Source organism: Porcincola sp. LCP21S3_C12 (assembly GCF_052118625.1).
Classification (GTDB): Bacteria; Bacillota; Clostridia; order Lachnospirales; family Lachnospiraceae; genus Porcincola.
The window spans coordinates 57,672-115,342 of the sequence record NZ_JBQKGW010000005.1; the positions used below are offsets into that span (position 1 = coordinate 57,672).

Below are 57,671 nucleotides of genomic sequence, written 5' to 3' on the forward strand. Positions count from 1 at the left end.
GATGTAGTCATGAAACTCAAAGGGCAGATTAACCTTCAGCTGCTGGATGGTCATCTTCGGGAGATGCGACCGTTTCAAAAAAGTCGCTTCCCCGGGCAGCGATATGGCGACGGCACCGCCGCGCAGTCTGTTTTCCTTCACGGTCTCCCTGATGAGGTCACCGAGCGCGTTGTAAGCGATGATCTTACCACCCTTCACCAGGTTGTCAGGCATCGCCGCAGAAGCAAATGCCTGGATCTGCCCGTTTCTCATCTGGATGATCCGAAGGTCATGGCTTCCGATATCCATTCCCAGAATTGTCTGTGCCATCTTTTTCTTTCCTCTGTCTGCGCGAAGCCTGCTGCATCCTGCCCGCTGGCCTTACACCGCTGCTATCACTCTTCAGCGGATTGTCACCTTCATCTGACTTTTCAGCTTTCCATCCTTGTAAACCGAGATCGTTGCTGTCCCAGGCGTGACACCCGTAATCTGTCCGTCTTTTCCGACGATGGCAACCTTCTCATCAGAACTTCTGAACGTCAGCCCCTTCGTGCTTTCTGTCTCCGTCATTTCCTCGGTTTCCGTCATCTCCTCAGTCTCATGACTAGCGTCCTGCCCGGATATATCCGGGCTTTCCGACTCATCGTCCATCTGAACTTCTCCGGCTGCGCCATCCGCATCTGTTTCACTATCCGGCTGGATCACAATATCATCCTGCTCCTCCGGCGCCGTCAGAGACGCGTCTTCCGACTCCCCACCGGTGATCCCATCCGGAACGCCCGATGCCTGACCGGAGGAATCCTGGTCCTGGTCATCCTCGGAAATTACAGAGCCGGCGTTGCCGGGCACCATGATGACACCGTCCGCCCGCTTCTCGATGCTGCGGATGCTCAACGCCTGCTGGGGCATTATGAAAGTGTAGATGCCGGTCTTCTTGTCATATGTGTAGCTAACGCTTTCCAGCAGACTCGTCAGGACTTCGATCTGCTGCCTGCTCTCATCGAAGGCCGCATACTCACGGTCCGGTACCTTCAGGTCGTTTCCGTTCCGCTCATGCCACTCCTTTTGCGCCTCTGCCTCGTCGAGCCTGAACTGAATCTTTTCACCCGACAGGACATAGACCCCATCATCTGCCTTTCCGATGAGCGGTTCCTTCTCCTCATCTGTAACAAACTTTGCGTCCGATTCGAAGACGATCGGCAGATCCTCCGGGAAAACCAAAAGTTCTCTAATGCCGGCCTCTGTCGCATTCTCCTGGGAAGACGCTGCCTCGTTTTGATTCACGCTCAGAGAAGCATTCTCCGGGCTGCCTGAGTCTGCAGAGCTTTCCTGCTGCGGAATACCGCTGTCGGTTCCGGTGCCCTGCTGCGCACTGTTTCCAGAGGGACTCCCATTGCTGCCTCCGGATATGTCGATTCCATCAGACACATCGGCATCATTGCTCTGGGTGGCACTGCCATCTGTGATCGTACTCTGTCCAGCCTGGGCAGACGGCGCGCCTAAGCTGTCTTCATCCATCTGAATTCCTGCCTGGTCAGTTCCTGCTTCTGTGGTGCCGGAAAGAGCATCCTGCTGCCCGGCAAAAGCTGCCGTCACAGGTGGAAGAGCTGTGCCGACCAGAAGCGCTGCACCCGCTCCAGCCACCAGCAGGCGCATTCTGAAGTTGAATAAAGAATGTTTCCGGTTTTCTTTCATGTCGTTCTCTCTTGATCTCTTTTCTGATCTGGATCTATATCCTGATCTGGCATACCACAGTTTGCATATAAAAACAGAGGGTTCACACCCTCTTTTATCATATCATATTGTGTTTCGTTCAAACAGCCGAAATTGTACCTCATCTTGCTTCTATATTCGTAGTTTTGATAGCAGAAACCTGCCTGGATCACACAAACAGGTCTGGTCACAGTTGGCTGTCCGTCACACACGTACAAGTGTGATCACAAATATCTTCAGAAGAACCCCAGATACCAGTTTACGATGCTGTTCCCGGACAAAAGGCACAGTACGAGAGCTGCCGCAATCGAGGGTCCGAAGGGGATCTTCTTTTTTTTCATCAGTCCTGCAGTTATCAGGCCGATGACGCACGAGAGGACAACGCACAAGTAAGCTGACCAGCCGGCCAGATACAGCCCGGATACGAAATACAGCTTGATGTCCCCGCCGCCCATGCTTTCCTTGCCAGTAATCCTGTCAAACAGAAGGCTTACCAGCAGCATGATGGCTGCTGTGACGGCACCTGTCAGCAGGGACGCTGCAGCCTCAGACCGGAGTGCTTCATAAAAGCCGGTCTTCCCGCCTTTCTCCAAGGCGATCAGCGGCAGGCAAACCGCCCAGTTCACGATGGCAGCGATATGAAACCTATCCGGGATCAGGTACGAGTCGATATCAATGAGGGAAAGCGCCAGCAGGATGCAGACCAGTACCAGATAACGGAGGAGGCCGAAGCTGAGTCCGTACCGGAGAAGGCCGACATCAAACAGCATGCCCATGAGAAGCTCTGTCGCCAGGCATCGCGGAGAGATGCGGTGCCCGCAGTAGCGGCACCGTCCTTTCAGTGCCAGGTAGCTGATGATCGGAACGAGGTCCCCCGCCCCGAGCACATGTCCGCAAAAGTCGCAGTGGCTTCTGCCCTTGAGCACACTCTCATGGGCGATGAAACGTCCGGCAAAGCAGCAAAGGAAACTGCCCATGACTGTTCCGAGCAGGAACAATATAATCAGTATATAACCGAGAAGCAGCGGTGAAGCGGACATCTCCTCCGCCAGCAGCCCATGTCCCTGAAGCATTCTCCTCACCTTCCTCTCTGCCTGGTTATCCTCTCATTGGCCCCGTCACAGATTGACTTCTGCTCTACATGGCACTGTTTCTGGAGTGTATAGTCCCACGTTCCACCATCAGTGTCTGCCTTCTGTCCACCGCGCTGATGTGGTCATCCTTCCTGCTTTGCCAGAAACTGTTACAGCGACAATCTTTCCAAGATATTTTTCCACATCGTACGCCGCAACACTTTTTGCGCTCTTGACATAAGCCTTCTTCGGAAGGGCAGCCGGATGCTCGATTCCTTTCATGGCTTCCTCATCATAGTAGACAAGATCCTGAAGGGCATCATAGACATAGATAGCTGTCCCCGGATCCTCTCCGTCCTTCAGCTGATGCTCAAAGTCGACTTTGTAGGTTTCCCTCGCCAACGATATCGCAAGCCGCAAAGAGGACTGATCCATCTCACGGCGCACAGACCCTGTCAGCTGAAGCCGCTCGGCCTGTGTCATGTAATAATAGTCCGGGTAAGTCCATTTTTTCCCCGTCCAACGGACATTCACTGGAGTGCCGTTGCTGACAGCAACCGCAAGAAGCTGCGCGCCGCCTCTTCTTCCGAGGTTCGGTACGCCCGCGGCGCCGGTTTCCTTATGGAGATTTTCCGCGCGGCTGCACCGGCCGTACGGCTTGATCTCCCCGATTCGGCTCCGCGAAAGCGCCTTGTGGCTGAGTTCATCATAGTAATAGACCACCAGCCCGCTCTCTCCGTCCGTCAGGTACTGAATCTTGCAGACATCCCGCGCCGTCGCGACGCTCTGCGCGTCAAATGTCCGGCGCTGGTCGATCCGATGCTGGCGGTACTGCGGAACGATGAAGATCAGGACGGCAGCTGAGACGACTGCAACAGTAAGCACGATGGTCAGAAGCCCCGGCACCAGTGTGAAACCGTCTCTTCTGTTCCCGACTCGTTTTTCCATTCGACTGTTTCTGTTCATCCTGAATGCGCCATGTCAGGCTCTCAGGTCAACATCCAGCATGAACTTCAGCTTTCTGAGGATCTTGTTCACCCAGCTGTCAACCATCTTGTCTGTCAGCTCCTCATCCGTCGGACGGAAGGTGATCGTGAAGGCCATGCTCTTTTTGTCTGCCGCAATCTGCGCGCCTTCATAGACGTCGAACAGCTTCACATCCGCAATGTTCTTCACCGAGCCTCTGATGCAATTCTCGACCTCGGCGCAGGTCACCTTCTTGTCCATGACAAGCGCAAGGTCGCGCTTCTCATCCGGGAACTTTGAAAGCGGAGTAAACTTCGGTTTTCTTCCATAGTACTGCTCGAGCGACTGGAGATCCATTTCCAGGATGTAGGCCTTCTTCTGGAAGTTCAGCTCGCCGGCGACCTCGTAGCTGACTGTCCCGAGGTATCCGACCGTCTCCTCGCCAAGGCGGATGTCCGCGCACTGGTACGGATGAAGGAACGGCTTTTTGCCGGGCACATAGTCAAAATGAAGCTGCAGGTTTTCCGCGACAACGTCTGCGATGCCCTTGATCGTGAAGAAGGACTCGCCGTCGCCCCAGACGCAGGCGCAGAGGGTGTCGCGCTCATCCGGGTAGTCCGTCAGCGGAAGACTCTTCGGGATAAAGCGTTTTGCGACCTCGAACAGCCGTCCTTCGGTGTTGCCAGCCTTCTGGTTGCGCGAGACAGCGCGCAGCATGGATGCCGCGAGCGTGGTCCGCATGATCGACAGGTCCTCGTTGATCGGATTCAGGATCGGGATCGCCTGCCGCCACGGATCGTCCGCAGGCAGTCTCAGCAGATCGAGATCGGCCGGTGAGAAGAACGAGTAGTGCATCGCCTCGTACATGCCCTCGGCGCAGAGTCTTCTCTTGAGGGAAAGCTCGGTTCTCTGCTTCACCGTCAATCCGCCTGCCGTGACCTTTGCCGATGAAAGCAGCGTCGGCTTGATGTGGTCATAGCCGTACATCCGGATCACTTCCTCGGAAATGTCCGGATAGTTCTCAATGTCCGTGCGGTATGCCGGCACCTGAAGCTTCAGGCTGTCGCCGTCGATCTGCGGCGCAAAGTCGAGATTCTTCATGATCCGGAGAATCTCCTCATCCGGCACCTGGATGCCCAGAACCCCATTCACCTTCTGGATGGAGACGGTCATCTCACGCGGCGTAATCGGGTTGCCGGTATTGACATCCAGATGGGTCGATGAGACCTTTCCGCACCCAAGCTCCTCCACCAGATGGAGCGCCCTGCGCATCGCCATTTCCGTCGTATACTCGTCAACGCCCTTTTCATACTTCGCGGAAGCGTCGGTGCGCTTCCCGAGCGCTCTGGAGGTCTTGCGGATATTGTCGCGCATGAACTTCGCCGACTCGAACACGACGCCCTTCGTTGTGTCGCGGATCTCGGAATTCAGCCCGCCCATGACGCCGGCCAGCGCAACCGGGCCCTCTCCATCGCAGATGCAGAGATTGTTCTCATTCATCTCATAGTCCTGCTCGTCGAGCGTCACGATATGCTCGCCCGCGTGCGCGCGGCGGACAACAATCTCATTTCCGCGAAGGAAATCCTCGTCAAAGGCATGCATCGGCTGCCCCATTTCCAGGAGGACGTAGTTTGTGATGTCCACGATGTTGGAAATGGCGTTCATCCCGCACAGTGCCAGTCTGCGGCGCATCCAGGCCGGGGACGGACCGATCTTCACATCGTAAATGTAGTGCGACACATATCTCGGGCAGAGATCCGGCGCCTCGACCGTGACCTTGAAGCCGTCCTTCTTCACGTCTGTCTCATGGCAGCCGATGGCCGGCTTTTTCAGCGGTTTGTTCAGGACCGCCGCGACCTCGCGGGCGATCCCGAAGATGCTCTGGCAGTCCGGGCGGTTCGCGGTGATCGAGATGTCAAAGATCCAGTCGTCCAGGCCGAGGATCGGTTTCACGTCCGCGCCAGGCTCTGCATCGTCCGGCAGCACCAGCAGCCCGTTGTAGCCCGCGCCCGGGTAGAAGTCTTCCCCGATGCCAAGCTCGGTCCCGGAGCAGAGCATGCCGTCTGACTCGTAGCCGCGCAGCTTGCCCTTCTTGATGGTCGCCGTTCCTTTGATCGTCACATGGTCCTTCTCGGTCTCATAGACCGTCGCGCCGACAAGCGCCAGCGGGAACTTTTTGCCTGCCTCGACGTTGTCCGCGCCGCAGCAGACCTGGAAGGTCCCCTTCTCCCCTGCATTGACCGTCGTCAGGTGAAGGTGCGTACCCTCGATCGGCTCGCAGGTCTCGACCAGTCCGACCACAATGCCGGATATATCCTTTCCGACCTGATAGAGCTCCTCCACCTCGAACCCGCAGGAGAACAGTTTCTTCTGCAGCTCCTCGGGTGTCACATCGATATCTACATATTCTTTCAGCCAGCTAAGTGGTGCAAGCATAATTCAGAATCTCCTTCTATCTTTCCCAGCCTCATAGTTCAGCTGGTTTGCTGCTCATGTTGACGTGTTCAGTTGTCATCGATCTGGCTGAGCACCCTGATGTCGGACTCGAACAGCTGCTTAATATTATTGATCCCGTACTTCAGCATGGCTGTCCGCTCGATGCCGATTCCAAATGCAAGTCCGGAATACACATCCGGGTCGATGCCGCAGTTCTCCAGAACCTTCCGGTTGACAATCCCGGCACCCAGCACCTCGATCCAGCCGGTATGCTTGCAGAAATTGCAGCCCTTGCCGCCGCATTCAAAGCAGCTCACATCAACCTCGACGGACGGTTCCGTGAACGGGAAGTAAGAAGGTCTCAGGCGCGTGCGGGTGTCGTCCCCATAGATCTTTTTAACAAAGACATCCAGCATTCCCTGAAGGTCGCCAAGCGTGATGCCCTTGTCGACGACCAGTCCCTCCATCTGGGAGAACATCGGGGAATGCGTCGCGTCATCGTCCGAGCGGAACACCTTGCCGGGAGACAGAATCTTGATCGGCGGCTTCTGCTTTTCCATGACATGGATCTGTCCGGAGGACGTCTGCGTCCTGAGCAGAAATTCCGGTGACAGATAGAAGGTATCCTGCATGTCTCTCGCCGGATGATCCTTCGGCGTGTTCAGCGCCGTGAAGTTGTAGTAGTCATTCTCAATCTCCGAGCCCTCGTAGATCGTGAAACCCATCCCCGAGAAAACGTCGATCAGCTGGTTCCGGACCTGCGTCACCGGATGGAGGCATCCGACCTGCCTGTGTGTGGAAGGCAGCGTGATGTCGATCTTCTCGCTCTCGTAGCGGGACTGAAGCTCCTTCTGCTTCATCTTCTCATCGAGCGAGTCGAAGTAATCGACCGCCCAGCTCTTCAGCTCGTTGACCTTCTTGCCGAAATCGGCCTTCTGTGCCGGCTCGATCTCCTTCATATATTTCATGAGCTGGCCGATTCTGCCGGATTTCTCAAGAAATGACTTTCTTGTCTCATAGACTGCTCTTCTGTCCTGAAGGCCGTCTGCGCTGTTTTTGATCGCATCCCTGACCTCGGCAATCTTGCCGAGAAGCTGATTTAAATCTGCCATAACCTCTCTCTTTCTGTCCTATTCCACGGCGGCTGGGACTTATGTACAAAAAAACCCGTCCCAGATTCTGCTCTGGGACGGGTTAATCTCTAATCCGCGGTACCACCCATATTCAGAAGACCGGATGTCCATGTCCTCTGCACTCGAACCGCCTGTATGCCGGCGGATGGCATCCGCTTATCCTGCATCAGCAGCACCTGCATGTGTCTGAACGCCTATGCTGCCTGCCGTTTTCGCGGAAGACTCCGATGCTGAAATTCACTCTGCCGGTCAACACCGCCCTCTCAGCAAACAGGCGGCTCTCTTTGGATGGTCCTGCACAGCTACTTACACACCTTCACAGTCATGCTGATTCTACTATCGAGGCGGAGGCGTGTCAAGCCTGACCGACGGTATCTTCCTGACAGGTCTCCCTGACATGGTCATGCGGTGATCCTGGTTCCGGTCTTCCCGGAGATGCCGTCCCTGGCCTTCTCAAGCAATGTGATCAGCGCGGTTCTTCCCGGCTTTGAGGCTGCGAATTTCATGCAGGCCTGTACCTTCGGCAGCATAGAGCCCGGCGCAAACTCACCCTCTTCGCAGTAGCGCTGCGCTTCCTCGACGGTGAGACGGTCCAGATCCTTCTGATCCGGCTTGCCGAAATGAACTGCGACCTTCTCGACCGCTGTGAGGATGATCAGGGTGTCGGCGTCAACTTCCTCGGCGAGCCGCTCCGCCGCAAAGTCCTTGTCGATGACAGCTGCCGCGCCCTTCAGGTGATGGCCCTCTGTCTGGAAAACCGGGATGCCGCCGCCTCCGCAGGCAATGACAACGTGGTTCGTATCGACGAGCGAGCGGATGGTCCCGATCTCGATGATCGACCTTGGGGCCGGGGACGCGACCACACGGCGGTAGCCTCTTCCCGAGTCCTCGACGATATCATAATGACGCTCGCGGATGAGCTTGTCCGCCTCCTCCTTCGTCAGAAACGGTCCGATCGGCTTGGTCGGATGCTGAAATGCCGGATCAGAAGGGTCGACCTCAATCTGCGTCAGCACCGTCGCGACACCGAGATCAATGCCCCTGTCAAGCATTTCCTCGCGCATCGCGTTCTGAAGATCATAGCCGATGTAACCCTGGCTCATCGCGACGCAGACAGAAAGCGGTACCGTGATATAGCGCTCCGGATCTGTCCTGACCAGCGCATTCATTGCATTCTGGATCATTCCGACCTGCGGGCCGTTGCCATGGGCGATGACGATCTCGCAGCCCTCCTCGATCAAGTCGCAGATGGCTTTGGCCGTCCGGTGGCTTGCCACCATCTGTTCGGGCAGATTCTTCCCGAGGGCATTCCCGCCTAGAGCGATGACCACTCTTCTCTTTTTCTTTTCTGGCATACCTTCTCCCTTCTCTCAGAGCCTGACCATCGCGAAATACGGGCATCCGGCTCCTTTGAGCACTTCGTCTTTTGCCACTCATATCATCTGATTGCTGAAAAAGGATTCTCCCGCCTTTTCCACTGGGAAAAGACGGGAGAATGATGCACTGCCAGGGCAGTCTGCCTCCTGATCAGCAGAAGAATCTTGGCATATTTCTTGCCGCCAGCTTCTCCAGCGCTGCCTGCGGATTCTTCTCTTTTGCAAGGAAGATCATCGCCGCGATGATATACGGCTTGTAGGAGGCTTCCTTGTACAGGGTATCAAGGGCCGCGTTGAAGACCGGTGCCTCGACCTCGCCTCTCTCGCAGGAGACGCCTTCGATATCCGCCGGCAGGCAGTGCAGATACAGCGCCTTGCCGTTGTTCGTGGTCTTCATGAGCTTCTCGGTGCAGCACCAGTCCATATATTCCTTGTTGTGCTCAAGCATCTGCTTCTCAAGCCTGTCGATGCCCTCGAAGTCGCCCTCTCCGTACAGGTTCGTGCGGGTCTCCATCATTGCAAACGGTGCCCAGCTCTTCGGATAGACGATGTCCGCTCCCTCGAATGCTTCTGCCATGTTGTTGGTCTTGGTGAAGGACCCGCCGCTCTTTGCCGCGTTCTTGCGCGCGATCTCCTCCGTCTCCGGCATCACGTCATATCCGTCCGGATGCGCCAGCACGACATCCATCCCGAAGCGGGTCATCAGGCCGATGACACCCTGCGGGACGGAGAGCGGCTTGCCGTAGCTCGGCGAATATGCCCAGCTCATGACAAGCTTCTTGCCCTTCAGGTTCTCGACTCCGCCGAAGTAGTGGATGACCTCCTCCATGTCCGCCATGCACTGCGTCGGATGGTCGACATCGCACTGCAGGTTGACGAGAGTCGGCTTCTGCTCGAGAATTCCGTCCTTGTATCCCTTCTCAACCGCGTCCGCGACCGTCTTCTGATAAGTGTGGCCCTTTCCGATGTACATATCGTCGCGGATTCCGATGACGTCCGCCATGAAGGAGACCATGTTGGCGGTCTCACGGACTGTCTCGCCGTGTGCAATCTGGCTCTTCTTCTCGTCCAGATCCTGCGGGGTCAGTCCCAGCAGATTGCAGGCAGATGCAAATGAGAATCTGGTTCTGGTCGAGTTGTCGCGGAAGATCGAGATCCCGAGTCCTGAATCGAAGATCCTGGTGGAGATGTTGTTTTCTCTCAGGTGTCTCAGTGCGTCTGCAACGGTAAATACAGCGGCAAGCTCATCGTCTGTCTTGTCCCAGGTCCAGAAGAAGTTGTCGTTGTACATCTTTTTGAAATCAAGTGTGTCCAGTTTCCCAATAAACTGCTTCAGCTCAGCGTCCATGGCTATGATCTCCTCTCGTCCTATAACAGACCGGCTGCCTGACCGATATCCGGCAGCCGCCCGGTTGTTCCATTACAGAATGCATTACAGAATGTTGTTATTCGTCTTTCCGCCTCTGTACTCCTCGATGTCGGAGGTCTTCTCCTCGGTCGGGTACAGCGGGATTGCCGCCGCGTACAGCGCAGCCGCCCTCACCAGGTCATCCTTCCAGGTGATCTCATTCGGAGCATGCGCCTGGCTCTCGGCGCCCGGCCCGAAGCCGACACACGGAATGCCGTAGCGGCCCATGATCGAGACACCGTTCGTGGAGAAGGTCCACTTGTCTGTCAGCGGACGGTCGCGGAGCGCCTCCTGTCCCTTCGGCGCAATTCTCTTGTCGCCGAACAGGGCCTTGTGGGCATCCGTGAGTGCCTTGACATGCGCCGCGTTCTCCTTGCTGATCCAGGTCGGGAAGTATGCTTCTGTCTCATAGACCTCGCCGGTCCATGCCGGACGGGCGTACATGTACATCGAAACCTTCACATCATCGCCATACTTCTTCACTGCCGGCAGATTGCGGATTTCCTCCAGGCAGGTCTCGTAGGTCTCGCCTGCCGTCATGCGGCGGTCGATCGAGATCGCGCAGCTGTCCGCGACAGCGCAGCGGCTCGGGGAGGTATAGAAGATCTGGGAAACCGTGCAGGTTCCTCTTCCGAGGAATCTTGCATCCTCATAATTCTCAGGATTGTATTTCGGGTCAAGCATCTTGGACAGACCGCGGATCACGGTGCTTTCGGTGCAGTCGTTGTTGTTCAGGGCCCGGACGTCGTTTATGATGTCCGCCATCTTGTAGATGGCGTTGTCGCCGCGCTCCGGAGCGGAGCCGTGGCAGGAGACTCCCTTCACATCGACGCGGATCTCCATGCGTCCGCGCTGTCCTCTGTAGACACCGCCGTCCGTCGGTTCCGTGGAGATGACAAACTCCGGTCTGATCTTGTCCTTGTTGACGATGTACTGCCAGCACAGTCCGTCGCAGTCTTCCTCCATGACGGAGCCGACAACCATGATCTTGTATCCCTCCGGGATCAGATCCAGGTCTTTCATGATCTTCGTGCCGTAAAGTGCGGAAGCCATGCCGCCTTCCTGGTCGGAAGCGCCTCTTCCATAGATGATGTCGTCTGTCTCATATCCCTCGTACGGATCGTTTGTCCAGTTGTCCCGGTTGCCGATGCCGACGGTATCGATATGGCTGTCGATTGCGATGATCTTCTTGTCATCGCCGATATCTCCGTGTCTGCCCATCCAGCCGATGATGTTGCCCAGTCCGTCGATCTCAACCTTGTCGAACCCGACCTTCTCCATCTCTGCCTTGATGCAGGCGACGACTTCCTTCTCCTCCGTGCTCTCGCTCGGGTGAGAAATCATCGCTCTGAGAAACCGCGTAAGGTCACTGCGGTATCCTTCTGCTGCCTTTTTGATCTGTTCGTAATCGAGACTCATGTACATACCCTCCATAAGACGATCTGCGTGCATCTCCTGAATCTTCTACTCACTCTACCACACTTCTGTCTGTCAGGACAGCTGTCCGTGGCCGACAAACTGTTTTTCTCCGGGCTCGATGCCGTAGGCACCATCCCAGACGACCCTTCTGAAATAATCCGGATCGGTATTCCCCTCTGTCGAGAAGATCAGAACCTGTGAATCGCTTCCAAGTTCCAGTTCATCCCGAAGCGGCTTTAAGCGGTCGTCCATCATGATCTGTGCCACGGCTCCCATGCCGACGGCGCCAGACTCGCCGGATATGACAACCGGGTCTCCGTGGAGCGGGACGGCAAGCATCCGCATGCCCTTCGCGGCCACCCAGTCTACAGCTGAGATGAAGCAGTCCGCATGGTTTCTGAGGATGTCCCAGCCGATGATGTTCGGCTCGCCGCAGGCAAGCCCGGCCATAATCGTCTTCAGGTCGCCCTTCACAACGGCTGGCTCACCGGTTCCCTTCACGGCGCCCTTGTACAGGCAGGCTGCCGCGCTGGCCTCCACGATGATGAACTTTGGCGGGTTGTGCGGATACAGATTCGTGAAATATCCGACGACAGAGGAAGCAAGGGAGCCGACGCCGGCCTGCACAAATACGTGGGTCGGCCGGTTGACCTCCACTTCCTTCAGCTGCTCGGCCGCCTCGCTGGAGATGGTGCCGTAGCCCTGCATGATCCAGGACGGGATATCCGTGTATCCCTCCCAGGCGGTATCCTGCACGATGACACCGTGCTTCGTCTCGGAGGCCTCCTTTGCGGCGATCCGGACACAGTCATCATAGTTGACGTCCTCAATCGTGACGGTCGCGCCTTCCTTTGCGATGTTGTCATAGCGGCTCTTTGAGGAACCCTTCGGCATATGGACGACCGCCTTCTGGTGCAGCCTGTGTGCTGCCCAGGCGACGCCGCGCCCGTGGTTTCCGTCCGTCGCGGTGAAGAAGGTCGCGTGTCCGAAGTCCTTCTCCAGCTCCGGGCTTGTCAGAAAGTCGTAGCTGACCTCCGAGATATCCTTGCCGATCTCCTTCGCGATGAAGCGTCCCATCGCATAGGAAGCCCCGAGCACCTTAAAGGCGTTCAGTCCGAATCTCCACCGCTCGTCCTTGACGTAGAGACCGCCAAGTCCGAGGTACCTGGCCATGTGCGAAAGATCCGCAAGCGCTGTCACGTCGTACTGGGGGAAACTTCTGTGGAAGGCCCTCGCCTTCGCCACATTCTCCAGAGACATAATCTGTAGATTCTTGTCGCAGCTGGGCGGCATGTGGTTCATCGCCCAGCGCATTTCCAGTTCATCCATCTCCGTCTCCATCTTCCATCTTCCATCTTCCCGCTCCGGCCTGAGGCCGCCGCGGTATATAACAATATGTTTTTTAAACAAACTTTTTGTTTGGTACTACCACTATAGCATATCTCAACCGCTTGTCAATGCCTTCTGATCTCCTTCCGGAAACCTTTTGATGCCTTCAGGACCCTTCTGGTCTCTTCTGCTTCTTCCGGTAGTAGGTATCCTCCAGCGGAAGCTTTGTCCGGATTTTTCCGTCCAGCGCAAAGTACGCGCCTGCGATGGCCGGCGCTGCCGGAATGGCCGTGATCTCCCCGATGCCCTTCGCCCCGAAGGCTGTCTCGATCTCGCCTCCCTCCGGCTCATGGTGCACCATGATCGCATGGATCTCCGGAATCTGGGTGGCCCGAAGCAGTCCGAGCGTTCCGAACCGGGCCTTCGGGACGCAGTCCTTCAGCGGAAAGTCCTCCGTCACCCCATAACCCATCGACATCAGGACACCGCCCTCAATCTGCCCCTCGATTGAGAGAGGGTTGATAACCCGGCCTGCGTCGTAAGCGGCGTAGATGTCTGTGACGCGCCCCTCGTCGTCTAGGATGGCGACATTGGTCGCATAGGCGTAGGCAATGTGGCTCTTCGGGTTCGGCTTCGCCGCGCCGAGCCTGTCGGTCGGCTCGAAATAGACATATGAGAATGACTGGCCCTCAAGCCTCGACAGCTCGCCGCCTTCAGCGTCCAGAGCCTCCTTCAGCTTCCGGCCGGCGCCCCGTACGGCCTCACCTGTCAGGAGCGTCTGCCTCGACCCGGAGGTTGTGCCGGAGTCCGGGGCATTCTCGGTGTTGCTGACTGCATTGCGGATACGCGACATCGGAAGGCCGGTGATCTCCGCGATGTCCTGACAGAAAACGGTCAGACAGCCCTGCCCGATATCGGAGGCTGCCGAGTAGATGACGACGTCCCCCTTCTCCACCTGCAGCCTTGCCCGGCCCTTGTCCGGCAGACCGACACCGACGCCCGCATTTTTCATCGCGCAGGCGATCCCGGCATGCCCCGGATGCTTTTCAAAAACGTCCCGCACCGCCAGAAGGGTCTCCCTGAGGGCTGTCGAGCCGTCCGCGATCTGCCCGTTCGGCAGCACAAGTCCCGGCTCAATCGCATTCCGAAAACGAATCTCCCACGGGGAGAGTCCGGCCTTCTTCGCCAGCAGATCGATCACGCACTCGAGCGCGAACTCGCTCTGCGTGACGCCGAAGCCCCGGAATGCGCCGGCCGGCGGATTATTCGTATAGTACCCGTACCCGCGGATGTCCGTGTTCTGGTAGGTGTACGGGCCGACCGCGTGGGTGCAGGCACGCTCCAGAACCGGACCGCAGAGAGAGGCATAAGCCCCTGTGTCAAAGAAGATCTCGCAGTCGAGTCCGGTGAATTTTCCGTGCTCGTCGCAGCCGAGCGTGAAGGTTGCCTTCATGGCATGGCGCTTGGGATGGAAATTGATGGACTCCTGTCTGGAAAAATGAACCTTCACGGCTCTTTTGTACGTCCAGGCTGCGAGTGCCGCGATGTGCTGGGCGGAGACATCCTCCTTGCCGCCGAAGCCGCCGCCGATGAGCTGATTCTCGACAATAACCCGTTCCGGGTTCCAGCCGAACATGATCGCGACCTCGCGCCTTGTGTCGTAGGCCCCCTGGTCGGTCGAAAGGATCTTGACGCCGTTTTTATAAGGAAAAGCCACCGCGCACTCCGGCTCCAGAAACGCATGCTCCGTAAACGGCGTCTCGAAGGTTTCCGTCACAGTGTATTTCGAGGCCTTCAGCGCCCGTTTTGCATCTCCTCTCGTCACATGCCGGCTCTGGCAGAGATTGCCCTCCTCGTGGATCCTCGGTGCGTCCGGCCGTCTGGCCTCGTCGATGTTCCGCACCGGCTCGAGCACCTCATAGTCGACATGTACAAGCTTTTTCGCTGTCTCCAGCGCATCCCGGTCTTCCGCAACGACCAGGCAGATTGCGTCTCCGACCATCCTCGTCGTGTCGCCCTCGGCGATCATGACGTCCCAGTCCTGCTGGATGTGGCCGACCTTGTTGTGCGGCACGTCCGCCGCCGTCAGAATGCCGATCACGCCCGGAACCTTCCTGGCTTCCAAGAGGTCGATCTTTCTGACAACCGCTCTCGGGTATGCCGCCCGTACGCACGACGCATAGGCCATGGCGGACGCATCAAAGCCATAGACATCGCTCCGGTTCTCTGCCGTTCCGTCATAGATACTGCCGTCCCGGCGCGCCAGGGCGGCCCGCACCCGGCTCCTCTCCGGCTCCTCCGGCAGGCTGAGCTCACAGCTTCTCCTGCGGTACGGGACATCCTCCTCGAGACCGTAGGCGCGGTTAAGATTCTGCCAGACGTCCTCAATCTCGATATCATCCGGGTACTTGCCGGTTCCAAGCACCTTCTTGCGCACGTCAACGCGGAAGGTTCTGGTCCCGACACGCCCGTAATCCTCCTGTTCCGGCTCGTAGTCGATCTGCTTCACGCCCCGGAGCACCTCTCCCGCGAGACGGATACCCTCTATGATCTTCCGGTATCCGGTACAGCGGCAGAGGTTGCCGCGGATCGCCGTCTTGATTTCCTCATCTGTCGGATCCGGGTTCTGCCTGAGCAGCCCGGCTGCGCTGATGACCATTCCCGGCGTGCAGAAGCCGCACTGGACGGAGCCGCTGACCCCGAACGCATAGACAAATGCTTCCTTCTCGAGGTCTGTCAGCCCCTCCACTGTGACGATTTCCTTCCCGGCAACTCTCTGCGTCTTCAGAACGCAGGCTCTTGTCGGTTTCCCGTCCACCAGAATCATGCAGGCCCCGCAGGCGCCCTCACTGCACCCATCCTTGACAGAATGAAGATGAAGTTCGTCCCGAAGAAAACGGAGCATCGACGTCTGTTTCGATGTCGATACACGTTTTCCATTCACCGTGAATGTATACTGCTCAGCCATGTCGGCTCCTTCTTGCCAATTCATAAGTCCACTTTGCTTCATTATTTCGTGTCTCGCAGAAACTCCGGGCACGGCATGACCGGTCGCTCAGAAAAGAGCAAGCCGGTCATGATCCTGTACTGTTCAGTTACGCTTCCGTACGCTCTCCGGCGCCCGGAGCAAGCAGATAGCTGTGATTCCGGATAGCCTCCAGTATAAACTCTCTCAGCGGTTCATACAGAGCGGACTTTTCAGCCACATCGACCTCCTGCACCTTTCCGGCAAAACGCAGACGTACATGTGTCCCCTCAAGCACCAGGAAGCCCTGATTCTCGCTGCTGTCCATGTCCTCCTTCGACCAGAACAGCGTCAGCTTGTCCTTGTATGGACGCCCGCTGTACGGGCAGAAGACCGCGCAGTTGCCGCACTCGTTGCACATCCCGTCCATGTGAAGAATCTGATCCATCTTCAGGCCCGGGACCTTGATCGCGATATTCGCGCGGTTCGGGCAGACATCCGTGCAGACCTCGCAGACGGTCGCGCAGCCCAGACACCTCGGGTCGGGCTCCTGCGTGAGCGCTGCTGTCAGCTGCCCCTTCTTTCTCAGAAGCACTGCCTCATTTCCTGCGGCATTCTCCTCCTCGTACCGGTCAAAATGTGCGCCGGCTATGGCCTGTGCGCACCTTGCTGCATCCGCGATGGCCTTGACGACCGTCGCCGGCCCCCTTCTGCCGTCACCGACCGCATAGATATGAGGCTTTGAGGTCTGAAGATGCTCATCGACCACCGGACGCCCCTTCTCATCGAGCCTGACAGACAGGTTCTCATACAAGGTGGTATCGATTCTTTCCCCGACGGCTGTGATCACCGTATCCGCCGGAAGCAGTTTCTTCTCGCCGCTGTCAACCGGTCTTCTCCTGCCGCTCTCGTCGGGCTCGCCGAGCTTCATGACCGAGCAGACAAGCGTTCCATCCTTCAGGCTGACCGGTGCCAGCAGTTCCTCGAAGATCACGCCATCCTCGAGCGCCATCCTCAGCTCTTCCTCGTCCGCCGGCATATAGCGCTTCGTTCTGCGGTAGACAAGACGGACGGTGCGGACGCCTCTCTGGCGGACCGCCGCCCTGGCCACATCCATCGCGGTGTTGCCGCCGCCGATGACGACAACGTCCTTTCCAAGGTTCAGCGAATCCTGTCCGTACTTGACGGCTGTCAGGAAATCGAGCGCATCCATGGACTTTCCTTCCTTCAGCACCGGGGCGGAACCCTTCCAGGCGCCTGTCGCGAGGACAAAGTCCGTGAAGCCGTCCTTCTTCAGCTGCTCAAGGTCTGTGATTTCCCTGCCCGTGATGATCCGGGCTCCGAACCGCTGGCAGAGCTTGACGTCCTTCTCAATCCTCCGGTCCTCGATCCGGAAATGAGGGATCGCGTATTTCACAATTCCGCCGGCTTCCTGCCTCTTCTCGAACACGACCGTCTCGACGCCGGCTCTTGAAAGGAAGAAGGCAGACGCCAGTCCGGCAGGCCCCGCGCCGATCACGGCTGCCTTTTTGCCGGAAGCCTTCGGTGCCGGCCGCTTCGGCTCGCTCATATAGGTGTCGTAGGCACTTTCCGCCGCCTGCAGCTTCACCTCACGGATATGCAGTCCCTCCTCGTAGTAATTCCGCATGCACCGGTCCGCACAGGTATGCGGGCAGAGCGTTCCTGTGATGAACGGAAGGGCGTTCTTCTCGACAATGATCCGGAAGGCATCGTACGGGCGGCCTTCCTCCATCGCCTGCAGGTAGGCCGGAATATCCTGGTGGATCGGGCAGGACGTCGTGCAGGGCGAAAGGAAGCAGTTCATCAAAGGCAGGCTCTCCTCCACCTTCCTCGACGGCAGCGGCTTCACCGGTTTGTTATAACGTCCGCTTTCAAGCGCCCTCTTCTCCAGCTTCGTGACAGCAGAGACATCGACCTTCGTGAATGCCTTGCCCGGAATATCCGAGAGGACCTTGTAGAACTGCGACAGCCGCTCATATCCGCCCGGCTTGAGGATCGTGGAAGCCACGGTCACCGGCCAGACGCCTGCTGAGACAAGGTCATGGATGTTGAAATAGTCCGCTCCGCCGCAGTAGGAGATCCGGAGCTTTCCGTTAAACTGCTCCGAAAGCCGGCGGGCCAGCTCGATCGTCAGCGGGAACAGGGCACGCCCTGACATATACATCTCCTCGCTCGGGAGCTCATGCGCCTTCACGTCAACCGGGAAGGTGTTCGTCAGCTTCACGCCGAAGGACAGGCCGAGCTCATCCGCCTCTTCCTGCAGGCGCTCCAGCATCGGGACTGCGTCCTTCCACTGCAGATCCGTCGTGAAATGATGATCGTCGAACGCGATATAGTCAAAACCGAGTCCGTCCAGCGTTCTGCGCGCATACTCGTAGCCCAGAAGCGTCGGGTTGCACTTGACGAAGGTATTCAGCTTCTTTGTCTTCAGCATGTAGGAGGCGATGGCCTCGATTTCCGACGGCGGACAGCCGTGCAGAGTCGACTCGGTCACGGAATCCGAGATCTTGGACGGAATCCGGCGGATATCGCTCACGGTCACATGGCGGAGCTTTTTGCTCCTGACCGCCTCAAGGGAAGTTTCCACACAGTCCCGGAAAACCTCATCCTTTGACGCGTCGATCATGGTGTCGATAAAGTGGTTGACCTTCGGCTGCCGGATGCCGTCGAGGTCATATCCGACCGACATATTGAAGACGATGCCGTCCGGGTCGCCCAGATCGAATTCCTTCGCGATGATGTGAATGATGAACCAGGCCTTGATGTACTCGTGCAGCGCTTCCTCCACGGTCAGCTCTGTCGACCACTCGCAGTTGTAGCCCTCATCCTGCATCTCGATGCAGGGCTTCGGGACACACTTCGCAAGCTCGCGTCCGTCCATCTTCTGGACCGTCTTGAGCTCAAACCAGGATGAGCCGCCCGCATAGGCTGCAATCAGGTTCTGCGCCAGCTGCGTGTTCGGCCCTGCCGCCGGTCCGTAGACCGTCTCAATTGTCTGCCCGAAGATCGGGAACCGCTTCTCCTCGTCCCGCTGCACAACCTTGCGGACACCGAAGATGCTTCTGTTCTTCTTGTACTCTGTCAGCACCCAGTCCAGAAGATCCCTGAACGGGATCGGACGCATGATATCGCTCATAACCTGAACCCTCCTGTTTTCCTGTTCCTGCTCTCCCTGCTTGATATTCCCCGCTTTGCTTTTTTTGTTTTATCTGTTACAGATAATCCTTCGGATGATACGAAGTCTCATTCAGGGACCCCCAGAGCCTGCACGCCTGCTCCATCGAGAACGCGTTGATCTTCTCTTCGTCGATTCCGACAAACGCACGGTCCTTGTAAAGCACCTTCCCGTTGATGATGGTTGTCCGGCAATTGTGTCCGTTCATCCCGAACAGCAGATGACCATCGATGTTCTCATCCGAGATCGGGGTAAATGGATCATAGTCCATGACGATGACGTCTGCGGCTGCTCCCGGCTTCAGGATTCCGACCGGCTTCTTGAAATACCTGCCTGCGATCTCCCGGTTGTTCTCAAAGAGCATCTTCATGTCCTCGCCCCAGGCGACATTCGGCATCTCCGCGTTGTGCCGCTGGATGATCAGGAAGACCTTCAGAGACTCGAGCATGTCGTGCGTGTAGGCGTCTGTCCCCATACCAACAAGAATGCCCTTCTTCATCATCTGAAGGACCGGCGCGCAGCCGACTGCGTTGCCCATGTTCGATTCCGGATTGTTGACGACCATCGTCCCGGTCTCCCGGATGATGTCCATCTCGCTGCCGCTCAGATGGATGCAGTGGCCGAGCAGCGTCTTCTTTCCGAGGATATTGTTGTTCAGAAGCCGTTCGACCGGTCTCGTGCCGTAATTCTGAAGGCTGTCCCAGACATCATTCATGCCCTCTGCCACGTGGATGTGGAAACCGGTCCGGCCGTCGTTGGCCTCCACCATCTTCTCAAATGTCCGATCAGAGATGGTGAACAGCGCGTGGCCGCCGAACATTGCCTTGATCATGTCGCTGTTTTCCTTCTCGCACCATGTGAGGAAGTCGGCGTTCTCCTGGATGCTCTGAAGACACTTCTCCTCCCCGTCGCGCTCCGAAACCTCATAGCAGAGGCAGGCACGCATGCCGAGCTCCTTTGCGACATCCTTGATCGCAAACAGAGAACCCGGGATTTCACAGAAGGATGCATGGTGATCGAAGATCGTCGTCACACCGTCGCGGATGCACTCGAGGATCGTCACGTAGGCGCTTGCCCTTGTCAGGTCGAGATCCAGTCTCCGGTCGATCGCCCACCACATGCCGTCGAGGATCTCATAGAAATTCGTCGGATTGTATCCTTTGACCGACAGCCCTCTCGCAAGCCCGGAGTAGATATGGGTATGGACATTGATAAAGCCCGGCATGATGAGACCGCCTTTCGCGTCGATGGTCTCCGCCTTCGGATACTTTTTCTCCATATCCGGGCAGGTTCCGACTTCCAGAATCTGCTCCCCGTCTATGACGACCGCACCGTCCTTATAGTACGGATGCGCTGCGTCCCTGGTAATCACACGTCCATTTTTGACAATCAGCATCGTCCCTTCCTCCTTTTCATCTTCAAATCCGGTGTTCTGCTGCAGCAGTTTCATCTATGATTGAAAAAACATTCTGTCTGCCTTACAATAAATCCGATCTTTTTTATTCAATATGGACCCGCAACCGCCGCCGGTATTCTGCGGCAGAATGGAGCTTTTTATGAGTCAGCCTTACAATTTTGACAACTGGAAACGCCTCGTCAGGGCGCTTGCCATGCAGTACGGTTCAATGTGCGAGGTCGTTCTGCACGACCTGACCGGCGGCGACCCCAGCCACACCATCATCGCCATCGAGAACGGCCAGATCTCCGGACGCAAGGTCGGTGACGGCTCCTCTGTGATTGCAGCGGAGGCGATGGAAGAACTGAACAAGGTTCACGAGGACCGGCTCTCCTATCTGACCAGAACCCACGACGGAAAGATTCTGAAATCGACCAGCCTCTTCATCCGTGATGACGACGGCCGTATCGTCGGGATCCTCGGTCTCAATACCGACCTGTCCCTCTCCCTTGCCGCGGAGAATGCGCTCCATTCCTTCAATACCAGCACTGACCGGGAATCCGAGCCCCAGCAGATCACCACGAATGTCTCTGATCTGCTCGACACGCTGATTCAGGAAAGTATCCGGATTGCCGGCAAACCGGCTGCCCTCATGGACAAGACGGACAAGATCCGCGCCATCCGCTTTCTCAACGACAGCGGCGCCTTCCTGATCACCAAGTCCGGTCCGAAGATCTGCCAGGTCTTCAACATCTCCAAATACACGCTGTACAGCTACCTCGACGAAGCCAGACAGCAAAATGACTGACTTTTGTTGATATTGCTGACTTGATTATACATCTTTCAGCGCATGATTGGTATAGTCATCGCACAATATCTGAAATCTTTTTTGGATGCATGCCGATTTTTCTGTTTGCTTTCAACCTTCATCCTTTCGTACTCCGTGCGTGGTGATGAGCGGCCGCTTTCAACAAAAAGGGGGCTGTGCAGCATATTGATCGCCGCACAGCCCCCTTGCTATGTTCTCACGCGCCTTCCGTACTCAGGAAATACTGATACCGCATATCCTCCGGCTTCAGCTTTTCCAGCACCTCGAGGTATTCCGCCGCATCCTTTCTGCAGGCCTGAAGATCATGGTCCAGATAGTTTCCGCACTCCTCGATCTTCGCACCCGGTATCTCACCTTCAAAATCCCGCATGAAGCGGAAGGAGTTCACGATACAGTCCAGCACCTCCGCATCCGTCAGTCCTCTCGTCAGAAAGTACATCCCGGTCCGGCAGCCCATCGGTCCGACATAGATCACGCCGTCCTTGTACTGACTGTTGCGCGCATAGGTTGCAAACAGGTGCTCCATCGTGTGGATGGAACCATTTGACAGATAGCTGCCGTGATTGGGCTCCTTCATCCGCACATCCCAGGTTCTGACGTCGCCGTCCTCCCTTGAGAGATAGACACCCCTCTTCAGTTTCGTATGATCCACACAGAAGCTCTGAATCTGCTTCATTCTTTCTCCTCCTTGAGGCTTCTCTCCGCAGCCTTTCTTCTCCCGGCAGCCGGCCTGCGTCCTGCCCTTGCTCCCGATGCCTTCGTCTGCGGCTTTTTTTCTGCCTTCGGCTCTGCCGCCTTCGCCTCTTTATCCTGCGGCTTCTGCTCTGTCTTCGGCTCTGCCGCCTTTGCCTCTTTATCCTGCGGCTTCTGCTCTGTCTTCGGCTCTGCCGCCTTCGCCTCTTTATCCTGCGGCTTCTGCTCTGTCTTCGGCTCTGCCGCCTTTGCCTCTTTATCCTGCGGCTTCTGCTCTGTCTTCGGCTCTTCCACCTTTGCCCCGGCAGCCTTCTTCGCTGTCCGTCTCTTCCTCACAGCTGCCTTCGCCTGCTCGTTCCCGGAAGCTTTCTTCTCCACCTTCGTGCAGGAGAAGATACTGATTCCCATCGGAGGCACCAGCACACGGATCGAATCCGGCAGCTCGTCGCACTCCTCCTCCTTTGAGCTCTTCGCCCGCGGATTGACGTTGCCGTCCCCTCCGAAAGCGATGTCATCGGAATTGAAGATTTCCTTGTACTTTCCTGCAAACGGGACGCCGATCTTGTGGTCTTCGTATGCGAGCGCTGAGAAATTCACCACACAAAGCAGCGTCTCCTCCTCCGACTTGCGCAGAAAGACCAGCATGTTCTCATTCGCGGAAATGTTGTTGATCCACTCAAAGCCCTCCGGACTGTAATCCAGACTGTAGAGCGCTGGATGGCTGCGGTACAGATCAAGGAGCGCTGCCATGTAGCCCTGGAACTGAACATTCTCCTCATGGTCAAGGGCACTCCAGTCCACACCTGTCTTTTCCGACAGCGGCATCTTCTGGCCAATGTCGTTTCCCATCGCCAGAAGCTTCTTTCCCGGATGCAGGAACATATATCCGTAGCAAGCCCTGAGATTCGCAAACTTTGAGCGCTTGCGGCCCGGCACCTTTGAGTACATGGAGCCGTACTTCTCATTCACATCCTCGTAGGACAGAGCCAGCATGAACTGCTCCGAGTAATTGTAAACCATGCTGAAGATCAGCTGCTGATGGTGGGGGCCTCTGAAAATCGGGTCGAGCTGAATATACTCAATCAGGGCATCTCTGAAGCCGCGGTTCCACTTATAGTCCAGTCCAAGACCGCCCTCGGAAACTGTTCCGGTCTCCTGCGGCCAGTCGGAAGCATCCTCAGCCGCGAGAATCGTCCCCGGACACTCTTTCTTCGTCACCGTGCTCAGCGTGCGGAGAAATGTCACAGCCTCCAGGTTTTCATTGCCGCCGTAGATGTTCGGCACCCACTCGCCGTATGTCTTGCCATAGTCCAGGTACAGCAGCTTGGACAGATCCGCCAGCTGCAGGCCGTCGATGTGGTATTCCTTCAGCCAGAAAACAGCACTGGCGACCAGGAAATTGCGGACCTGCGGGCTTTTAAGGTTAAAGTAAAGGCTCCCGTCCGGCTTGTAGAGCGACTGTCTCGGATCGTCCGATTCATAAAGCCCTGTGCCGTCGAATCCGCTCAGTCCGTTCAGGTCTCTGCTGAAATGAGAGGGATCCCAGTCGAGAATGACGCCGATCCCCTTCTGGTGAAGCGTATCGATAAAGTACCGGAAGTCCTCGCTGCTCCCATAGCGGGAGGTCGGCGCAAAGAACGCCTCCGGTCTTAAGCCCATCGTATCATCCTCGGAATATTCAAGAAGCGGGAACAGCTCGACGGTCGTGTATCCCATCTTTGCGGCGTAATCGGACAGATCCTCCGCGAGCTCCCTGTATCCGGGGACATGGCCTTCTCCGTCCGGAACCCGGAAGGTTGCCAGACTGACCTGGTAGACTGAGACCGGCTGTGTCTTTGAATCCGATCCCTTTCTCGCCTCCATCCACGCCTGGTCGCCCCACTCGTAAGCGGAGAGGTTCTTTACGATCGAGGCGGTATTCGGGCGCAGCTCAGACTGGAAACTGAACGGGTCGCTCTTCAGATATGTCAGGCCGTGCTTCGCCTTGATCTCATATTTGTACAGTGCTCCGGATGTAAGACCCGGAACAAACAATTCAAAAATACCATAGTCCTTCAGCCGTCTCATCGGAAGCCGTCTGCCGTCCCAGAGGTTGAAGTCCCCGACAACAGAGACGCGGACTGCATGAGGCGCCCAGACTGCAAAATACACACCGTCCGTCCCGTTTATGGTCATCGGGTGCGCGCCGAGGTACCGGTACAGCTCCCAGCAGTTGCCGGCCGCGAACTTTTTCAGGACCGTTTCCGGAATCTGGGGTTCGAAATTATAGGGATCCGCGAAGGAATGCTTGCTCCCGTCTGTAAACTCTACCTCAAGTGTATAATCCGGTATCTTCTTCCCCGGCAGAAGAACGGCGAAAAATCCCGACTCGTCCTCCATGTCCATCGGATAGCTGCTGCCTGTTGAAGCCACATGGACCGTCACAGACTTCGCTGTCGGACAATACGTCTGGACCAGAATGCCCTCTTCCGTCTTCGTCGCGCCGAGAAAACTGTGGGGATCGTCTTCCTCGGAATAGACAAGTCCTTCGATCCGGGCCCAGTCCATCTCATCGTAGAGCTTTTCATTCATCATGAGTTCTCCTCCCAAACCTGAATTGCCAACAAAGACATTCTATCATTCATCGTCGGTTCCGACAAGTATGACAGCAGATTTGACGTATTCATCCGACATTCTGACGAATTACCGGACTGCCTGTCTCCGCAGAGATGCTCCGTATGTGATATGCGTCAGCGCACGACTCTGACACGGATCACCCCATCGATGGCCGACAGCTGCCGCCCGGTCTCCTCCTCAAGGTCCGCATCGATGTCAACCAGTGTGTAGGCATATTCGCCGCGGCTGGTGTTGGACATGCCTGCCACATTCGTGAAGGACAGCACCTGTGTAATCTGGCTGATCATCTGCGGTATGTTCTTATGATAGATGGCAATTCTGTGCTTTGCCTTGCAGACGCCCATGCTGCAGGCCGGATAGTTCACGGAATGTGTGATATTTCCGTTCTCAAGAAAGTCCGTCAGCTCGACAACGGCCATCTTCGCGCAGTTCTCCTCCGCTTCCTCCGTGGAAGCACCCAGATGCGGAGTTGCAATGACACCTTCCTTTCCGGCTGTCTTCTGATTCGGGAAGTCGGTGACATAGCGGAACACCTTTCCCTCCCGGACGGCCTTGAGCATCGCATCCTCATCGACAAGAAGGTCCCTTGCAAAATTCAGGAAGACCACCCCCTCCTTCATCTTTGAGATCGCCTCCGCGTTGACCATTTCCCGTGTAGAATCCAGAAGCGGCACGTGAATCGTGATAAAATCGCAGTTTTCGTAGATCTCATCGACATTCTTCGTGTTCCGCACCTGACGGCTGATGTTCCATGCAGCCGTTGTGGAAAGATACGGGTCATATCCGTACACATCCATGCCGAGCTCCACCGCCGCATTCGCCACCATGCATCCGATGGCGCCCAGGCCGATCACACCGAGCTTCTTTCCAAAAAGCTCGTGGCCGACAAATGCTTTCTTGGCCTTCTCCATATCCTTGGAGATGTTCGCGTCGGATTCATTGTCAAGCACCCACCGGATGCTCTGGCTCATGTTGCGGGCCGCGTTCAGCATAGCTGCCAGCACCAGTTCCTTGACACTGTTGGCGTTGGCACCCGGGGTATTGAAGACCACGACACCCTGCTTCGCATATTTCTCAAGCGGGATGTTGTTGACACCTGCGCCGGCGCGGGCGACAGCCAGCGTCCTGTCTGAAAGCTCGATCTCCGCCATCTTCGCACTGCGGACCAGGATCGCGTCCGCTTCCTGAAGATCCTCCGTCCGCTGATAGTCATCTGAAAACTGATCCGTCCCCTTCGGGCTGATCGCATTCAGGCAGGCATACTTGTACATGATATCTTTTCCCCCTCTTCTGTTTCTATCTTAGTCGATTAACCACGGTGCGATACCGCAAGGCTTACCTTTCGTTCCCTATGACAAGCCGCGCCGGTCTTTCAACGGCCGGCGCGGCCCTGATCCGTTACTGGGTCTTGTCCTTTTTCATATCATCCTGGTCAAAGACCTCCGAGATCGCCTTCCCGGCAGGGACCATCGGATAGACATTATCATTCTCTTCGATCACGCAGTCGATGACGCAGGGTCTTCTGGATCTGACCGCCTCAAGAAATACAGGCGCAAACTCCTCCCGCTTCGTGACTCTGAAGCCCAGACAGCCGAGCGCCTCCGCAACCTTCACATAGTCCACGCTGTCGCGCAGAATCGTCTGCGAATAATGCTCCTTGTAGAAGAGCTGCTGCCACTGATGCACCATGCCCAGCACGTGATTGTTCATGATGACCTCAATGACCGGGATATCCGACCGCGACGCGGTCGCAAGCTCATTCAGATTCATGCGGAAGCAGCCATCCCCGGCGACATTGACCACCGTCTTGTCCGGCATGGCGCACTTGACGCCGAGAGACGCTCCCAGTCCGTATCCCATCGTCCCGAGTCCGCCGGAGGTGAAGAGCTGGTGCGGCTCCTTGTAATGGAAGTACTGCGCCGCCCACATCTGATTCTGTCCGACCTCCGTGACGATGCGCGCGTCGTCATCCGTCAGCTTCTCAATCTGCTGCATGATGAACGGTCCGGTCAGGCGGTTCTCATCGTAGTGGAGCGGGAATCTGGCCGCGAGCTCCTCGCAGTGGCGAATCCATTCCTTATGCTCCGCCTGGCGGATCAGCGGATTTAACCGGATCAGAATCTCCCGCACATCCCCGATCACGCAGGCATCGACTTTGATGTTCTTGTTGACCTCTGCCGGGTCGATATCGAGCTGGACGATCTTTGCGTTCTTCGCAAACAGCTTCGGATTGCCGATGACCCGGTCCGAGAACCGCGACCCGATCGCGAGAAGAAGGTCGCAGCCGGAGACCGCCAGGTTCGAAGCCTTCGTCCCGTGCATGCCGAGCATACCGAGATAGAGCGGATCGTTGCCGTTGAAGGCACCCTTCCCCATCAGCGTATCGGCCACGGGTGCCTGGAGCTGGTACACAAGCTGCTTCAGCTCCTTCTGTGCATCGGAAATGACAGCGCCGCCGCCGACGAAGATCACGGGCTTCTCTGCCGCGTTGATCAGATCCGCCGCGGCACTCAGGTCTTCCTCGTGGATGGTGCTGATTCTCGGGACGGCCGGCTGACTTTTCTGCGGCGTGAATTCACATTCCTCCGCTGTCGCGTTCTTCGTGATATCCACGAGAACCGGCCCCGGACGGCCATCCTTTGCGATGAAGAAGGCCCTCCGGATTGTCTTCGCCAGGTCCCGCACATCCTTCACGATGAAATTGTGCTTTGTGATCGGCATCGTGATGCCCTGGATGTCGATCTCCTGGAAGGAATCCTTGCCCAGCAGATTGATGCCGACATTGCAGGTGATCGCAACGACCGGGACAGAGTCCATGTACGCTGTCGCAATACCCGTGACAAGATTCGTGGCACCCGGACCGGATGTCGCAAAGCAGACACCGACCTTCCCGCTCGCCCTCGCGTATCCGTCCGCCGCATGAGCGGCTCCCTGCTCATGCGAGGTCAGGATATGACGGATCTCGTCTGCATGCCGGTAAAGCTCGTCATAGACATTCAGAATCGCTCCGCCCGGATACCCGAAGACCGTATCCACGCCCTGCTCCTTCAGGCATTCAATCAGGATCTGGGAACCGTTCAGCTTCATACATCATCCTCCGCTCCGGGCGTTTTCAGGATCGCGCCCTTGTTGCCGGACGTGACCATCGCCGCGTAGCGGACCAGGTATCCGTCCGTGATCTTCGGCTTTCTCGGCTTCCAGGCCTTTCTGCGCGCTGCAAGCTCCTCATCCGAAACCTTCAGCTCCAGCTTGTGGTTCGGGATATCGATGAAGATCCGATCCCCCTCGTGCACCAGTGCAATCGGGCCGCCGACAGCCGCCTCCGGCGATACGTGGCCGATGGATGCTCCTCTGGATGCACCGGAGAAACGCCCGTCTGTGATCAGCGCGACGCTCGATCCAAGTCCCATGCCGGCGATGGCAGAGGTCGGATTCAGCATCTCTCTCATGCCGGGACCGCCCTTGGGTCCTTCATAACGGATGACCACCACATCTCCCTCATGGATCTGTCCGCCCAGGATTGCATGGATCGCGTCCTCCTCACAGTCAAAGACGCGGGCGGGTCCCTCGTGTACCATCATCTCCGGAACAACGGCGGAACGCTTGACGATGCCGGAATCCGGTGCCAGGTTGCCCTTGAGCGCTGCCAGGCCGCCCGTCTCGGAATACGGGTGATCGATCGGGCGGATGACCTCCGGGTTCAGATTCTCCGCATCGGCGATATTCTCGCCGACCGTCTTCCCGGTGCAGGTCAGGCAGTCGAGATTCAGCAGATTTCTCTTTGTCAGCTCCTTCATGACCGCGTAGACACCGCCTGCCTCGTTCAGATCTTCCATGTAGGTCGGGCCTGCCGGTGCCAGGTGGCACAGGTTCGGCGTATGCTCCGAAACCTCATTGGCGATATCGACATTCAGCTCCACACCGGCTTCATGTGCGATGGCCGGAAGATGAAGCATCGTGTTTGTCGAGCATCCGAGCGCCATATCGACCGTCAGAGCGTTCATGAAAGCTTCCTTTGTCATGATGTCGCGCGGACGGATATTCTTCTTCAGCAGCTCCATGACCTGCATCCCGGCATGCTTTGCGAGGCGCAGGCGGTCGGACATGACAGCCGGGATGGTTCCGTTGCCGCGAAGGCCCATCCCGATGGCCTCTGTCAGGCAGTTCATGCTGTTGGCCGTGTACATACCGGAGCAGCTGCCGCAGGTCGGGCAGACCTTACGCTCATATTCCTTCAGCTGCTCGGCTGTGATGCGGCCGGCACTGTACTCTCCGACTGCCTCGAACATCGAGGACAGCGAGCGCTTTCTCCCGCCGACATGGCCTGCAAGCATCGGGCCTCCGGAAACGAAGACGGTCGGAACATTGACTCTTGCCGCTGCCATTAAAAGCCCCGGTACATTCTTGTCGCAGTTCGGCACCATGACAAGAGCATCGAACTGGTGCGCCTTCGCCATGCACTCGGTCGAATCCGCGATCAGGTCACGGGTGACAAGAGAATACTTCATACCCTCGTGTCCCATCGCAATTCCGTCGCAGACAGCGATCGCCGGGAAGACACGCGGCACGCCGCCCGCCATCAGGACGCCCTCCTTGACCGCCTCCACAATCTTGTCAAGGTTCATGTGGCCCGGAACAATCTCATTGTAGGAGCTGACAATCCCGACGAGCGGGCGCTCCATCTCCTCCTCAGTAAATCCAAGTGCATTGAAAAGAGATCTGTGTGGTGCCTGCTGAAGGCCCTTCTTGACTGCGTCACTCTTCATAATGATTCTTCTCCTTCTATATATTTATGAATCGTATCTTGTCTCAGACTCTCTCTGCGACCAGGCTGCCCATCCGGGCCGTTCCGACCTTCCGGGTCCCTTCTGTGTAGATGTCGCTGGTGCGGTAGCCATCCTTCAGAACCTTCCGGACGGCATTCTCAACCGCGTCTGCTGCCTCATCCTCACTGAGCGAATAGCGGAGCATCATCGCTGCCGACAGAATCGTTGCCAGCGGGTTCGCGATGTCCCTGCCTGCAATGTCCGGTGCGGAGCCGTGGCTTGGCTCGTAGAGGCCGAACGACGTCTCGTTCAGCGATGCGCTCGGAAGCATTCCGATCGAACCGGTAATCATAGAGGCCTCGTCAGAGAGAATGTCACCGAACATGTTCTCCGTGAGCACGACATCGAACTGGGACGGATCGCGCACAAGCTGCATCGCGCAGTTGTCCACCAGCATATTCTCCAGTGAGACATCCGGATAATCCTCTGCAACCTCCGCCGTCACCTTCCTCCAGAGCCTGGAGGAATCCAGAACATTCGCCTTGTCGACCAGTGTGACCTTCTTTTTTCTCTTCTTCGCGACCTCGAACGCCTTGACCGCGATCCTTCTGATCTCCGGCTCAGAGTACGTCAGGGTATCGGTGGCGACGAGGACGCCGTCCTTCTCCACCGTCTCCCGCTTTCCAAAATAAAGCCCGCCTGTCAGCTCTCTCATGATCAGAAGATCAAAGCCCTTGTCGGCAGCCTCCTCCTTCAGCGGGCAGGCTCCCTTCAGCTCATCGTACAGCCACGCCGGTCTGAGATTGGCAAACAGCCCGAGCGCCTTGCGGATGCCGAGAAGCCCTGCCTCCGGGCGCCTGGAAGGCTCCAGTCTGTACCAGGGTGACGTCTTTGCGTCCCCGCCGATCGATCCCATCAGAACGGCATCAGACTTCTTCGCGATCTCAATTGTTTCCTGCGTGAGCGGGACGCCGTAGCGGTCAATCGATGCGCCGCCAAGCAGGACAGGGGTCAGATTCAGATGAAAACCATATTTCTTTCCTGCAGCTTCCAGAACGGCCACCGCCTCCCGGACAATTTCCGGGCCGATTCCGTCCCCTTCAATCACTGCAATGCTGTATTCTCTCATGTCTGGTATCAGTTCCTTTCTGTCTATAGTCAATGTCACCCGCTGAATTTCATCCTTCCTTCGCACGAAAAACGCGATTCGCGGCGACATTTTCACAATAGTAAAATATTTTTTTATGTTTTTCAACCACACCTGAAAATAATATGTTATAATATCGCAAGAATTCCAAAATTCTATGGAGGATACGAAAGAATTTAAGGAAGAGGTACACATATGGACAATTTGGATTATCAGATTCTGACTGAACTCAAACAAAATGCACGGCAGACAGCGTCCGATATCAGTAAAAGCATCCATCTCTCGGTCTCAACCGTCATCGAGCGGATCAAGAAGATGGAGAAGTCCGGCCTGATCGAATCCTATACAGTGATCACGGACGACACCAAGCTTGGCAACGACATCACGGTTCTCATGGAAGTCGGGATGGAGCACCCCAGATACAACGATGAGTTCATCGAACACATCAACAAGGATCCGAACATCATCGCCTGCTACTATCTGACGGGCGAGTTTGACTTCATGCTGAAGATCTGCTGCAAGAGCTCCGACCATCTTGAGCAGATTCACAACCGGATCAAGGATTATCCGGGCGTCCGGCTGACGAGAACGCACTATGTACTGCGCACTGTCAAGAACATCCACTCTTCCGGCTTTGACGCAGAGACCATCGCTCAGATCAAGTGATATGTGTCTTCAAAAATTGAGAAAAGGGGAAGCAGCCGCGGCAGCTGCTTCCCCTTTTTCTATTGCCTTCTTTTTCTATAGCCTTCTATTGTCGTTTCGTTTCCGTATGCGTCTCGATCCAGGAGAACAGCTGCGTCAGCCAGCGCATGACGGTCACCTGTGCCAGTGCAAAGACCAGGCACAGCGCCCAGGCCTTCAGGGAAAGGCTCTTCATCTCAAACAGACCTGAGAAATAGTCCGATGCGACCAGAAAACCGAGCACACATCCAACGATCACGGCAATCCGCCATCTGTTCAGCGGCTGCGCGGTTCTGAGCAGGATCAGGAAACCGACGAGTGCCATCAGATAGGTGCTCGCGGTCGATACATCTGCCTGCGAGATGTGGAAAAGCTGTGCAAACAGCACCATCGTTGCAATCGAGAAAAATGAAGTCAGTGCAGGCGGCATCGCGCCGAAGAGGGTTGTCCGGATAAAGCTGCCATGCTGCTTTTTTTCGTTCGGCTCAAGGGCGAGCAGAAAGGCAGGCAGGCCGATGTTGAAGGTCGATATCAGGGAAACCTGCGTCGGTCTGAGCGGATACATGAACGTCCCGATGATGGAAAATACCGCCAGAAGAAGCGAGAAGATGTTCTTGTAGAGGAACAGCATCGCGGACCTGGTGATGTTGTTGATGTCCCTCCGTCCCTCCAGGACAATGTCATGCATGTGCGAGAAATCGGAATCCAGCAGGACGACCTGTGCCGCCTGTCTGGCCGCATCGCTCCCGCTCCCCATCGCGACGGAGCAGTCTGCTGCCTTCATCGCGATGATATCGTTGACGCCGTCTCCGGTCATCGCCACCCTTTGACCCTTTGAGCGGAACGCATCGACAAGCGCCTTCTTCTGCTCCGGCTTCACACGTCCGAATACAGCGTACCGGTCCACGGCGTCTCTGATCTTCTGATCGGTGTCAAGGCTGGCCGCATCCACATACTGGTCTGCGTCCGGAATTCCCGCCTTGCCTGCCACCTTCGACACTGTGAGCGGATTGTCCCCTGATATGACAACGACGCGGACGCCTTCCTCCGTGAATCGCTGAAATGTCTCCTGCGCATGGTCCCGGATCTCATTTTCCAGCGCAATGAACAGAAGCGGCCGTGCCTTCTGGCCGCTCCCCTCGGAAAGAGCCAGCACACGCTTCCCCTCCATCGCCCTCTGGTCGATCAGGGCCTGGTTCTGCGCAAGTGTCTTCTCCGAGAGCAGATATTCCGGTGCTCCCAGTCTGTAGAGGGTGCCGTCCGGAAGCCGCACCTCCGAATACTTGACCGACGAGTCAAACGGCTGAACCTTGCTTCCCTCCAGTGTGCCTCTCCTCGGAACGGCCGCACGGATTGCCTCCATCGTGATGTTCGCATCCGGCACCGTCGAGACATAGGACGCCAGAAGTTCCCTGGCATCCTTTCTCTCTGCCACAGCCTCAGCCTCTCCCTCCGCAGAATGCTCCTTCGCGCCTGCTTCAGATTCAGAGGAAACGGAAGCGTCTGGCTGCTCTGATCGGACTGCAGGGTCAAAGAATTCCGTCACCTTCATGACATTGCTCGTGATGGTGCCGGTCTTGTCAACGCACAGGACATCCACCCGCGCGAGGGTCTCGATGCTGTGCATGTCGTGCAGCATGACCTTGCCGAGCGCAAGCCTGGCGGCACTCATCGCCAGCGCCACGGTGACGAGGAGATAGAGTCCCTCCGGAATCATGCCGGTCACCGCGCTGACCATGGACGGAACGGCGATATGAAACGGATGTCCGTTCACGGCCATTCCCTGATACAGAAGGAGTCCGCCGACCGGGATCACCAGGATGCCGGCGATTCGGATGATCATTTCCACATCGTGGATCATCTCGGAGGGCGCTTCCTTCGCCTCCCTTGCCTTTTCTGTCAGCTTTGCCGCATAGCTGTCCTTACCGACATGCGTCAGCTTTGCCAGAAGCCGGCCGGATGCAACGAAGCTTCCGGACTTCAGCTCGCTTCCCTCGCTCTTCTGGATCTCATCCGACTCACCGGTCAGCAGCGACTCGTTGACGCCTGCGTATCCGGAAATCACAACCGCATCCGCAGGGATCTGCTGGCCGCTCTCCAGCCGGATCACATCCCCCAGGACCAGCTTTCCGGAGGGCACCTTCACATCCTTTCCGTCCCGGATCGCCGTGTATTCAGACACGTCCAGAAGCGCCAGCTTGTCGAGCACATTCTTCGCATAGAGCTGCTGCACAATGCCAAGCGCTGTATTGGCGATGATGATCGGGAGGAAGGTCAGACTCTTGAAGGACCTTGCCACGACCAGGAGGATGGCCAGCAGCAGAAAGATTCCGTTAAAGTACGTGAAAACATTCGACATGACGATGCTTTTCACGCTGCCCGTCCCCTCCTGAGGAAGCTCGTTTCCCTGTCCGGACAAAAGAAGCTGCTCGGCTTCCGCCGAAGTAAGCCCCTGGCCTGTCTTCCGGTTCTCTGTCATCCTGACCGTCCCCCTGTTTTCTGGCTGCTGTTTTCTGGCTGCTGCTTTCTGGCTGCTGTTTTCCGGTTACTGTTTTCTGGTTACTGTTTTGTACTGTTTTGTGGTTGATGTTTGCTGTTTTCTGTCTGCAGTTTTCTGATATGTGCCTGTCAGCCTGCAGCGGTTCACACCCGCAGGCTTCTGCCTTCCAGATAGTAGCGCTTCTCATTCGCATGTCCCATCGAGAAGGTTTTTCTCGGAAGGGCGCCGTCCGCGGCAACCGCCGGGAACAGGCGGTGTTTATCCATGGAAGGAAGAAGGAAGCCCGCATTCTCCTCCAGGGAAGCCAGCTCCGACACAGTCTGCTCCCCATGGATGTAGTCGATCCGGACGCCTTTTGTCCTGACAAGCTCATCCAGTGCTGTCTGGAGGGCTCCGACTTCAAGCCCGGAGACCGGATGATCGATCACCAGCATCCGGCGCGTGCCGCCGAAAATGACCGGAATTCTGTAGCAGTCTGTCCGCGGCGTACACTGAGCGCCCTCACGGCCGGCCGCTCCCGCTTCATCAGACTCTTCCGCCAGATAAGCGTCCGGGTTCTGCTTCTTCAGAATTTCGACGGTCTTTCTTACGATCTCCTCACCCGTCAGCTTTCCTTCGCCGAACAGGACGCGGTGGATCGGCTCAAACACGATGCCGTCATCATGGACATTCTCCAGCTCGCAGAGCGCGTATCTGGCCGGATGATTCTCCAGCTCCTGCGGGGTCAGTGTCTGCTTGATCTCCTCCCAGGCCGCCTTGGCTGTCGCAAGGGAGTGATTTCCATCCCCCATTGCCATGAGGAATTCCTTTCCTTTTCCGAAGCGCTCCGTCGACTTGTCATAGAGCCTAGAGAAAGCCTCCTGCACGCCGCCAAGTTCCTCCTTCGGGAAGAAAGTCCCCGTGATATGGCCTCCATCCAGCATCAGATCTGTTTCGTATGCCACCGTCCCTTTCTTTTTTGCAAGCGGCTCGATCACCGTCTTCTCCGGATCGTCGATCAGGATGATGATATGCGGAAGCTCAACCGGTGCCCCCCGCCGGATGCGGAGCCTCGGCGGGATCCGCTCCGTGATCGTGCGCTCGGTCGCGCGGATCAGGGAGGTGGAGCCTTTCGTATAGTCGTATGCCTCCAGATCGACTGCGATGACCAGCCCAAGTCTCGTCCGCCCGGCAGCCGTCCGCTTCACAAGCATGCAGCCCTCCGGCAGGGTTCTGAGCACGCCGGTTTCTTCATACTGTTTCATATGGCTCCGGATCTGCCGCGTCAGCTCCTCCTCCTGAGGCTTTCCCAGGTAATATTCCGGCAGGATCATCCGCAGCGTAGACGGGGAAGTGCCGACGATTCTGTCCGCCTCCTCCCAGTAGGCTGGCTCAGAGGTGTACTGATCGCAGGCGACAACCGCCCACTTCTCGTAATCTGTCCCTTCCTTTGGAAGCTGGATCCTCGGGATCCTGAGTCCCATCTCACTGAATGCATGCATGCTGTCGTCCTCCATCTCATTGTTTGTGATGTCTCTGGCATGATATCAAGAAATCCGTCTCTTCCGGGCCGGCTGACCGGCGCAGCCCGAAAAGACGGATTCCGATGTCTGCATTGTCTGCATACGCTGCGGGGTCTGAGACAGTCTGACTGAATCCTGATGCCGCCTGACCCTGCAGGTATGCCACGGCACATTATGCCTGTTCTCTCGCGAACTTCTTCATAAAGTCGACAAGCGCCTCGACGCCTTCATACGGCATCGCATTATAAATGGATGCGCGCATGCCTCCGACAAGGCGGTGTCCTTTCAGATTCGTAAAGCCTGCCTCGACAGATGCAGCGACAAACTTCTTGTCCAGCTCATCGTCGCCGGTTCTGAACGTGACATTCATCATCGAGCGGCTTTCCTTCTGTGCCTGTGCCTTGTAGAAGCTCTGCGAATCGAGGTAATCGTACAGAAGCGCGGCCTTCTTCTCATTGCGCTTCTTCAGTTCCTCCAGCCCGCCGATGCTCATGATCCATTCAAGCACCAGCTTGCAGACATAGATGGACCAGGTCGGCGGTGTGTTGAGCATCGAATTCTTCTCCGCCTGCTTGCCGAAATCCCAGATCTTCGGGCAGATCGGCTGCGGGTTCCCGATCAGATCGTCTCTCACGATCACGACGGCGAAGCCGGCCGGGGCCATATTCTTCTGCACACCTGCATAGATGATGCCGTACTTTGAGACATCGACCGGTTCCGAGAGAATACAGGATGAAAGATCCGCAACCAGCGGAACACTGCCTGTCTCCGGAAGCGTATGCCATGCGGTTCCGAAGATGGTGTTGTTCTGGCAGATGTGAACGTAATCCGCCGCCGGGTTGAGCGTCAGCTCGTCCTGAGAAGGAATTCTGGTGAAGTTCTCGCTCTCCGTGGATCCCGCGACACGGACATCCTTCATGTACTTCTTCGCTTCCTTGTACGCGTTGTTTGCAAAGTTGCCTGTGATGATATAATCCGCTGCGCCGGTCTTTGAGATGTTCAGCGGAATCGCTGCAAACATGCCGGTCGCACCGCCCTGGAGAAACAGAATCTTGTAGTTGTCCGGAATCGACATGACCTTGCGCAGGTGGTCAAACGCATCGTTGATAATCTTGTCATAGACCTTTGAGCGATGACTCATCTCCATGACGGACATCCCCGAGCCTTCGTAGTTCAGAAGGTTCTCCCGTGCGGACAGGAGTACCTCGTCCGGAAGGATCGATGGTCCTGCTGAGAAATTGTAAACACGATTCTCGATCATAACATTCCTCCTTTTTACTGAAAACTGAAACAAGTCTACACCATCTGTCACAGCCTCTGCAACTGATCGCAGGCCCCCGCTCCCGGGACTGCCTGCGTTGATCCCGCTTTCATCTTCATCGCCGGCATCCGGCAGCAGCAAATACAGCCAGATACCGGCTGCTGCCAGGGATGGACGCCTCCCGGCTGCTCTTCGGCCTTTTACAGCTCCTTCAAAAGTCCGGTCGCGTCATTGAATTCGTTGATCAGCTCATCCATCTCTGCTGCCTGTCTGTGCACGGCATCCCAGGTTCCCTCCGGATCATACCACAGAGCATCCAGCTCCTCCTTCGTCTTCCCCTGCTGCTCGACCCAGGTGTAGTACTTCAGGTTGTGGATGCGCTTCCTGTCGTAGTAGGACAGCTCCAGCATATGATCCGTCTTCTCGTCCAGGATATGGCGGCAGTGGTCAAGCTTCGCCTCCGTCTCGCTGTACGGCCCGTACATCTGGTTGAGCTCATCGACTCTCGACTGATACATCACCGCAGAGTCGGTCAGGACGGTACCCAGCACATCATGCTCTGTCAGCTCATAGTACTTCGCCATCTTGATGCAGCACAGCAGATTCGCGATGCCGGATATGCCGAGCCAGGTCAGCTTCTCAACCATCGTATCATCCAGTCCAAGCTCCTCCTTCAGGTACTTCTGTCCCTCCGGCGTGTTGAAGAGTCTCAGCAGCCGCTGGGAGTCCTCATCATCGATGTCGATGACCATGTCGGTATTGCGGACATTGTGAATCCACGGAACATGCTTGTCACCGATTCCCTCGATGCGGTGACCGCCGAATCCGTTCTCCAGAAGGGTCGGGCACTGAAGCGCCTCTCCGACCGCAAGCTTCGCCTTCGGGTACAGCTCCTTCAGCCGGTCTCCTGCTGAAAGCGTTCCTGCTGATCCGGAGGTAAATGCAGCTCCTGCAAACCGGTCTCCCGGCCGCTTCACGGCTTCAAACACATCCGCAAGCGCATTGCCGGTGACATTGTAATGCCAGACGACATTGCCCATCTCCTCAAACTGGTTGAAGATCATCATCGACGGATCCTGCTTCAGCTCGTTTGTCTTGTCGAATATCTCCTTGACATTGGACTCGCAGCCCGGGGTCGCGATCACCTGTGTCGCGATTCCCTTCAGCCAGTCGAAACGCTCCTTCGACATCTCCGCCGGCAGGATGGCAACCGAATTGCAGGCCAGAAGGCGTGAATTGAAAGCTCCGCCTCTGCAGTAGTTTCCTGTGGACGGCCAGACAGCATTATGAACGGTGGAATCAAAGTGCCCGGTGACAAGCTCAGGGACAAGGCAGCCGTAAGAAGCGCCGACCTTGTGGCAGCCGGTCGGGAACCACTTTCCGACCATCGCGACGATCCTGCAGGGAACCCCGGTCAGGCTTGACGGAAATTCGATGTAGTTCGGGACGCTCTGGAAGAGCCCGCCTTTCTCCTTCGGCTCGTTCTTCCATGTGATACGGAAAAGGTTCAGCGGGTTCACATCCCACAGCCCGACATTCTTCAGCTTTTCCTGAATCTTTGCCGGAATCTTTCCAGGATCCTTCATCTCTTCGTAGGTCGGGAGAATGACGTTGTTCTTCCGCGCATTCTCGATGTTGTGTTTCAGGCTTTCCTTGTTGACTGAAAGATCGATCATAACGGCATACCTCCTGGGTGCGTCTCCATGCTTCCGTCCGGTCCTGCTCAGACGGGCCCTCAACCTGCCTGCTCAGGTTTCCTTTCAAAGGTTTCAAAGGTTCGGACTAAAATTGTTTTTTCCAGTATAACATGTTTTCATGTATGTTGTGATACACTATGCATAGAATATTTAAACAAGATTTCAGAGTTTTAACGAACCTATTTTTCGGAGGAGGATGCCATGTTTACACACGTCGATTTGAAATACAAATCCAGACAGGTTCCGAAGACCTCAGATCCCTATCTTTCGCTCATGTCGAAGGAAGAGGTCACCAAAGCCAGAAATTTTCACAGAACCTTTCCGCAGTATCAGGAGACACCGCTCCGAAACCTGAAGCAGATGGCCTCTTATCTCGGGCTCGGCACGGTCGCTGTGAAGGATGAGTCGTTCCGCTATGGCCTGAACTCCTTCAAGGCACTCGGCGGGGCATACGCGATGGGCAGATTTCTTGCAGACGAAGTCGGCAGAGATATATCGGAGCTTTCCTACAGCGTCCTGACGGACGAGCATTTTCTGAAAACGCTTGCCCCCTGTACGTTCTTTTCCGCAACGGACGGCAATCACGGACGCGGCGTCGCCTGGACGGCTCAGATGCTTCATCAGCGCTGCGTGATTCTGATGCCGAAGGGAACCGCGAAGTCCCGCTTCGACAACATCCGCGCGCTTGGCGCGGAAGTGACGATCGAAGATCTGAATTATGATGAATGCGTGCGGAAGGCTGCCCGGCTTGCGGAGGCGACGCCCCACAGTGTCATCGTCCAGGATACCTCCTGGCCCGGATACTTTGATATTCCGTCCTGGATCATGCAGGGCTACGGCGTGATGGCGGACGAGGCCTCCGGGCAGCTCGGCACGCGTCCGACCCACGTGTTCGTTCAGGCAGGTGTCGGCTGCATGGCCGGCGCTGTGACCGGCTACTTCTCTGCGCTCTATCCGGACAACCCGCCGAAGATCATCGTCGTGGAGCCGCACGCAGCGGACTGCATGTACCGGAGCAATGAAAAAGGGGACGGCTCCCGCGTCATCGTGGAAGGGGATATGGATTCCTGCATGGCAGGTCTTGCCTGCGGAGAACCCTGTGAAATCGGCTGGGACCTGTTCCGCAATCACGCAACCGGCTTCATTTCCGGGGAAGACCGGATGACCCTCCGGGGCATGCGGATGCTGGCCGGCTGTTTCAGGGACGATCCGCATATCACAAGCGGAGAATCCGGCGCCGCCACTTTCGGCGCCCTCGCGACAATCATGATGGAGGACTGCTACAGCGATATCCGGAAGGAGCTTGAGCTCGGGCCGGACTCCACCGTTCTTTGCTTCTCCACAGAGGGAGATACAGACCCTGTCCATTACAAACAGGTTGTATGGGAGGGTCTGGACTGACCGCATTAAAGACGCATGAAGCACAAAAAAGCAGAGGCTGCGGATTTTTCTCCGAAGTCTCTGCTTTTCCTGCATTCTTACAATTCTAATCTGTTTTCTCAAAGACGGATATCCCTCTTTGAGAGCTGCCTTTTCCTGAGGTCTGAGATCAGAAAGCGGTTCTCCTCAGGCTGCCTCCGGATATTTCTCGTAGAGCATCTTCAGAAGAATCGGAGTCAGAATCGAGCTGACGATGATCAGCAGGATAACGGCTGTGAAATAGGAGCTGGTCATCAGGCCTGCTTTCAGTCCGCGCTGCGCGACAATCAGCGCAACCTCGCCACGGGTCATCATGCCGACACCGATCTTCATGCTGTCGTGTCCGTTGAACCCGCACGCACGCCCCATCAGGCCGCAGCCGATGATCTTGCCGACGAGTCCGACCACGACAAATGCAAGTGAGAAAACAAGGATCGTTGTATCAAGCTGACGCAGGTTGGTCTGAAGGCCGATGCTTGCGAAGAAGACAGGTCCGAAGATCATGTAGGAATTGATATCAACCTTCCGCTCGATGTAATCGGACTCTCTGAGCGAACAGAGGATGACGCCAGCACAGTAGGCGCCGGTGATATCTGCCACACCGAAATATTTATCCGCAATATACGAAAGGGCAAACGCAAGTGCCACGCCCAGAATCGGGATTCTTCTTGTATGCGGAGAGCGCTTCTCCAGCTTTTTCATCAGCTGGAAGATGAAGTATCCGCCGACAAGGGCAATGGCAAAGAATGCCAGTGTCTTCAGGGCAACCACCCCGATGTTGTTGGACGGATCCTTCATGCTCATGACCGCGGTCAGGACGAGGATGCCGATGACATCATCGATGATGGCGGCGCTCATGATCGTCGTACCGACCGCCGTGTTCAGCTTGCCAAGCTCCTTGAGCGCCTGAACGGTGATCGAGACGGAGGTTGCTGCAAGGATCGTCCCGATAAAGAGTCCCTTCATGAATTCTTCGCTTCCGGGTCCTGCAAACCCATAGAAGCACATGTACAGAATGGTTCCGGCGAAAACAGGGACCGCAACGCCTGCAAGCGCAATCAGCGTTGCCTTCAGCCCGGATTCCTTCAGTTTTTCCATATCGGTCTCAAGCCCTGCCGAGAACATCAGCAGAATGACGCCGATCTCTCCCATGCCGGAAAGAAAGTTACTCTGCTTCACAAGACCGAATACGCTCGGACCGATCAGGATTCCGGATATGATCAGTCCTGCTACTTCCGGCATATGCAGTTTCCGTGCCACCAGGCTGAAAAACTTGCCGAAGACCAGAATAATGCATAGGTCTTTGAGTATTTCAAGTGTATCCATAAGATGCCTCCTCACTCATATCGTTGGTTCCGTCACTTCCGGAGCCTGTGCCGCATTCCATCATAGCACATGTGTGCAAGCCCCCTGTTGCAAAGCTCAAACACAGGCTTTCAGCATCGCCTGACGCGTCTTCTTCAAAAAAGGCGCGCCTGCATCTTTCTGCGGCGCACCTTCCATGGCATGACCTCATGCTGTTATACAGCATTACTGCTGCTCTTTCTGCTCTTTCTTCTCTTCCTTCGCTTCCCTGGCTGCCTTGTTTTCCTCGACGGCCTTCTCCTTCTCCTGAATTCTTGCCTGCTTCATGGCTTCCTTTGCCTCTCTTGCAGCGGCTCTCGGTCCCTTGACAGCAGCCTTTTTCGGAGCACCACTTTCCGTGGCCTTCTCCGGCTCAGAAGGTGCCGGAGCGGAGTCGGATGCCTTTTCAATCTCGGCAATCGCGGACTTTCTCATCGGAATGCGGCAGTTCTTGTTGTTGCCGAACTCCACGATGCAGTCCTCCTCATCGACAGCGATCACAATGCCGTAGAAGCCGGAGGTTGTGACAACCGTGTCTCCGACCTCCATCTGTGAAATCATCGTCTGCAGTCTCTTCTGCTCCTTCTTCTGCGGACGAATCGCGAAGAAGTACATCGCGCCGAAGATGATGACCATATAGATGATCATCATAAAAAGTCCGCCGCCGCCCGCAGCTGCGGAGCTGCCGCCTGCGGTCAGAACAGATACCGGTAAAAGAGCTGAATTCATGTTCGTATCCTCCTGCGTAGTCTGAATCAAACTTTTTTCATTTTACACAAATTCACAATCTGTATCAAGCATTATTCTGGCGGTCTCAGCAGTCCGGGGTATTATAGGCCTCGGTAAAGTCTCTGCGGAACTGCTCATATCGATGTTCGTCAATTGCGTTTCGAATCTCCTCCATCAGATGATTGTAAAAATAAAGGTTGTGCAGAACCATCAGCCGCATCCCGAGCATCTCCTTCGCCTTGAACAGGTGATGAATGTACGCTCTGGAATAAGACCTGCAGGCCGGACAGCCGCAGCCCTCCTCGATCGGCCGCTCGTCAAACATGAATTTCGCATTCAGCAGATTGATCTTCCCATGGTGCGTGTAGGCATGCCCGTGCCTGCCGTTTCGAGTCGGATAGACACAGTCAAAGAAGTCGACCCCACGGTAGACACCCTCGACAATGTTCAGCGGTGTCCCGACCCCCATCAGGTAGACCGGCTTGTCCTGCGGCAGATACGGAACCGTGCTGTCAAGGATCCGGTACATCTCCTCATGTGTCTCACCGACCGCAAGACCGCCGACCGCGTATCCGTCCAGGTCAAGCTCCGTGATCCGCTTTGCGTTCTCGATACGGATATCGTCGTACACTGCACCCTGGTTGATGCCGAAAAGCATCTGATGCCGGTTGATCGTATCCTCGAGCCCGTTCAGGCGCTTCATTTCCGTCTGACAGCGGACAAGCCAGCGATAGGTTCTCGCAACAGAATTCTCCACATAGCTTCGCTCCGCCTTCGAAGGCGGACATTCATCGAATGCCATCGCGATCGTGGAAGCCAGATTCGACTGAATCTGCATGCTCTGCTCCGGTCCCATAAAGATTCTGTGCCCGTCGATATGTGAGTGAAACGTCACGCCTTCTTCCTTGATCTTCCGAAGTCCTGCCAGAGAAAAAACCTGAAATCCGCCCGAATCGGTCAGGATCGGCCTGTCCCAGTTCATGAACCGATGAAGTCCGCCAAGCTTTTTGATCGCCTCATCGCCGGTCCGGACATGCAGGTGATAGGTATTGCTGAGCTCGATCTGCGTCCCGATGCCCCGAAGGTCATCCGTCGAGACAGCGCCCTTGATTGCGCCGACCGTGCCCACATTCATGAACACAGGAGTCTGCACTGTTCCGTGGACCGTGCGGAATTCCCCGCGCTTCGCGCGGCCATCCGTAGTAAGAAGTGTATAGTTTTTGCTCATGTCTGATTATTTCTTTCCTTTCCCTGACTTTTTTAGATGCTCCCGGCCTTCAGATATCCGCATCCAGTTCCACCGGGCAGTGGTCGGACCCGAAGATCTCGGTATGGATGTCTGCAGCCTGCAGCTTTTGATCGATTCTCTTGGATGTGATGAAGTAGTCGATACGCCAGCCTGCATTCTTTTCTCTGGCATGGAAGCGGTAACTCCACCAGGAATAGATGCCTGTCTCGTCCGGATGAAAATACCGGAAGGTGTCCGTGAATCCGGCATTGAGAAGCTCTGTCATCTTGTCCCGCTCCTCATCCGTGAATCCGGCATTCTTTCTGTTTGTCTTCGGGTTCTTGAGGTCGATCTCCTCATGTGCAACATTCAGGTCTCCGCAGACGATGACCGGTTTCCGCGCATCCAGCTTCTTCATATAAGCGCGGAAATCATCCTCCCATCTCATCCGGTAGTCAAGCCTTCTGAGACCGTCCTGGGAGTTCGGCGTATAGCAGGTTATGAAATAGTAGTCCGGAAATTCCAATGTGATCACACGTCCCTCATGGTCATGCTCCTCGATTCCGATCCCGTATGTAACCGCCATGGGTTTCAGCCGGGTGAAGATCGCCGTCCCTGAATAACCCTTCTTCTCCGCGTAATTCCAGTACTGAAGATACTCCTCCGGAAGCTTCAGATCAATCTGACCCTCCTGGAGCTTGGTTTCCTGCAGACAGAAGATGTCCGCATTCAGTTTTTCAAATGATTCTTCGAATCCTTTTCCCATGCAGGCTCTCAGGCCGTTCACATTCCAGCTGACTGCTCTCATAGATGCATATTCCCCTTTCCATCTGCCGGCTGCTGCCGTTATTTTTCACCATGCGTCCTCTCCCGAATCAATCGGCCGCCTTCTCCGCCAGGATCAGCTCATTTTGTATGAAATCGGCTGCCTTCCTGACCGCGATCAGCCCCTCTTGCATGCTCCTTCATCTTACCTTGACAGACCGGGTCTTTGAATACTTTCCATAGTACGTGACTCCGCGAAGGATCCGATATGGTCTGATCCGGACATAGTACCGTTTCTTTCCAGTCAGCTTCGAGATCGTCCTGCTGGTCTTCTTTGTCCAATAGGTCTTCAGGGTCCTGCCCCTGAACTTTTTGTTTCTGCAGACCTGAATTTCATAGCCTGCCGCATAGGAAACTTTCCTGAAGCGGATCTTCAGCCTCTTCTTCCCGGCAGACAGAGAACGGACGGCTGGTTTTGCCTTCCTGACCTTTGTGATCTTTTTCTTCTCGGTCTTTGTAATCCGGTAGTTGTGGATCGTCGATCCGCCCTGGTACCAGGAGGAGAGCGTCAGCTTGTTTGTAAACGGGTCATACAGCGCGTTCACGATAACGGTGATCGTCTCTCCGGAATAAATCGTGTTGTAAATATCCCCGCCTTTGTCCTGAATGATCTGGTAACTGTAGGTTCCAGGCTGAGTGATCCAGACCGGTGAAAATGTAAACATCCCTCCGGCGTTCGTCACGCTCGCGATTCTCTGCCCGCCAGCGTACAGACCTGCCTGAAACTCTCCATCCCTCGGATAACTGTTCTGGACACTGACGGGTGCCGACACGGTCGCGGCTGCAGCCTCCGGGTTGATAAAGTAATAGCCGGCCCGTCCATTTTCGTTGAACTGCAGGATCATCCTTCCGTTGTCAAACATGATGGACTCGATTTCTCGATGTGTCCCGTCAGATGAAGCCGGAATATAGTAGGTCTTCAGCAGGTTTCCGTAGAGATCGTAGATCCAGACAACATTGTCGCCCTTTCTGAAACGTCCATCCGGAACCGGCTCATACTTGGATGAGCGCCCGCCCTCACTGGCTGTGAAGTAAACAAGCCCGTTCCAGGTTCCGCAGTTCTGATAGATCAGGTTGGACGGGACATGAAAGGAGCTGATTTTCCTTGAGAAATCACCGCTGTACACGGTCGCTGTTTCAACGGAATTGGACCGGTTGCCCAGGAAGAAGACATCTCTTGTTTCATCATAGGAGATGGAATTGTAATACTGGCCGACCCGGATCCGCCGCTTCACTTTCAGGGTCGAAGCGTCCAGGACAATGATCTGGTATACCCCATCCGTCTTGACGGGCGTTGTGTAAATTTCATTTCGAGACGCGACATAGGTCATGTCGTTTGAGTGTCCCAGATTCGTATCCGCAAGCTGACTGGAGATCAGCGCATACGATGCCCTGTCCAGCAGGACAAGCGGGTTGGTCTTTCCGGCCGGCTTCAGGAAGGAGGAAATGACAAACCCGGGTGTGATGGTTCCGCCTTCAAGCGCCGTTCCATAAGGTCTTGAGATCCTTGTCAGATTTGTGAGGGAGACCGGTGTCAGGTCGGTCTGATCCACATCGACCTGCGGAACGAAGGTCAGCGCCGCAATCGGGTTCCTCTCTCCGCCTTCCTGACCATCGGCTGTCAGTTTCCAGGAAAACACCGGAATCTGAACCGGGTCAGGTGTTTCGATGTCACCGGCACTGTCAGTGCCTGTTTCAGTTTTGCCGTTTTCTTCCTTGCTGCTTTCATCCTTGCCGCTTTCTTTTTCGGCCTCGGGAAGCGTCTTCCACCCTGCCTGGTATGCCGTAAGGGTGAACGTCTTCTCTGCAAGCGGCTTGAAATGAGGAACCGCCACCTGGACAGAATAGGTTTTCGTCACGTCCTTATACGCCTTGGTCGAAGGATCCGGCTGTCCCATGTTCCAGTCAGATTTTACCGTGATCGGTTTCAGGCTCAGCACACCGGCCTCTCCTGTATCCCGTTTGACTGTGTCACTTGAATACACCTTCTGTCCGGTACTCTGGTCTGTGATTGTCACCGAATAGTGACTGATCGGGTTATCCGGAGCAGTTGACAGATAGGTGGCTGTCTGGGGATTCAGGCCGCGGAAGTCGAATCTGACTACAACCTGGATATCCGCCGAACCCTTTGTCTCGATGGAGACAGGACTTTCAGCTGCCGTCTCCTCTCTGACTGCCGCTGTCTCTGTTTCTGCAGACTTTTCTGAGGCCGGAGCAGACTCGGTCGATACCGGAGCAGACTCGGTCGATGCCGGAGCGGACTCAGTCGATGCCGGAGCAGACTCGGTCGATGCCGGAACGGACTCGGTCGATTCCGGAGCGGACTCAGTCGATGCCGGAGCAGACTCGGTCTCTGGCTCTGATTCCGATGCTTTTACGGTCTCGCCGGCAGATGTCTGTTCTGACTCAGTTTCCGTTGTCTGTACATCTGCCCAGGCGCTCCCGACAGTCCCTGCGGTCAAAACCGCTGCCAGCGTCAGAGCCGCCCATCTCTTCGTCTTCGAAAAATGGCGGTCAGCAGCCCTCTCCAATCTTTGCATTTTTGGCATTTCCTGCAATCCTTGCAATCTTTTCAATTCTCCCACGCCTTTCACGCTCCTGCCGCATTCATCGGGCAGGACATTCTATTCCCTGACAGATGTCAGAGTCCGGCAGCCCTCCTGCCATTCAGCTGTATATGTTATCAAATCTGTTCATGATGCTCAATACATTCACCGGTCTTTGTTGCTTCTCCTGCTCCTTCGGACTGTTGTATAATAGCCCATTGTGAATCAGATCATACACATATTTTTAATAAGAAGGAATTGTTGAGTTTTATGGAACAGAATACAAAGTTCGCACTTGGCGTTGACATCGGTTCCACCACCGTCAAGGTGGCCGTTCTTGATGAGAGCAAACAGCTGCTGTTTTCAGATTATCAGCGGCATTTTGCGGATATTCAGGGTACACTTGCCCGCCTTGTGAAGGAAGCCCGGGAGGCAGTCGGGGACGTGAAGGTCTCCCCGGTGATCACGGGCTCCGGCGGCCTTGCGCTCGCAGGAAACATGGATATTCCCTTCGTCCAGGAGGTCATTGCGGTCTCAACGGCCTTGAAAAAATATGCGCCGCAGACAGATGTCGCGATTGAGCTCGGCGGGGAGGATGCCAAGATCATCTACTTTGACGGCTCCTCGATCGACCAGCGTATGAACGGTACCTGCGCCGGCGGTACCGGTTCCTTCATTGATCAGATGGCTTCCCTTCTTCAGACCGATGTCACGGGTCTGAATGAGTACGCGAAGCACTATCAGTCTCTCTATACCATCGCGGCCAGATGCGGTGTTTTCGCCAAGACCGACATTCAGCCTCTGATCAACGACGGCGCGACAAAGGAAGACCTCGCCGCCTCCATATTCCAGGCAGTTGTAAACCAGACCATCTCCGGTCTAGCCTGCGGGCGTCCGATCCGGGGGCATGTTGCTTTCCTCGGCGGGCCGCTCCATTTCCTGAGTGAACTGCGGGCTGCCTTCATCCGCACGCTGAAGCTTGACGACGAGCATGCCATCATCCCGGACAATTCCCATCTGTTCGCCGCTATCGGCGCCGGTCTGAACGCTCATTCCACGATGGCCGTCAACCACTCGAAGGCGCACGAAAAACTTGCCGAGCAGCTTTATGAGGATGGGAAGCCCGTTACGGATGCGGATTCCGACCGACTGCTGAGTGAGCTGGAGAAGGAGCTGACGGACGGCGTTCAGATTCAGTTCGAGGTGCCGCGCATGGAGCCTCTCTTCGCCTCTCAGGATGAGTATGACGACTTCATCGAGCGCCAGAATCAGTATAACGTAGCGACGGAGGAGCTGGAGTCCTACAGCGGAAACTGCTTTCTTGGTATCGATGCCGGCTCGACAACAACAAAAGCAGCGCTCGTCTCGGAGGACGGCTCCCTCCTGTATTCATTTTACAGCAACAACAATGGCAGCCCGCTGAAAACCGCCATCCGGGCGATCGAGGAGATCTATGACCGGCTGCCTGAGGATGCCCATATTGTCTATTCCTGCTCCACCGGCTACGGCGAGGCGCTGGTCAAGTCTGCCCTGATGCTGGACGAGGGTGAAGTTGAGACCATCGCGCACTACTACGCGGCGTCCTTCTTCGACCCGGATGTGGACTGTATCCTTGACATCGGCGGCCAGGATATGAAGTGCATCAAAATCAAGAATCACGCGGTTGATTCGGTACAGCTCAACGAGGCCTGCTCCTCCGGCTGCGGATCCTTCATCGAGACCTTTGCAAAGTCTCTGAACTATTCAGTGGAGGACTTCGCGAAAGCGGCGCTGTTTGCCGAACACCCCTTTGACCTCGGGACCCGGTGCACGGTCTTCATGAACTCAAAGGTCAAGCAGGCGCAGAAGGAAGGGGCCAGTGTCGAGGATATCTCCGCCGGCCTGTCCTACTCTGTCATCAAAAATGCTCTCTACAAGGTCATAAAGGTTTCCGATGCCAGAGAGCTTGGACGCCACATCGTCTGCCAGGGCGGAACCTTCTATAACGACGGTGTCCTGAGAGCGTTCGAGAAGATTGCCGGCTGTGAGGCCATCCGCCCGGACATTGCGGGCATCATGGGCGCGTTCGGAGCCGGACTGATCGCGAGGGAGCGCTATGAGGAAGGGAAACAGACTTCCATGCTCTCGATCCGCCAGATCCGTGCGCTCCAGTATACAACACACAATGCCAAGTGCCAGGGCTGCACGAATCACTGCAGACTGACAGTGAACCATTTCTCCGGCGGACGGACCTTCATCTCCGGAAACCGGTGTGAGCGCGGAATCGGCAAGAAGAAGAATGCCGAAAACCTGCCGAATATGTATGATTTCAAGAATCATCTGCTTTTCGACAGGGAGGTTCTGCCGGAGGATGAGGCGGAGCGGGGAACGATCGGTATCCCGCGCGTGCTGAATATGTACGAGCTGTACCCATTCTGGCACCTGTTCTTCACGAAGCTGAAGTATCATGTCGTGCTTTCACCGGCAAGCACGCACCGGATCTACGAGCTTGGCATCGAGTCAATCCCGTCTGAGTCCGAGTGCTATCCGGCCAAGCTGACGCATGGTCACATCGAGTGGCTGATCGCGCAGGGTGTGAAAAAAATCTTCTATCCCTGTATTCCCTATGAGCGGAAGGAGTTCAAGGAGGCCGGCAATCATTATGACTGCCCGATCGTGACATCCTACCCGATGAACATCAAGAACAATGTCGAGACGATCCGTTCAAAGAACATCGATTTCATCTGCCCGTTCATATCTTTCGAGAGCCTGAAGACGGTCACGGAACAGCTTGTCGATGTCTTCTCCGACCTTCCGGAGCGGGAGGTGCGCGAGGCGGCTTCAGCTGCATGGACGGAGCTGGACCGCACAAGGCAGGCGGTCTATGCGGAAGGACAGCGGATCCTGGACTACCTGGAGGAGACCGGAAAACATGGCATCGTGCTGGCAGGGCGGCCTTACCACATCGATCCGGAGATCAACCATGGCATTCCGGAAATGATCAACTCCTATGGCATGGCTGTTCTCTCTGAGGATTCCATCTCGGAGCTTGCCCCGATTGACCGTCCGCTTCGTGTCCTTGACCAGTGGATGTACCACACGCGGCTCTACGGCGCTGCGGAGTTTGTAAAGCAGCGCGACAACCTGGATCTCATCCAGCTCAACTCGTTCGGCTGCGGCGTCGATGCGGTCACGACCGACCAGGTCGATGAGATCCTGACCGGCTCGGACAAGCTCTACACCTGCCTGAAGATCGACGAGGTCAACAATCTTGGTGCGGCGAGAATCCGGATCCGTTCACTGATCGCGGCCATCCGGATCCGTGAAAAGAACCATGCCACCCGGACCATCCGCTCCTCTGCGCAACAGACCGTTTCATTTACAAAGGAAATGCGGAAGGACTACACCATCCTGGTGCCGCAGATGAGCCCGATTCACTTCGGCCTTCTGGAAGCCGCCATGACTGCGAGCGGTTATAACATGGTTGTCGTCAATCCTCCTGAGAAGGACGCGGTCGACAAGGGGCTGAAATATGTCAACAACGATGCCTGCTACCCATCCCTGATTGTCGTCGGACAGATGATGAGCGAGCTGGAATCCGGCAAGTACGATCCGCACAAGTGCGCGATCATCATGTCCCAGACCGGCGGCGGCTGCCGGGCGTCGAACTATGTCGGCTTCTTCCGCCGGGCCCTGAAGAAGGCCGGGATGGAATATGTACCGGTCATCGCCGCATCGGTGCAGGGACTGGAGAGCAATCCAGGATTCAGGCTGAATTATGCATTTGCAAAGCGTGCACTTTTTGCCTGCGAGTTCGGCGACCTGTTCATGAAATGTCTCTACCGTGTCCGTCCATATGAGATTGAGCGCGGAAGTGCAGACAGACTGCACGACAGGCTGGAGAAGGAATGCATCGACTTTCTCTATTCCGATAACCCCTCCGGAAGGGATTACAGGCGCCTGTGCAGAAAGATCGTACAGGAGTTTGATTCCTTCCCGATCCATGAGGATATGAAGAAGCCGAAGGTCGGGATTGTCGGTGAGATTCTGGTCAAGTACTCTCCTGCCGCAAACAACCATCTGGTCGAGCTGCTGGAGCGCGAGGGTGCTGAGGCTGTCCAGCCGGAGCTGATGGACTTCATCCTCTACAGCCTCTACAATGAGAATTTCAAGTGTCAGAACCACTACGCCGGAAAGGCGACAACGGCACTCTGCAACATCGGCATCAAATTCGTCGAACACTGCAGAAAAACAGCCCGCGAGGCGCTGGATGCCTCCCGCCGTTTTAATGCGCCGCACCATATCCAAAGCCTTGCGGAGCGGGCGAAGGCTGTCATCTCGATCGGCAATCAGACCGGCGAGGGCTGGTTCCTCACCGGGGAGATGCTCGAGCTGATCGAGGAGGGCACGAAGAATATCGTCTGCGTCCAGCCCTTCGGCTGCCTGCCGAACCACATCATGGGAAAAGGCGTCATCAAGGAAATCCGCCGGCAGCACGCCGACGCAAATATCGTCGCCATCGACTACGATCCGGGCGCATCGGAAGCAAACCAGCTGAACCGCATCAAGCTGATGCTTTCAGCCGCCGTCCGGAACATGGAGGAGGAAGCGGCACTCGCCTGATACAAAAACAGTCGGACAGGGTAAAAACAAGATCATAACCTCAGGCAGGCATATGGCTCCGGGCATCAGCCCGGAGCCATATCTTTGCTTTTCTGTCTTTATCTTTCTGTCTTGTCTCTCTGTCTTTCTTACACGCATGTTTTTCAGCGCCCAGCTTTATCATTTCTTCTGATCTGCATCGGTGAGGCACTGTGCTGGTAATCGCAACGTACAATCCGGAAATGCTCCGCCAGATAGTACGCGCCTTCGTCGGAGACAATATATTTCGGATCCAGCTTCACTGTATACCGGAAGTAAGGCTCAAAGCGGCAATAATCCGGCGTCCTGGTCTTTCTCTTATAGCAGTAGTAATCAATGTAGGTTGCTTCATTTCCATAGGACTGCTGAAGCTCCCTTGAATTCAGCCTTCTGTAATCTCCATACGGAAAACGCCCGGTGTTGCGCTCTGTTTGCCCTGAAACAGAGACGTAGATATATGCCAGAATCCAGTCCGCGTGGCGGTCCTGTCGCTCAGGCTGCGCCTGCATGCGGGTCTTCCTCCCGGATCCTTCCGTTGGCACAGCAGGCTCTTTTGTATGTGAGGTGTCTCTCTGATCCCCGACAGTTGTCACGTTTTCTGCATCCGGCAGACTCTCTGCATCCGCTGCATGATCCACATCTCCGGACGCAGCCGTTCGGTTCTCCGGCTTTTCCGCCATCAGCTCGGCGATGCGCGTTGTGATGGGTGGTTTCAGCCGAATGACATAGGAGGCAAGATCGTCTCTTCTGATTTTGTAGAAAAAAGAACTCGCCAGATCCAGCTGCCTGCAAAGCTTCTCCAGTGTCATCATATGCGGCCTGTACCGCACGATCTTCCCAATCTGTTCTTTGTCCGGAAGCAGGAGCTTCCACTCCTCGTCCGTCCCGGTTCCCTTGTCATACAGATACAGGAGATTGTCAAGTAAGCCTTCCTGATCCCGGTCCCTCAGATCCAGGGGCAGGGCTGCAAGACTGTACTCATCCCGTTTCCCAATCCGCCTGTACCGCGACTCGATGAGCCTGCAGATGTAAAGCTCGGTAGATGTGTCTGCCTTCACAAACGGCTCCCCTGCTTTTGCCTCATTCCATGCCTTGTAGATCAGACTCAGCGGGAGATCGACATCCACGAGAAACGACGGAAGCTCCAGCGGTGCAGCGGCGGATGGAATATCCTTTTCCTCCAGCTTCTGCCGGATTTCTGCTCTGTCTGCCGCGTCAAATGTATTCACATAGCCGACCGGGAAACGTCCGTACCGTCCGGCTCTTCCCGCGACCTGCTTGACCGTCTGGGAATCCAGCTCTACTTCCCTGCGGTTGATATGCTTGACCGTGTCCCGGAAGATGATCCGCTCTATATTGTAGTTCTGCCCGATCGCGATGGCATCTGTCGCGACAAGGCAGTCCGTGTCGCCGCGCTCAAACTTCCGCGCTTCCTCCATTTTCACTTCGTAGGGAAGCTTTCCATAGACAATGGACGGATTCATGCCCTTTTTCTGGAGCCATGCCGCCATCTCATAAGCCCCCAGTCTTGAGAATACGATGTACGCATCGTTCTTTCTCGGTCCCCGGTACGGCTCCTCCTCGAACTTCAGCTCGCTTGTGCGGGTATGCTCGACCACCTCGTACGTATCCCCGCAGAGCGTGATCAGCCGCTTCGTGATCTCAAGTCCGCTGTATGCGCAGCAGACCTCCACAGAGGGAGCATTGACGCCGAGAATGGCATTGGTGTAAAGAGATCCGTCCTCCCCGGAAATCAGCTGACACTCATCAATCACAGCCATATCATAGCGATGACGGAAATCGAGCATCCCGATCGTCTCGGCAATATGGGAGGCTTCCGGTTTGATTTCCTTCTCCTCGCCGGTTGCAAAGCTGCACGGGACGCCATATTCCTCAATGACCGCCCGACCTTCATAGGCCAGCATTCTGAGCGGCGCCAGATAGACGCCGGAAGGGGCACTTGCAAGCGCCTTCATGGCGTCATGTGTCTTTCCTGTGTTTGTACCACCCACATGGATGGTGAAATGGCGCCTGATTTTCCTGGCGTCGCCGAACAGATCCGGAACGTGAGAACGCGCCACCTCATGGATCGAATCATACCGGTCCAGCATGGCCTCTGCTGCCTCAAACTGGTACTTTGCCGCACATGCATGAAGGATCCTTGTGTTCTGTCCGACGCGTACGGCTGTGGCTGAAATCACCGCCGCTCTGCCATAGCTGTCAGGAAGTGCTCTGATTCTGCCGACCAGCACCGGCTCCGGCCTCCTTCTGCGCCTCATCCCTCCCCGTTCAGGCTGCAGGTCCTCCTGAAGCCTTTCCGCTACCCTGGTACCGATTGTCCGGAGCGTCTGTCCTGAAATCCTCAGACGCAGTTTTTTCCGGAGGCTCCCAAGCAGCGTATCGGCAGACTTTCCCTGCCTCACCTTTGTCCCATTGAGAAACCCGGAAACCGGATCCGCCTCCAGCTGATGCCGGAATAGCGCCAGCGCTTCTGCATCTGATTCGATCGTCTGAAGGGAGCGTCTGCTGCCATCCCCATTCTCCATCCGGATATCATCGCTGTAGCTGATTATATCCGCCAGGACGTCTGCCAGCCGGCCTGCCTCCGTCTCAATCTGCACAAGCACATCATCAGGGATGCAGGCTTCGACATCCGATTCGCAGATTCCCTTGAACTGTTCTTTCATGTTTCGATCCACTCCGGCGGGTCTGCCCGTCTGATCATCAGGCGGCCTTCCTCATCTCTGCAGACTCTCAGTACGAAGTCAAACCGGTCGTGCGCCACGCAGAGCGGATAATCCTCTCTTGGAAAAATATCCGCCTGTGCCGGATCAAAGAACTGCTCCGCCCCATGATATCTCAGCCAGGCGATCTTCCCGTCGATATCATACACTTTCCCCCTCAAAAGGGCTTCGATATAACGCGCACAGATCAGGTCCTCGTTTGTACTTGTAAGGCCTGCCTTTCCCATCGCGACAATCGATACAACGGAAGGTTTCCGGAAACGGATATATGCCGCAACAGCCTTTGCATTCACAAGGCTTCCTGTTACGATCTCCTCCGCACCTGCCTGTGCAGCCGCTGCAATTCCCTGCGTGCCGGCGGATGTCGAATGGATCATCGCCTTCCCCCGGAAGAATGTCTTCGTCACATCATAAGGGGAATTCCCGAGATCGCAGCCATCTACCTTCGCCCCGCCTCTCTCGCCGAGAAGAACCGCGTCCGGATAACGTTTCTTCAGCGCAAATGCATCTTCAAGCCGCGCAATCGGCCATGACCAGCGTGCTCCTTCCGAGAATGCATAACACTCTGTGGTGAACGCACGGAATACATCGATGACCACCGTCAGCCCCTGCGCCTTTTTCGCTCCCTCCAGCAGTTCAAGTACCCTGATCTCCACGTTCTTTGTCCCCTCCCCGTTCGGCCTGATAGCAGGCAGCATTCAGCCTGCTGCATATTCCGGCTGGATCCCACGTTCCTGAAAGTATTCAAATACCTCCGGAAGCTTCATAGGTCTTCCGAAGTAATAGCCCTGGATTTTTTCACAGCCGATATCCTTCAGAAAGTCATACTGCTCCGCTGTCTCCACGCCCTCTGCGAGGGTGCGGATCCCGATCTCGCCCGCCATATGGACAACCGACCTCAGAATCTTCTGAGCCTTGTCCGTAAAATTTGACAGGAAGCTCATGTCAATCTTCAATTCGTCAAATGAACAATCCTTCAGAACACCTAGCGAAGAATACCCGGAGCCGAAATCATCCATCCAGACCTTGTACCCCAGGTTATGAAACTGCTCAATCAGCCGCCCGATCTGCTCTTTTCCCTCGACAAACGCACTCTCTGTAATCTCGATGTTGATAAATGATCTCGGCACATTATACCGTTCGAGGATGCTGTCAATTGTGCGTACCAAATCAGCATGCAGAAGATCCTTGCGTGAAAGATTGACAGACGCCGGAACCATGCTCCTGCCTTCATCCGTCAGCTTGCGGTAGTTTTTGCAGACTTGCTCCACAACATAAAGATCAAGCTGACAGACCAGACCGTTCTCCTCCAGCGCCGGAATAAACTGACCTGGAGAAATCATTCCATATATCGGGTCATTCCACCTGACAAGCGCCTCCGTCCCGCAAGCTTTCTGGGTTCTGGTCCGGATCACCGGCTGATAATAAACCTCTATCCACTCCTCCCTGAGGGCATTCTCGAAGCAGCGCAACACATGTCTGTGCATGGCAGTCTGCCGCATGATGTCATCCGTAAAATACACGACATCCGATGCTGTCTGCTCCGTAATCGAATCACTTGCCATCTTCGCCCGGTAACATGCAACAGAGAGACTCGTCCCGTCATCTCGCAGTATATAGGCTCCAACCTTCAATGGAAGGTTGTTTCCCTTGTTGATTTGATCTGTTTTTTTTAACAAACGCTCCAGTTTCTGATCTGCGTCCTGAAGCTCTGTGTAAACAACAAAATGGTCACTCTCGAATCTGGAGGATTTGTCCAGGCCAAATTCCTCCCGGATCAGGATCGCCAGCTCCTGAAGAAGGATGTCTCCCTCGTGGAATCCGAAACGGTTATTGAATGCCTTCAGATTCCTCATGTTGAAATACAGGATAAGAGGAGTCTTACCTGTCTTCCACATCTCCTGGATCTGCGGCCTTGCACTGATAAGGAAATGCTTCATATTCTGAAGCCCGGTCAGATCGTCATAATGACTTGTATGAGCGGTACTCTGCGCCAGAACGTGAGATTCAAGGGCGTGCTTCAACGTTGAGCCGACGCCCCCTGTGCTATCGATGGTATCTGTCTCATCTGTGTAGATAATCACAGCAAGGCGGTCATGCCCCATCATGATGTGCCGTCCTGTCCCATGGATGATATGATAACTGTCCTGATATTTGTTTTTATTCCGGTAGACGATATCATATTTGCCTGAAAGACCTTCCTGCATCGCAAAACGATACCCGGCCTCTTCAACTCTTGCCAGGTCTTCCGGATGTACATCACGGTACATGTCATTGTTCAGATATAAGAGGCCTTCTTTAATTGAATCATATCCAAAAAGTTTCAGCAGAGCCTCCGATACGACCAACGAATTGATTCTGTTATTCTGATACTGATACACCGCAACCGGAACCGGCATCTTTTCCAAAAACGCGCGTGTATCTGGCCCGAACTGGTATATTTCCATCTTTACCTTATCACTTTTCTTCTCATACGATATCCCCAACAGATGTTATTATATGCCAACACTTCAGCTTCGTGAAGTAAAACAGGCATACCCATTCTTAAAACTTCCGGGCATGCCTTCTGTTCAGGACCTGATCTGTTTGGTTTAACCTGCCTCAACCTTTCAGCTGAAATACTCTTTCTCTGCCTTCTTTGCGCTTCTGGTAAACCAGATCAGAACCACAAGGAACACGGCCGTCAGTCCGAGATACACGTAGGTATTGACCGGCCTGACATAATCCGAAAAGAGCCCGAGCCCGCCGGCCGCGAGTGCAGAAAGGGCAAACACGAACAGTTTCCCTCCAATCGCCTTCTTATACCCATCCAGGTCCTTGCAATGCACGGTCGACTTGTCCGGCAGAAGGACGCCCTTTTTGACCTCTCCCTTGAACTGCAGCAGATACCAGCAGTACATCAGATAGATGCCGCATCCCGCAATCAAAATATCCATAAAAGAAAACAACGAATTGTTATCCATCTTCCTGCATCCCTTCCGGCAGATTCCAGCGTGGCTGACTGCCTCCAGCCCCATCCCGCTCCGGCTGTCTCCTCATTCAGGAAAGCCCGAGCCAGGAAGCGACCTCTTCCTCCATACCGTCCCCTGCGATAAATGTGTTGTGAAGGATCGGCGCTTTCCGGATATCCTCGATCGCCTCCGGAATCCGGACCCCGCTCAGCTTTTCCAGTTCATCGATCAGCTCCGAATCGGTCTTCTCCGCCATCTCAGGCTTGATTGCACAGACAACCGCTCTCGCAAACTTGTACGGGCTGGCGGTGCTGGCGATGACAACCGGCGTCATGTCCTTCGTCTCCTCACGATACTTGCGGCAGACCTTCGAAGCGACTGCCGTATGGGTATCGATGACATACCCGCATTCCCTGTAGACCTGCGCAATCTCCCCGGCCGTCTCCTCCTCGCTTGCGTAGTTGCCATAGAAATCGGACAGTTTCGTATACATACCGTCCGTGATCTTGTATACACCCTGTGAGGAAAGCGCGCTCATCAGCTTCGCAGTCTGTTCGCTGTCGTCTCCTGAAATTCTGTAGATCAGTCTCTCCAGATTCGACGAAACCAGGATGTCCATCGACGGACTCGAAGTCAGCTTGAACGAACGGTTTTTATCGTACGCACCTGTCCTGAAGAAATCGACCAGAACCTTGTTCTCATTCGAGGCACAGATGAGCTTCTTCACCGGAAGCCCCATCCGCTTCCCGTAGTATGCTGCCAGGATGTTGCCGAAATTCCCGGTCGGAACCGTGATGTTGATCCGCTCACCCGGCTTGACTGCGCCCTGCCTGAGAAGCTGTCCATACGCATAGAAGTAATAGACAATCTGAGGAACCAGCCGTCCAATGTTAATGGAGTTGGCCGAAGAGAACCGAAGTCCCTGTGCCTTCATCCTGCGGTTCATCTCCGGATCCCGGAAGATCTTCTTGACACCCGTCTGCGCCTGGTCGAAGTTCCCGTCAATGCCGACAACATGGACGTTCCCGCCGCGCTGGGTACGCATCTGAAGCTCCTGGACACGGCTCACGCCGTCCTTCGGATAGAAGACGATGATCTTTGTCCCCGGAACATCCGCAAACCCTGCCATTGCCGCCTTCCCTGTATCCCCGGACGTCGCAGTCAGAATCACAATTTCATCC

The 57,671-nt window shown here is 55.7% G+C and carries 36 protein-coding genes and 1 pseudogene (2 of these 37 cut by a window edge); 4 read left to right on the top strand and 33 right to left on the bottom strand.

Features of this window, described 5'->3' with window-relative positions; all coding sequences use genetic code 11:
* The 13 genes from ACTQ1N_RS04100 to ssnA form a co-directional block, all read right to left on the bottom strand.
* Positions 1-309 carry the 5' end (the start) of a type II secretion system protein GspL gene (locus ACTQ1N_RS04100; protein ID WP_441954890.1) on the bottom strand. 666 nt of this gene lie to the left of the window's left edge, so the window shows 309 of its 975 coding nt (coding positions 1-309); its start codon is at positions 307-309; the stop codon falls past the left edge of the window.
* A 72-nt stretch (positions 310-381) separates the two neighbouring features.
* A complete protein-coding gene (locus tag ACTQ1N_RS04105) occupies positions 382-1,674 on the bottom strand; it encodes an Ig-like domain-containing protein (protein WP_441954892.1) in 1,293 nt (430 codons plus the stop codon).
* Between the two features lie 254 nt (positions 1,675-1,928).
* On the bottom strand, positions 1,929-2,765 hold the full coding sequence (locus tag ACTQ1N_RS04110; RefSeq protein ID WP_441954894.1) for a prepilin peptidase: 837 nt from the start codon (positions 2,763-2,765) through the stop codon (positions 1,929-1,931).
* 108 nt (positions 2,766-2,873) lie between these two features.
* Entirely contained in the window at positions 2,874-3,713 is an 840-nt protein-coding gene (locus ACTQ1N_RS04115; protein ID WP_441954896.1) for a hypothetical protein, read from the bottom strand.
* 33 nt (positions 3,714-3,746) lie between these two features.
* Positions 3,747-6,167: a phenylalanine--tRNA ligase subunit beta gene (pheT, locus tag ACTQ1N_RS04120; protein WP_441954898.1), complete on the bottom strand. Its 2,421-nt coding sequence runs from the start codon at positions 6,165-6,167 to the stop codon at positions 3,747-3,749.
* A 68-nt stretch (positions 6,168-6,235) separates the two neighbouring features.
* Positions 6,236-7,279: a phenylalanine--tRNA ligase subunit alpha gene (pheS, locus tag ACTQ1N_RS04125; RefSeq protein ID WP_441954900.1), complete on the bottom strand. Its 1,044-nt coding sequence runs from the start codon at positions 7,277-7,279 to the stop codon at positions 6,236-6,238.
* A gap of 422 nt (positions 7,280-7,701) precedes the next feature.
* Positions 7,702-8,655, bottom strand: coding sequence for a carbamate kinase (arcC, locus tag ACTQ1N_RS04130; RefSeq protein ID WP_441954902.1), 954 nt, complete (start codon positions 8,653-8,655; stop codon positions 7,702-7,704).
* Between the two features lie 172 nt (positions 8,656-8,827).
* Positions 8,828-10,024 (bottom strand): knotted carbamoyltransferase YgeW, encoded by a 1,197-nt coding sequence (gene ygeW / locus ACTQ1N_RS04135; protein WP_441954904.1) that lies wholly within the window; start codon positions 10,022-10,024, stop codon positions 8,828-8,830.
* 84 nt (positions 10,025-10,108) lie between these two features.
* The gene (locus ACTQ1N_RS04140; protein ID WP_441954906.1) at positions 10,109-11,503 is read right to left on the bottom strand and encodes a YgeY family selenium metabolism-linked hydrolase; all 1,395 of its coding nucleotides are present in this window, start codon (positions 11,501-11,503) and stop codon (positions 10,109-10,111) included.
* A gap of 72 nt (positions 11,504-11,575) precedes the next feature.
* Positions 11,576-12,832, bottom strand: a complete 1,257-nt coding sequence (gene dpaL / locus ACTQ1N_RS04145) for a diaminopropionate ammonia-lyase (RefSeq protein WP_441954908.1) — start codon at positions 12,830-12,832, stop codon at positions 11,576-11,578.
* Between the two features lie 166 nt (positions 12,833-12,998).
* Positions 12,999-15,800: a selenium-dependent xanthine dehydrogenase gene (xdh, locus tag ACTQ1N_RS04150; protein ID WP_441954910.1), complete on the bottom strand. Its 2,802-nt coding sequence runs from the start codon at positions 15,798-15,800 to the stop codon at positions 12,999-13,001.
* Positions 15,801-15,927: 127 nt separating this feature from the next.
* Complete coding sequence (gene ygfK / locus ACTQ1N_RS04155) at positions 15,928-18,954, bottom strand: putative selenate reductase subunit YgfK (protein ID WP_441954912.1); 3,027 nt, start codon at positions 18,952-18,954, stop codon at positions 15,928-15,930.
* A 76-nt stretch (positions 18,955-19,030) separates the two neighbouring features.
* Positions 19,031-20,389 (bottom strand): putative aminohydrolase SsnA, encoded by a 1,359-nt coding sequence (gene ssnA / locus ACTQ1N_RS04160; RefSeq protein WP_441954914.1) that lies wholly within the window; start codon positions 20,387-20,389, stop codon positions 19,031-19,033.
* Positions 20,390-20,549: 160 nt separating this feature from the next.
* Here ssnA and ACTQ1N_RS04165 point away from each other — a divergent pair, with 160 nt between their 5' ends.
* Positions 20,550-21,197: a helix-turn-helix transcriptional regulator gene (locus tag ACTQ1N_RS04165; protein ID WP_441954916.1), complete on the top strand. Its 648-nt coding sequence runs from the start codon at positions 20,550-20,552 to the stop codon at positions 21,195-21,197.
* Between the two features lie 217 nt (positions 21,198-21,414).
* Here the strand turns inward: ACTQ1N_RS04165 and ACTQ1N_RS04170 are convergent, their stop codons facing one another.
* The 6 genes from ACTQ1N_RS04170 to leuB form a co-directional block, all read right to left on the bottom strand.
* Entirely contained in the window at positions 21,415-21,894 is a 480-nt protein-coding gene (locus ACTQ1N_RS04170) for an S-ribosylhomocysteine lyase (protein WP_441954918.1), read from the bottom strand.
* Positions 21,891-24,485: a 1,4-alpha-glucan branching protein GlgB gene (gene glgB / locus ACTQ1N_RS04175; RefSeq protein ID WP_441954920.1), complete on the bottom strand. Its 2,595-nt coding sequence runs from the start codon at positions 24,483-24,485 to the stop codon at positions 21,891-21,893. The genes ACTQ1N_RS04170 and glgB overlap by 4 nt, the downstream gene beginning before the upstream one ends.
* A 155-nt stretch (positions 24,486-24,640) precedes the next feature.
* Positions 24,641-25,798: a phosphoglycerate dehydrogenase gene (locus tag ACTQ1N_RS04180; protein ID WP_441954922.1), complete on the bottom strand. Its 1,158-nt coding sequence runs from the start codon at positions 25,796-25,798 to the stop codon at positions 24,641-24,643.
* A gap of 127 nt (positions 25,799-25,925) precedes the next feature.
* Positions 25,926-27,614, bottom strand: a complete 1,689-nt coding sequence (gene ilvB / locus ACTQ1N_RS04185; protein ID WP_441954924.1) for a biosynthetic-type acetolactate synthase large subunit — start codon at positions 27,612-27,614, stop codon at positions 25,926-25,928.
* Positions 27,611-29,293: a dihydroxy-acid dehydratase gene (ilvD, locus tag ACTQ1N_RS04190; protein WP_321048510.1), complete on the bottom strand. Its 1,683-nt coding sequence runs from the start codon at positions 29,291-29,293 to the stop codon at positions 27,611-27,613. Before ilvD ends, ilvB begins: the two co-directional genes overlap by 4 nt.
* A 43-nt stretch (positions 29,294-29,336) precedes the next feature.
* Positions 29,337-30,422, bottom strand: a complete 1,086-nt coding sequence (leuB, locus tag ACTQ1N_RS04195; RefSeq protein WP_441954926.1) for a 3-isopropylmalate dehydrogenase — start codon at positions 30,420-30,422, stop codon at positions 29,337-29,339.
* 213 nt (positions 30,423-30,635) lie between these two features.
* Here leuB and ACTQ1N_RS04200 point away from each other — a divergent pair, with 213 nt between their 5' ends.
* Complete coding sequence (locus tag ACTQ1N_RS04200; protein WP_441954928.1) at positions 30,636-31,106, top strand: Lrp/AsnC family transcriptional regulator; 471 nt, start codon at positions 30,636-30,638, stop codon at positions 31,104-31,106.
* A gap of 85 nt (positions 31,107-31,191) precedes the next feature.
* Here ACTQ1N_RS04200 and ACTQ1N_RS04205 read toward each other — a convergent pair whose 3' ends face one another.
* From ACTQ1N_RS04205 to ACTQ1N_RS04220, 4 genes are all read right to left on the bottom strand, one after another.
* Positions 31,192-33,603, bottom strand: coding sequence for an HAD-IC family P-type ATPase (locus ACTQ1N_RS04205; protein ID WP_441954930.1), 2,412 nt, complete (start codon positions 33,601-33,603; stop codon positions 31,192-31,194).
* Between the two features lie 164 nt (positions 33,604-33,767).
* Complete coding sequence (locus ACTQ1N_RS04210) at positions 33,768-35,105, bottom strand: DUF1015 domain-containing protein (RefSeq protein ID WP_441954932.1); 1,338 nt, start codon at positions 35,103-35,105, stop codon at positions 33,768-33,770.
* A gap of 193 nt (positions 35,106-35,298) precedes the next feature.
* Complete coding sequence (gene serC, locus ACTQ1N_RS04215) at positions 35,299-36,387, bottom strand: 3-phosphoserine/phosphohydroxythreonine transaminase (RefSeq protein WP_441954934.1); 1,089 nt, start codon at positions 36,385-36,387, stop codon at positions 35,299-35,301.
* A 200-nt stretch (positions 36,388-36,587) separates the two neighbouring features.
* A complete protein-coding gene (locus ACTQ1N_RS04220; protein WP_441954936.1) occupies positions 36,588-38,063 on the bottom strand; it encodes a hypothetical protein in 1,476 nt (491 codons plus the stop codon).
* A gap of 222 nt (positions 38,064-38,285) precedes the next feature.
* Here ACTQ1N_RS04220 and dpaL (ACTQ1N_RS04225) point away from each other — a divergent pair, with 222 nt between their 5' ends.
* Positions 38,286-39,485, top strand: coding sequence for a diaminopropionate ammonia-lyase (gene dpaL / locus ACTQ1N_RS04225; protein ID WP_441954938.1), 1,200 nt, complete (start codon positions 38,286-38,288; stop codon positions 39,483-39,485).
* Positions 39,486-39,650: 165 nt separating this feature from the next.
* Here the strand turns inward: dpaL (ACTQ1N_RS04225) and ACTQ1N_RS04230 are convergent, their stop codons facing one another.
* The 5 genes and pseudogenes from ACTQ1N_RS04230 to ACTQ1N_RS04250 all read right to left on the bottom strand — a co-directional run bounded on the left by ACTQ1N_RS04230 (position 39,651) and on the right by ACTQ1N_RS04250 (position 46,169).
* Positions 39,651-40,829, bottom strand: a complete 1,179-nt coding sequence (locus ACTQ1N_RS04230) for a cation:proton antiporter (RefSeq protein WP_441954940.1) — start codon at positions 40,827-40,829, stop codon at positions 39,651-39,653.
* 411 nt (positions 40,830-41,240) lie between these two features.
* Positions 41,241-41,498 (bottom strand): annotated as a pseudogene (gene yajC / locus ACTQ1N_RS04235) (preprotein translocase subunit YajC); the annotation flags it as partial.
* Positions 41,499-41,661: 163 nt separating this feature from the next.
* Positions 41,662-42,804 carry a tRNA guanosine(34) transglycosylase Tgt gene (gene tgt, locus ACTQ1N_RS04240; RefSeq protein ID WP_441954942.1) on the bottom strand — a complete coding sequence of 381 codons (1,143 nt, stop codon included), beginning with the start codon at positions 42,802-42,804 and terminating at the stop codon, positions 41,662-41,664.
* 49 nt (positions 42,805-42,853) lie between these two features.
* Positions 42,854-43,612 (bottom strand): exodeoxyribonuclease III, encoded by a 759-nt coding sequence (locus ACTQ1N_RS04245; protein WP_441954944.1) that lies wholly within the window; start codon positions 43,610-43,612, stop codon positions 42,854-42,856.
* 157 nt (positions 43,613-43,769) lie between these two features.
* Positions 43,770-46,169 (bottom strand): hypothetical protein, encoded by a 2,400-nt coding sequence (locus ACTQ1N_RS04250; protein ID WP_441954946.1) that lies wholly within the window; start codon positions 46,167-46,169, stop codon positions 43,770-43,772.
* 276 nt (positions 46,170-46,445) lie between these two features.
* Between ACTQ1N_RS04250 and ACTQ1N_RS04255 the strand changes: the two genes are divergently transcribed.
* Positions 46,446-50,777, top strand: coding sequence for an acyl-CoA dehydratase activase-related protein (locus tag ACTQ1N_RS04255; protein WP_441954948.1), 4,332 nt, complete (start codon positions 46,446-46,448; stop codon positions 50,775-50,777).
* 143 nt (positions 50,778-50,920) lie between these two features.
* On the opposite strand, the gene ACTQ1N_RS04260 is transcribed toward ACTQ1N_RS04255, so the two are convergent.
* From ACTQ1N_RS04260 to thrC, 5 genes are all read right to left on the bottom strand, one after another.
* Complete coding sequence (locus ACTQ1N_RS04260; protein WP_441954950.1) at positions 50,921-53,482, bottom strand: helicase-related protein; 2,562 nt, start codon at positions 53,480-53,482, stop codon at positions 50,921-50,923.
* On the bottom strand, positions 53,479-54,237 hold the full coding sequence (locus ACTQ1N_RS04265; protein WP_441954952.1) for a 2-phosphosulfolactate phosphatase: 759 nt from the start codon (positions 54,235-54,237) through the stop codon (positions 53,479-53,481). Before ACTQ1N_RS04265 ends, ACTQ1N_RS04260 begins: the two co-directional genes overlap by 4 nt.
* The gene (locus ACTQ1N_RS04270) at positions 54,238-55,986 is read right to left on the bottom strand and encodes a bifunctional diguanylate cyclase/phosphodiesterase (RefSeq protein WP_441954954.1); all 1,749 of its coding nucleotides are present in this window, start codon (positions 55,984-55,986) and stop codon (positions 54,238-54,240) included. It abuts the gene before it with no gap.
* A 162-nt stretch (positions 55,987-56,148) separates the two neighbouring features.
* Positions 56,149-56,556, bottom strand: coding sequence for a hypothetical protein (locus tag ACTQ1N_RS04275; protein ID WP_441954956.1), 408 nt, complete (start codon positions 56,554-56,556; stop codon positions 56,149-56,151).
* 22 nt (positions 56,557-56,578) lie between these two features.
* On the bottom strand, positions 56,579-57,671 hold the 3' portion of the coding sequence (gene thrC / locus ACTQ1N_RS04280) for a threonine synthase (RefSeq protein ID WP_441954958.1). The gene runs 404 nt beyond the window's last position; the window shows 1,093 of its 1,497 coding nt (coding positions 405-1,497); the start codon falls outside the window, past its right edge; it ends in the stop codon at positions 56,579-56,581.

What these genes read in the sequence shown, in the direction of transcription:
- ACTQ1N_RS04255 (WP_441954948.1), top strand. Translation starts at nt 46,446, where the DNA reads ATGGAACAGAATACAAAGTTCGCACTTGGCGTTGACATCGGTTCCACC.
- ACTQ1N_RS04230 (WP_441954940.1), bottom strand. Translation starts at nt 40,829, where the DNA reads ATGGATACACTTGAAATACTCAAAGACCTATGCATTATTCTGGTCTTC.
- ACTQ1N_RS04170 (WP_441954918.1), bottom strand. Translation starts at nt 21,894, where the DNA reads ATGAAGCAGATTCAGAGCTTCTGTGTGGATCATACGAAACTGAAGAGG.
- arcC (WP_441954902.1), bottom strand. Translation starts at nt 8,655, where the DNA reads ATGCCAGAAAAGAAAAAGAGAAGAGTGGTCATCGCTCTAGGCGGGAAT.
- leuB (WP_441954926.1), bottom strand. Translation starts at nt 30,422, where the DNA reads ATGAGAGAATACAGCATTGCAGTGATTGAAGGGGACGGAATCGGCCCG.
- ygfK (WP_441954912.1), bottom strand. Translation starts at nt 18,954, where the DNA reads ATGAGCGATATCATGCGTCCGATCCCGTTCAGGGATCTTCTGGACTGG.
- ACTQ1N_RS04200 (WP_441954928.1), top strand. Translation starts at nt 30,636, where the DNA reads ATGGACAATTTGGATTATCAGATTCTGACTGAACTCAAACAAAATGCA.
- tgt (WP_441954942.1), bottom strand. Translation starts at nt 42,804, where the DNA reads ATGAGCAAAAACTATACACTTCTTACTACGGATGGCCGCGCGAAGCGC.
- ilvD (WP_321048510.1), bottom strand. Translation starts at nt 29,293, where the DNA reads ATGAAGAGTGACGCAGTCAAGAAGGGCCTTCAGCAGGCACCACACAGA.
- ACTQ1N_RS04140 (WP_441954906.1), bottom strand. Translation starts at nt 11,503, where the DNA reads ATGAGTCTCGATTACGAACAGATCAAAAAGGCAGCAGAAGGATACCGC.
- ACTQ1N_RS04270 (WP_441954954.1), bottom strand. Translation starts at nt 55,986, where the DNA reads ATGGAAATATACCAGTTCGGGCCAGATACACGCGCGTTTTTGGAAAAG.
- ACTQ1N_RS04260 (WP_441954950.1), bottom strand. Translation starts at nt 53,482, where the DNA reads ATGAAAGAACAGTTCAAGGGAATCTGCGAATCGGATGTCGAAGCCTGC.
- ACTQ1N_RS04165 (WP_441954916.1), top strand. Translation starts at nt 20,550, where the DNA reads ATGAGTCAGCCTTACAATTTTGACAACTGGAAACGCCTCGTCAGGGCG.
- ACTQ1N_RS04265 (WP_441954952.1), bottom strand. Translation starts at nt 54,237, where the DNA reads ATGCTGCCTGCTATCAGGCCGAACGGGGAGGGGACAAAGAACGTGGAG.
- ilvB (WP_441954924.1), bottom strand. Translation starts at nt 27,614, where the DNA reads ATGAAGCTGAACGGTTCCCAGATCCTGATTGAATGCCTGAAGGAGCAG.
- pheS (WP_441954900.1), bottom strand. Translation starts at nt 7,279, where the DNA reads ATGGCAGATTTAAATCAGCTTCTCGGCAAGATTGCCGAGGTCAGGGAT.
- ACTQ1N_RS04245 (WP_441954944.1), bottom strand. Translation starts at nt 43,612, where the DNA reads ATGAGAGCAGTCAGCTGGAATGTGAACGGCCTGAGAGCCTGCATGGGA.
- xdh (WP_441954910.1), bottom strand. Translation starts at nt 15,800, where the DNA reads ATGGCTGAGCAGTATACATTCACGGTGAATGGAAAACGTGTATCGACA.
- ACTQ1N_RS04220 (WP_441954936.1), bottom strand. Translation starts at nt 38,063, where the DNA reads ATGATCGATCTTTCAGTCAACAAGGAAAGCCTGAAACACAACATCGAG.
- ACTQ1N_RS04115 (WP_441954896.1), bottom strand. Translation starts at nt 3,713, where the DNA reads ATGGAAAAACGAGTCGGGAACAGAAGAGACGGTTTCACACTGGTGCCG.
- ACTQ1N_RS04180 (WP_441954922.1), bottom strand. Translation starts at nt 25,798, where the DNA reads ATGTACAAGTATGCCTGCCTGAATGCGATCAGCCCGAAGGGGACGGAT.
- ACTQ1N_RS04210 (WP_441954932.1), bottom strand. Translation starts at nt 35,105, where the DNA reads ATGCATGCATTCAGTGAGATGGGACTCAGGATCCCGAGGATCCAGCTT.
- ACTQ1N_RS04110 (WP_441954894.1), bottom strand. Translation starts at nt 2,765, where the DNA reads ATGCTTCAGGGACATGGGCTGCTGGCGGAGGAGATGTCCGCTTCACCG.
- ygeW (WP_441954904.1), bottom strand. Translation starts at nt 10,024, where the DNA reads ATGGACGCTGAGCTGAAGCAGTTTATTGGGAAACTGGACACACTTGAT.
- ACTQ1N_RS04205 (WP_441954930.1), bottom strand. Translation starts at nt 33,603, where the DNA reads ATGACAGAGAACCGGAAGACAGGCCAGGGGCTTACTTCGGCGGAAGCC.
- ACTQ1N_RS04275 (WP_441954956.1), bottom strand. Translation starts at nt 56,556, where the DNA reads ATGGGGCTGGAGGCAGTCAGCCACGCTGGAATCTGCCGGAAGGGATGC.
- glgB (WP_441954920.1), bottom strand. Translation starts at nt 24,485, where the DNA reads ATGATGAATGAAAAGCTCTACGATGAGATGGACTGGGCCCGGATCGAA.
- ACTQ1N_RS04250 (WP_441954946.1), bottom strand. Translation starts at nt 46,169, where the DNA reads ATGCAAAGATTGGAGAGGGCTGCTGACCGCCATTTTTCGAAGACGAAG.
- pheT (WP_441954898.1), bottom strand. Translation starts at nt 6,167, where the DNA reads ATGCTTGCACCACTTAGCTGGCTGAAAGAATATGTAGATATCGATGTG.
- serC (WP_441954934.1), bottom strand. Translation starts at nt 36,387, where the DNA reads ATGATCGAGAATCGTGTTTACAATTTCTCAGCAGGACCATCGATCCTT.
- ACTQ1N_RS04105 (WP_441954892.1), bottom strand. Translation starts at nt 1,674, where the DNA reads ATGAAAGAAAACCGGAAACATTCTTTATTCAACTTCAGAATGCGCCTG.
- dpaL (WP_441954908.1), bottom strand. Translation starts at nt 12,832, where the DNA reads ATGGATGAACTGGAAATGCGCTGGGCGATGAACCACATGCCGCCCAGC.
- dpaL (WP_441954938.1), top strand. Translation starts at nt 38,286, where the DNA reads ATGTTTACACACGTCGATTTGAAATACAAATCCAGACAGGTTCCGAAG.
- ssnA (WP_441954914.1), bottom strand. Translation starts at nt 20,389, where the DNA reads ATGCTGATTGTCAAAAATGGACGTGTGATTACCAGGGACGCAGCGCAT.